Origin of the sequence: Aquimarina sp. MMG016, from assembly GCF_018100805.1 — a bacterium.
Lineage (GTDB): Bacteria > Bacteroidota > Bacteroidia > Flavobacteriales > Flavobacteriaceae > Aquimarina.
Genome location: NZ_JAGJEA010000002.1, coordinates 403,701 through 461,371, shown reverse-complemented (window position 1 = coordinate 461,371; position 57,671 = coordinate 403,701). Strand labels below are relative to the sequence as shown.

At 32.0% G+C, this 57,671-nt stretch carries 57 protein-coding genes (2 of these 57 cut by a window edge); 36 read left to right on the top strand and 21 right to left on the bottom strand.

Going from position 1 to position 57,671, the window contains the following annotated elements:
* The 4 genes in view from thrA to thrC are tightly spaced (at most 24 nt apart) and all read left to right on the top strand, a layout consistent with a single transcriptional unit that may run on beyond the window.
* On the top strand, positions 1 to 2,012 hold the 3' portion of the coding sequence (gene thrA / locus J8M14_RS05005) for a bifunctional aspartate kinase/homoserine dehydrogenase I (RefSeq protein WP_211073480.1). 433 nt of this gene lie to the left of the window's left edge; the window shows 2,012 of its 2,445 coding nt (coding positions 434-2,445); the start codon falls outside the window, past its left edge; the stop codon is at positions 2,010 to 2,012.
* Positions 2,013 to 2,026: 14 nt separating this feature from the next.
* Positions 2,027 to 2,950 (top strand): homoserine kinase, encoded by a 924-nt coding sequence (locus J8M14_RS05000; RefSeq protein WP_211073479.1) that lies wholly within the window; start codon positions 2,027 to 2,029, stop codon positions 2,948 to 2,950.
* A 3-nt stretch (positions 2,951 to 2,953) separates the two neighbouring features.
* A complete protein-coding gene (locus J8M14_RS04995) occupies positions 2,954 to 3,316 on the top strand; it encodes a RidA family protein (protein WP_211073478.1) in 363 nt (120 codons plus the stop codon).
* 24 nt (positions 3,317 to 3,340) lie between these two features.
* Positions 3,341 to 4,630, top strand: a complete 1,290-nt coding sequence (gene thrC, locus J8M14_RS04990) for a threonine synthase (protein WP_211073477.1) — start codon at positions 3,341 to 3,343, stop codon at positions 4,628 to 4,630.
* Positions 4,631 to 4,674: 44 nt separating this feature from the next.
* Here thrC and J8M14_RS04985 read toward each other — a convergent pair whose 3' ends face one another.
* On the bottom strand, positions 4,675 to 5,574 hold the full coding sequence (locus J8M14_RS04985; RefSeq protein ID WP_211073476.1) for a M28 family peptidase: 900 nt from the start codon (positions 5,572 to 5,574) through the stop codon (positions 4,675 to 4,677).
* Positions 5,575 to 5,658: 84 nt separating this feature from the next.
* Here J8M14_RS04985 and J8M14_RS04980 point away from each other — a divergent pair, with 84 nt between their 5' ends.
* From J8M14_RS04980 to J8M14_RS04965, 4 genes are all read left to right on the top strand, one after another.
* Positions 5,659 to 6,249 carry a hypothetical protein gene (locus J8M14_RS04980; RefSeq protein ID WP_211073475.1) on the top strand — a complete coding sequence of 197 codons (591 nt, stop codon included), beginning with the start codon at positions 5,659 to 5,661 and terminating at the stop codon, positions 6,247 to 6,249.
* A 90-nt stretch (positions 6,250 to 6,339) separates the two neighbouring features.
* The gene (gene gshB / locus J8M14_RS04975; RefSeq protein ID WP_211073474.1) at positions 6,340 to 7,371 is read left to right on the top strand and encodes a glutathione synthase; all 1,032 of its coding nucleotides are present in this window, start codon (positions 6,340 to 6,342) and stop codon (positions 7,369 to 7,371) included.
* The gene (locus tag J8M14_RS04970) at positions 7,364 to 8,194 is read left to right on the top strand and encodes an N-formylglutamate amidohydrolase (protein WP_211073473.1); all 831 of its coding nucleotides are present in this window, start codon (positions 7,364 to 7,366) and stop codon (positions 8,192 to 8,194) included. Before gshB ends, J8M14_RS04970 begins: the two co-directional genes overlap by 8 nt.
* 80 nt (positions 8,195 to 8,274) lie before the next feature.
* Positions 8,275 to 9,432 (top strand): flavohemoglobin expression-modulating QEGLA motif protein, encoded by a 1,158-nt coding sequence (locus J8M14_RS04965; protein WP_211073472.1) that lies wholly within the window; start codon positions 8,275 to 8,277, stop codon positions 9,430 to 9,432.
* A gap of 18 nt (positions 9,433 to 9,450) precedes the next feature.
* Here J8M14_RS04965 and J8M14_RS04960 read toward each other — a convergent pair whose 3' ends face one another.
* The 6 genes from J8M14_RS04960 to sulP all read right to left on the bottom strand — a co-directional run bounded on the left by J8M14_RS04960 (position 9,451) and on the right by sulP (position 21,227).
* Positions 9,451 to 12,252 (bottom strand): prolyl oligopeptidase family serine peptidase, encoded by a 2,802-nt coding sequence (locus J8M14_RS04960; protein ID WP_211073471.1) that lies wholly within the window; start codon positions 12,250 to 12,252, stop codon positions 9,451 to 9,453.
* Between the two features lie 246 nt (positions 12,253 to 12,498).
* Positions 12,499 to 13,989 carry a RagB/SusD family nutrient uptake outer membrane protein gene (locus tag J8M14_RS04955; RefSeq protein ID WP_211073470.1) on the bottom strand — a complete coding sequence of 497 codons (1,491 nt, stop codon included), beginning with the start codon at positions 13,987 to 13,989 and terminating at the stop codon, positions 12,499 to 12,501.
* Between the two features lie 4 nt (positions 13,990 to 13,993).
* The gene (locus J8M14_RS04950) at positions 13,994 to 17,461 is read right to left on the bottom strand and encodes a SusC/RagA family TonB-linked outer membrane protein (protein WP_211073469.1); all 3,468 of its coding nucleotides are present in this window, start codon (positions 17,459 to 17,461) and stop codon (positions 13,994 to 13,996) included.
* 155 nt (positions 17,462 to 17,616) lie between these two features.
* Positions 17,617 to 18,597, bottom strand: a complete 981-nt coding sequence (locus tag J8M14_RS04945; RefSeq protein WP_211073468.1) for a FecR domain-containing protein — start codon at positions 18,595 to 18,597, stop codon at positions 17,617 to 17,619.
* Between the two features lie 69 nt (positions 18,598 to 18,666).
* Positions 18,667 to 19,239 (bottom strand): RNA polymerase sigma-70 factor, encoded by a 573-nt coding sequence (locus tag J8M14_RS04940; protein ID WP_211073467.1) that lies wholly within the window; start codon positions 19,237 to 19,239, stop codon positions 18,667 to 18,669.
* A 263-nt stretch (positions 19,240 to 19,502) separates the two neighbouring features.
* Complete coding sequence (gene sulP, locus J8M14_RS04935) at positions 19,503 to 21,227, bottom strand: sulfate permease (RefSeq protein WP_211073722.1); 1,725 nt, start codon at positions 21,225 to 21,227, stop codon at positions 19,503 to 19,505.
* 119 nt (positions 21,228 to 21,346) lie between these two features.
* On the opposite strand from sulP, the gene J8M14_RS04930 reads away from it, so the two are divergent.
* From J8M14_RS04930 to J8M14_RS04915, 4 genes are all read left to right on the top strand, one after another.
* Positions 21,347 to 22,102 carry a sulfite exporter TauE/SafE family protein gene (locus J8M14_RS04930; protein ID WP_211073466.1) on the top strand — a complete coding sequence of 252 codons (756 nt, stop codon included), beginning with the start codon at positions 21,347 to 21,349 and terminating at the stop codon, positions 22,100 to 22,102.
* A 176-nt stretch (positions 22,103 to 22,278) separates the two neighbouring features.
* Positions 22,279 to 23,082: an MBL fold metallo-hydrolase gene (locus tag J8M14_RS04925; RefSeq protein ID WP_211073465.1), complete on the top strand. Its 804-nt coding sequence runs from the start codon at positions 22,279 to 22,281 to the stop codon at positions 23,080 to 23,082.
* 69 nt (positions 23,083 to 23,151) lie between these two features.
* Entirely contained in the window at positions 23,152 to 24,564 is a 1,413-nt protein-coding gene (locus tag J8M14_RS04920) for a pitrilysin family protein (RefSeq protein WP_247672549.1), read from the top strand.
* Positions 24,561 to 25,952 (top strand): pitrilysin family protein, encoded by a 1,392-nt coding sequence (locus J8M14_RS04915; RefSeq protein WP_211073464.1) that lies wholly within the window; start codon positions 24,561 to 24,563, stop codon positions 25,950 to 25,952. The genes J8M14_RS04920 and J8M14_RS04915 overlap by 4 nt, the downstream gene beginning before the upstream one ends.
* 84 nt (positions 25,953 to 26,036) lie before the next feature.
* Here the strand turns inward: J8M14_RS04915 and J8M14_RS04910 are convergent, their stop codons facing one another.
* Complete coding sequence (locus J8M14_RS04910) at positions 26,037 to 26,486, bottom strand: cold shock domain-containing protein (RefSeq protein ID WP_211073463.1); 450 nt, start codon at positions 26,484 to 26,486, stop codon at positions 26,037 to 26,039.
* 345 nt (positions 26,487 to 26,831) lie between these two features.
* Between J8M14_RS04910 and J8M14_RS04905 the strand changes: the two genes are divergently transcribed.
* From J8M14_RS04905 to J8M14_RS04885, 5 genes are all read left to right on the top strand, one after another.
* The gene (locus J8M14_RS04905; protein ID WP_211073462.1) at positions 26,832 to 27,389 is read left to right on the top strand and encodes a pseudouridine synthase; all 558 of its coding nucleotides are present in this window, start codon (positions 26,832 to 26,834) and stop codon (positions 27,387 to 27,389) included.
* A gap of 117 nt (positions 27,390 to 27,506) precedes the next feature.
* Positions 27,507 to 28,640, top strand: coding sequence for a helix-turn-helix domain-containing protein (locus J8M14_RS04900; RefSeq protein WP_211073461.1), 1,134 nt, complete (start codon positions 27,507 to 27,509; stop codon positions 28,638 to 28,640).
* A gap of 90 nt (positions 28,641 to 28,730) precedes the next feature.
* On the top strand, positions 28,731 to 29,324 hold the full coding sequence (locus tag J8M14_RS04895) for a YceI family protein (RefSeq protein WP_211073460.1): 594 nt from the start codon (positions 28,731 to 28,733) through the stop codon (positions 29,322 to 29,324).
* Positions 29,325 to 29,446: 122 nt separating this feature from the next.
* The gene (locus tag J8M14_RS04890; RefSeq protein WP_211073459.1) at positions 29,447 to 29,875 is read left to right on the top strand and encodes an SRPBCC domain-containing protein; all 429 of its coding nucleotides are present in this window, start codon (positions 29,447 to 29,449) and stop codon (positions 29,873 to 29,875) included.
* Positions 29,865 to 30,188 (top strand): metalloregulator ArsR/SmtB family transcription factor, encoded by a 324-nt coding sequence (locus J8M14_RS04885; protein ID WP_211073458.1) that lies wholly within the window; start codon positions 29,865 to 29,867, stop codon positions 30,186 to 30,188. Before J8M14_RS04890 ends, J8M14_RS04885 begins: the two co-directional genes overlap by 11 nt.
* Positions 30,189 to 30,203: 15 nt before the next feature.
* Here J8M14_RS04885 and J8M14_RS04880 read toward each other — a convergent pair whose 3' ends face one another.
* The 4 genes from J8M14_RS04880 to J8M14_RS04865 form a co-directional block, all read right to left on the bottom strand.
* On the bottom strand, positions 30,204 to 30,599 hold the full coding sequence (locus J8M14_RS04880; RefSeq protein ID WP_211073457.1) for an STAS/SEC14 domain-containing protein: 396 nt from the start codon (positions 30,597 to 30,599) through the stop codon (positions 30,204 to 30,206).
* Positions 30,600 to 30,863: 264 nt separating this feature from the next.
* Positions 30,864 to 31,469, bottom strand: a complete 606-nt coding sequence (locus J8M14_RS04875; protein ID WP_211073456.1) for a hypothetical protein — start codon at positions 31,467 to 31,469, stop codon at positions 30,864 to 30,866.
* Between the two features lie 3 nt (positions 31,470 to 31,472).
* Positions 31,473 to 31,961 carry a sigma-70 family RNA polymerase sigma factor gene (locus J8M14_RS04870; protein WP_211073455.1) on the bottom strand — a complete coding sequence of 163 codons (489 nt, stop codon included), beginning with the start codon at positions 31,959 to 31,961 and terminating at the stop codon, positions 31,473 to 31,475.
* A gap of 103 nt (positions 31,962 to 32,064) precedes the next feature.
* On the bottom strand, positions 32,065 to 32,712 hold the full coding sequence (locus tag J8M14_RS04865) for a hypothetical protein (RefSeq protein ID WP_211073454.1): 648 nt from the start codon (positions 32,710 to 32,712) through the stop codon (positions 32,065 to 32,067).
* Between the two features lie 312 nt (positions 32,713 to 33,024).
* Here J8M14_RS04865 and J8M14_RS04860 point away from each other — a divergent pair, with 312 nt between their 5' ends.
* Positions 33,025 to 34,260: a response regulator gene (locus J8M14_RS04860; protein ID WP_211073453.1), complete on the top strand. Its 1,236-nt coding sequence runs from the start codon at positions 33,025 to 33,027 to the stop codon at positions 34,258 to 34,260.
* Between the two features lie 12 nt (positions 34,261 to 34,272).
* On the opposite strand, the gene J8M14_RS04855 is transcribed toward J8M14_RS04860, so the two are convergent.
* Positions 34,273 to 35,226, bottom strand: coding sequence for a M23 family metallopeptidase (locus J8M14_RS04855; protein ID WP_211073452.1), 954 nt, complete (start codon positions 35,224 to 35,226; stop codon positions 34,273 to 34,275).
* 329 nt (positions 35,227 to 35,555) lie between these two features.
* On the opposite strand from J8M14_RS04855, the gene J8M14_RS04850 reads away from it, so the two are divergent.
* Positions 35,556 to 36,386, top strand: a complete 831-nt coding sequence (locus J8M14_RS04850) for an OmpA family protein (RefSeq protein ID WP_211073451.1) — start codon at positions 35,556 to 35,558, stop codon at positions 36,384 to 36,386.
* Between the two features lie 49 nt (positions 36,387 to 36,435).
* Here J8M14_RS04850 and J8M14_RS04845 read toward each other — a convergent pair whose 3' ends face one another.
* Positions 36,436 to 37,653 carry a class I SAM-dependent rRNA methyltransferase gene (locus J8M14_RS04845; RefSeq protein ID WP_211073450.1) on the bottom strand — a complete coding sequence of 406 codons (1,218 nt, stop codon included), beginning with the start codon at positions 37,651 to 37,653 and terminating at the stop codon, positions 36,436 to 36,438.
* 365 nt (positions 37,654 to 38,018) lie between these two features.
* On the opposite strand from J8M14_RS04845, the gene J8M14_RS04840 reads away from it, so the two are divergent.
* From J8M14_RS04840 to J8M14_RS04825, 4 genes are read left to right on the top strand one after another with little or no spacing between them, the layout of a single operon-like run.
* Complete coding sequence (locus J8M14_RS04840) at positions 38,019 to 38,330, top strand: helix-turn-helix transcriptional regulator (protein WP_211073449.1); 312 nt, start codon at positions 38,019 to 38,021, stop codon at positions 38,328 to 38,330.
* A 40-nt stretch (positions 38,331 to 38,370) separates the two neighbouring features.
* Positions 38,371 to 38,970 carry a short chain dehydrogenase gene (locus J8M14_RS04835; RefSeq protein ID WP_211073448.1) on the top strand — a complete coding sequence of 200 codons (600 nt, stop codon included), beginning with the start codon at positions 38,371 to 38,373 and terminating at the stop codon, positions 38,968 to 38,970.
* 5 nt (positions 38,971 to 38,975) lie between these two features.
* Positions 38,976 to 39,761, top strand: coding sequence for a PhzF family phenazine biosynthesis protein (locus J8M14_RS04830; RefSeq protein WP_211073447.1), 786 nt, complete (start codon positions 38,976 to 38,978; stop codon positions 39,759 to 39,761).
* A gap of 18 nt (positions 39,762 to 39,779) precedes the next feature.
* The gene (locus tag J8M14_RS04825) at positions 39,780 to 40,502 is read left to right on the top strand and encodes an aspartate/glutamate racemase family protein (protein ID WP_211073446.1); all 723 of its coding nucleotides are present in this window, start codon (positions 39,780 to 39,782) and stop codon (positions 40,500 to 40,502) included.
* Here the strand turns inward: J8M14_RS04825 and J8M14_RS04820 are convergent.
* Positions 40,477 to 41,997, bottom strand: a complete 1,521-nt coding sequence (locus tag J8M14_RS04820; protein ID WP_211073445.1) for a DEAD/DEAH box helicase family protein — start codon at positions 41,995 to 41,997, stop codon at positions 40,477 to 40,479. The genes J8M14_RS04825 and J8M14_RS04820 overlap by 26 nt on opposite strands.
* A gap of 168 nt (positions 41,998 to 42,165) precedes the next feature.
* Between J8M14_RS04820 and J8M14_RS04815 the strand changes: the two genes are divergently transcribed.
* From J8M14_RS04815 to lpdA, 5 genes are all read left to right on the top strand, one after another.
* Entirely contained in the window at positions 42,166 to 43,035 is an 870-nt protein-coding gene (locus J8M14_RS04815) for an alpha/beta hydrolase (RefSeq protein WP_211073444.1), read from the top strand.
* 68 nt (positions 43,036 to 43,103) lie between these two features.
* Positions 43,104 to 43,589: a peptide-methionine (R)-S-oxide reductase MsrB gene (gene msrB, locus J8M14_RS04810; RefSeq protein ID WP_211073443.1), complete on the top strand. Its 486-nt coding sequence runs from the start codon at positions 43,104 to 43,106 to the stop codon at positions 43,587 to 43,589.
* Positions 43,590 to 43,593: 4 nt separating this feature from the next.
* A complete protein-coding gene (msrB, locus tag J8M14_RS04805) occupies positions 43,594 to 43,989 on the top strand; it encodes a peptide-methionine (R)-S-oxide reductase MsrB (protein ID WP_211073442.1) in 396 nt (131 codons plus the stop codon).
* 71 nt (positions 43,990 to 44,060) lie between these two features.
* A complete protein-coding gene (locus J8M14_RS04800) occupies positions 44,061 to 44,600 on the top strand; it encodes a collagen-like protein (RefSeq protein WP_211073441.1) in 540 nt (179 codons plus the stop codon).
* 181 nt (positions 44,601 to 44,781) lie between these two features.
* A complete protein-coding gene (lpdA, locus tag J8M14_RS04795; RefSeq protein ID WP_211073440.1) occupies positions 44,782 to 46,173 on the top strand; it encodes a dihydrolipoyl dehydrogenase in 1,392 nt (463 codons plus the stop codon).
* Positions 46,174 to 46,248: 75 nt separating this feature from the next.
* Here the strand turns inward: lpdA and J8M14_RS04790 are convergent, their stop codons facing one another.
* From J8M14_RS04790 to J8M14_RS04770, 5 genes are all read right to left on the bottom strand, one after another.
* Entirely contained in the window at positions 46,249 to 48,063 is a 1,815-nt protein-coding gene (locus J8M14_RS04790; protein ID WP_211073439.1) for a hypothetical protein, read from the bottom strand.
* Between the two features lie 26 nt (positions 48,064 to 48,089).
* Complete coding sequence (locus tag J8M14_RS04785; protein WP_211073438.1) at positions 48,090 to 48,512, bottom strand: hypothetical protein; 423 nt, start codon at positions 48,510 to 48,512, stop codon at positions 48,090 to 48,092.
* Between the two features lie 107 nt (positions 48,513 to 48,619).
* On the bottom strand, positions 48,620 to 49,345 hold the full coding sequence (locus J8M14_RS04780; RefSeq protein WP_211073437.1) for a diphthine--ammonia ligase: 726 nt from the start codon (positions 49,343 to 49,345) through the stop codon (positions 48,620 to 48,622).
* Positions 49,345 to 49,764: a type II 3-dehydroquinate dehydratase gene (gene aroQ, locus J8M14_RS04775; protein ID WP_211073436.1), complete on the bottom strand. Its 420-nt coding sequence runs from the start codon at positions 49,762 to 49,764 to the stop codon at positions 49,345 to 49,347. The genes J8M14_RS04780 and aroQ overlap by 1 nt, the downstream gene beginning before the upstream one ends.
* Positions 49,764 to 50,384, bottom strand: coding sequence for a porin family protein (locus J8M14_RS04770; RefSeq protein ID WP_211073435.1), 621 nt, complete (start codon positions 50,382 to 50,384; stop codon positions 49,764 to 49,766). Before J8M14_RS04770 ends, aroQ begins: the two co-directional genes overlap by 1 nt.
* A 223-nt stretch (positions 50,385 to 50,607) precedes the next feature.
* On the opposite strand from J8M14_RS04770, the gene J8M14_RS04765 reads away from it, so the two are divergent.
* From J8M14_RS04765 to J8M14_RS04750, 4 genes are all read left to right on the top strand, one after another.
* Positions 50,608 to 51,186, top strand: a complete 579-nt coding sequence (locus J8M14_RS04765; RefSeq protein WP_211073434.1) for a porin family protein — start codon at positions 50,608 to 50,610, stop codon at positions 51,184 to 51,186.
* A gap of 70 nt (positions 51,187 to 51,256) precedes the next feature.
* A complete protein-coding gene (gene xerD / locus J8M14_RS04760; protein WP_211073433.1) occupies positions 51,257 to 52,153 on the top strand; it encodes a site-specific tyrosine recombinase XerD in 897 nt (298 codons plus the stop codon).
* 2 nt (positions 52,154 to 52,155) lie between these two features.
* Positions 52,156 to 53,112, top strand: coding sequence for a hypothetical protein (locus J8M14_RS04755; RefSeq protein ID WP_211073432.1), 957 nt, complete (start codon positions 52,156 to 52,158; stop codon positions 53,110 to 53,112).
* Positions 53,105 to 54,049: a hypothetical protein gene (locus J8M14_RS04750; RefSeq protein ID WP_211073431.1), complete on the top strand. Its 945-nt coding sequence runs from the start codon at positions 53,105 to 53,107 to the stop codon at positions 54,047 to 54,049. The genes J8M14_RS04755 and J8M14_RS04750 overlap by 8 nt, the downstream gene beginning before the upstream one ends.
* 96 nt (positions 54,050 to 54,145) lie before the next feature.
* Here the strand turns inward: J8M14_RS04750 and J8M14_RS04745 are convergent, their stop codons facing one another.
* The gene (locus tag J8M14_RS04745; protein WP_211073430.1) at positions 54,146 to 54,502 is read right to left on the bottom strand and encodes a hypothetical protein; all 357 of its coding nucleotides are present in this window, start codon (positions 54,500 to 54,502) and stop codon (positions 54,146 to 54,148) included.
* A gap of 112 nt (positions 54,503 to 54,614) precedes the next feature.
* On the opposite strand from J8M14_RS04745, the gene J8M14_RS04740 reads away from it, so the two are divergent.
* From J8M14_RS04740 to J8M14_RS04725, 4 genes are all read left to right on the top strand, one after another.
* Positions 54,615 to 54,824 carry a hypothetical protein gene (locus J8M14_RS04740; protein WP_211073429.1) on the top strand — a complete coding sequence of 70 codons (210 nt, stop codon included), beginning with the start codon at positions 54,615 to 54,617 and terminating at the stop codon, positions 54,822 to 54,824.
* A 322-nt stretch (positions 54,825 to 55,146) separates the two neighbouring features.
* Positions 55,147 to 56,256, top strand: coding sequence for a hypothetical protein (locus J8M14_RS04735; RefSeq protein WP_211073428.1), 1,110 nt, complete (start codon positions 55,147 to 55,149; stop codon positions 56,254 to 56,256).
* 11 nt (positions 56,257 to 56,267) lie between these two features.
* Positions 56,268 to 57,344 (top strand): Ig-like domain-containing protein, encoded by a 1,077-nt coding sequence (locus J8M14_RS04730; RefSeq protein WP_211073427.1) that lies wholly within the window; start codon positions 56,268 to 56,270, stop codon positions 57,342 to 57,344.
* 279 nt (positions 57,345 to 57,623) lie between these two features.
* Positions 57,624 to 57,671 carry the 5' portion of an aldehyde dehydrogenase family protein gene (locus J8M14_RS04725; RefSeq protein ID WP_211073426.1) on the top strand. 1,476 nt of this gene lie beyond the right edge of the window, so the window shows 48 of its 1,524 coding nt (coding positions 1-48); its start codon is at positions 57,624 to 57,626; its stop codon lies beyond the right edge, outside the window.

Here is a 57,671-nt window from a genome sequence, read left to right as displayed (position 1 = left end):
TACAGGATTCCCGAGAACTTATCACAACAACGGGTAATGCTAAAGTTGCCATCGATTATAACGAGACGAACACCAGAATAAATCAATTTGCATCCAATAATAATCATGAAGTTAGTCTTTTTCCAGGTTTTGTAGCCAGAACTCAGGAAGGAGAACCAACTACCTTAGGACGAGGTGGGTCAGATTTTACAGCAGCAATTCTGGCAGCTGCTATGAATGCTGAAGAGTTACAAATCTGGACCGACGTTAGCGGAATGTATACTGCCAATCCAAAATTGGTAAAGCAAGCCAAACCGGTACATCATATATCATATCAAGAGGCTATGGAATTATCACACTTTGGTGCTAAAGTGATATACCCTCCTACTATCCATCCTGTTTTGGAAAAAGATATTCCGATAGTCATTAAAAATACTTTTGAACCAGATGACAAAGGAACTTTGGTTACAAGAAATGTTGACAATAGGCAAAATCCGGTTACGGGGATTAGCCACATTGACCAAATTGCAATCATCTCACTTGAAGGAAGTGGTATGGTTGGTATTCCTGGATTCTCCAAACGTCTATTCGAAGCCTTATTTTTAGAAAACATAAATGTTATTCTTATTACCCAGGCTTCATCTGAGCATTCTATTTGTTTAGCTGTTGAAGCTTCAGATGCAGAAAAAGCAAAGACAATATTAGATAATGCATTCGAGTTCGAAATTTCTAAACATAAAGTTGACCCGGTAAAAATTGAAAATAATGTAGCTATTGTTGCCTTAGTTGGTGATAACATGTATCATCATCAAGGTCTTAGTGGAAAAATGTTTAGCACTCTAGGAAAAAACAATGTAAATATAAGAGCTATTGCTCAAGGAGCTTCAGAAAAAAATATATCTGTTGTTATTGAGAAAAAAGACATTAAAAAAGCGCTAAATACATTACACGAGAGATTTTTTGAAGTAAAAACAAAACAGTTAAATCTTTTTGTCACAGGTGTTGGTAATGTAGGTAGTAAATTATTAGGGCAGTTAGAACAACAAAAAAAGTACCTAAAAGACAAACTACATTTAAAAATTCGAGTAGTAGGTATGTCTAACTCAAGAAAGATGATTTTTGACGAAGGAGGAATTGATCTTACTACTTGGAAAGAAAAACTTACTAAAGGCGCAAAAGCTAATGCCAACAGTTTTTTTGACAAAGCAAAAGAAATGAATCTTCGTAATTCTATTTTTGTAGATAACACAGCAAATCCAGATATCGCAAAGATATACAAACACTACCTGGCAGAAAGTATGGCAGTTGTGACGTGTAATAAAATTGCCTGCGCAGATGAATATGCTAATTATGAAGAATTACAGGATTTATCCAGAAAATATAATGCTTCATTTTTATACGAAACTAATGTTGGAGCCGGATTACCTATTATAGATACGCTCAATAATCTTATTGCTTCAGGAGATAATATTCACAAAATACAAGCTGTATTATCAGGTAGTCTTAACTTTGTATTCAATAATTATAATGGCAATTCTACCTTTTATGATATCGTAAAACAAGCTCAAGAACAAGGATATACAGAACCTGATCCAAAAATTGATTTAAGTGGTGTTGATGTTGCTCGTAAGATTTTGATTCTTGCAAGAGAGAGTGGGAAAGTAATGGAACTTGAAAATATTAAAAACGAAGCCTTCTTGCCTGAAGAAAGTTTAGAAACTACTAGTGTTGATGATTTTTTCGAATCTTTAGAACAACACGAAACACATTTCAAAGAAATTCTTGAGGAAGCTAACAAAAAAGATTGTCGTCTAAAGTATGTAGCGCAATATGAAAATGAAAAGGCAAAAGTTGGCCTACAACATATCCCTATAGATCATCCTTTCTATAATCTAGAAGGAAGCGATAATATTGTACTTTTCTTTACTGATCGTTATCCAGAGCAACCATTGATTGTAAAAGGAGCTGGAGCTGGTGCAGAAGTTACTGCTTCAGGGATTTTTGCAGATATTATAAGAATCGGTAAAAAATAAATATTCTTCACCCTATGAAAAGTATCAAAATATTTGCTCCCGCCACTGTTGCTAACCTTTCTTGTGGTTTCGATGTATTAGGATGTTGCCTGGATAATGTGGGGGATGAAATGATTATTTCGCTTGTTTCAGAACCAGGAATAACAATTACTAAAATTGAAGGAGCAGATCTTCCTCTAGAAACTCATAAAAATGTTGCTGGGGTAGCTGTAGAAGCTTTGCTTTCTAAATATATAAAAGAAATTGGTGTAGAGATTGAAATCTATAAAAAAATCAAAGCAGGTAGTGGAATCGGAAGCAGTGCAGCAAGCAGTGCGGGAGCGGTTTGGGCTGTAAATCATTTACTAGATAATCCTTTTACTCCTCAGGAACTGGTAGAGTTTGCTATGGAAGGTGAAAAATTGGCCAGCGGTAATGCTCATGCTGATAATGTAGCTCCTGCCCTTCTTGGCGGTTTTACATTGGTACGGAGTTATCAGCCTTTGGATGTGATTAAATTAAACTCTCCAGAGGACTTGGTAATGACTGTGATTCATCCTCAAATCGAAGTAAAAACATCAGACTCACGATCTGTTATTAAACATAATGTAAGTTTAAAACAGGCAATACATCAATGGGGAAATGTTGGAGGACTTGTGGCTGGTTTGTTTACAGAAGATTACGACCTTATCGGTAGAAGCCTGGAAGATGTAATTATAGAGCCATTACGTTCCATTCTAATTCCTGAATTCGAAAATGTAAAACAAGCTGCTATCGCGAAAGGAGCCTTGGGGTGCGGGATTTCTGGCTCTGGGCCTTCCATTTTTGCATTAAGTAAAGGAATGAATACGGCAAATGAAGTTGCAGAAGATATACGAAAAGTTTATGCTAAAACAGGACTTGACTTTGATATTCATGTATCAAAAATCAATAGTCAGGGAATTAAAATAATTGACTAAACCATGAAAGAAGTAAAAAAAATATCGACTGGAGCTCCTTGGGAAGATATCGTAGGGTATTCCAGAGCTATTAAAATTGGGAATACTATAGAAATTGCCGGGACAACATCACCTGGAGCGGATGAATATGAGCAAACCGTTGGAATAATCAAAATAGCTGAAAAGGCACTAAATGATTTAGGTGCAGGTCTGGATAATGTGGTTAGAACAAGAATGTATTGTACAGATATTAATAAATGGGAAACTATTGGTAAAGCTCATGGAGAGTTTTTCAAAACCATAAAACCAGTTACCACTTTGGTCGAAGTCTCTAATCTTATTTCACCAGATATTTATGTGGAAATTGAATTTTCTGCTGTACTCTAATAATTATAAAGAATATACAATATAATGCAATATTATAGTTTAAATAACAACGCTCCCAAGGTAGCTTTTTCTGAAGCAGTTATCAAAGGATTGGCTCCCGATCGAGGGTTATATTTTCCTGAAAGTATTACTCCTCTCCCATTATCTTTTTTTGAGGATATAGAAAAACTAGATAATATAGAAATTGCATATCAGGCAATTCAACAATTTGTTGGAGATGAAATTCCTGAAGCAGAGCTGAAAGATATCCTATCTGATGTATTAAGTTTTGAATTTCCAGTTGTGGAGGTCGAAGAAAATATAGGCACACTAGAACTATTTCATGGCCCTACTATGGCTTTTAAAGATGTAGGAGCCCGTTTTATGGCTCGTTGTTTAGGATACTTCAATAGAAACAGTGACAATCACGTAACTGTTTTGGTGGCAACATCCGGAGATACTGGTGGAGCTGTAGCTAATGGTTTTCTTGGAGTAAAAGGTGTGGATGTCGTTATCCTCTATCCAACGGGAAAGGTTAGCGATATACAGGAGAAACAATTAACCACTTTAGGTCAAAACATCACAGCTTTAGAAGTAGACGGTGTATTTGATGACTGCCAGGATATGGTGAAAACAGCTTTTCTGGACAGCTCAATAACAGATCATAAGCAACTTACATCTGCCAATTCAATCAATGTAGCTCGATGGTTACCACAGTTATTTTACTTTTTATTTGCTTACAAACAAGTCAAAAGTAAAGGAAAGGATGTTGTATTTTCTGTGCCAAGTGGAAATTTCGGAAATATTTGTGCAGGAATAGTTGCTCACAAACTTGGACTTCCTGTTAAGCATTTTGTAGCATCTACTAATGTTAATGATACTGTTGTGAGATATTTAGAAACTTCTGAATATACTCCTAAACCGTCTAAAGCAACAATTTCTAATGCCATGGATGTCGGTAACCCTAGCAACTTCATTAGGATTCAAAACCTTTTTGAAAATAATTTTGAAGCTTTAAAAAATGATTTCTCTGCTTACAGTTTTGATGACCATCAAACCAGAGAAACTATGAAAAAGGTTTTTACCAACACAGGATATATTACCGATCCGCATGGAGCTGTAGGGTATTTGGGGCTAAAGGAATACGGTGTAGACAATAATGATTATGGAATTTTTTTAGAGACCGCACACCCTGTAAAGTTTTTGGATGTAGTTGAGGAAACTCTAAATACTTCTGTAGAAATACCGCCACAGATCCAAAAAGTAATGAATAAAGAAAAGAAAAGTATTGTTATAAACGATTATAAAGAATTAAAGGAGTTTTTAATTAAATAAAAACTCCTTTAAATTGTATTTCTGTATGCTAAATAATAAACAATTTATTCAGTAGCATATGATTTCATAACGTTATAAACAATATCTGTAGTCGATGCTAAGTATTTAAAATTAACAGTAGTATACTTATCCTCACTTTGGCGAACAAATGGTGAGTTATCTGCATTTCTTAATTCTGCAGTTAAAGTTACTGTGTCATAACCAAAATTAGCAAAGAATCTACTCTCTGGTGTTGCTACTGTCCTTTTGTAAATAGGTACTGGAGATTCTATACGGTATTTAGACTCTAAACCAATATTAGATGCCAGCATTTCTATAGCACGGTCCTCATCATTATCCCATCCTATATAATCTGATCTATGCATAGAATGAACATTATACTTCTCTTTTTGCAGCATTTTTGTAAACATTCTACATCCAACCATATTACTTTTCCAATGATCGAAGAAAACTACTATAAAGTTTTTATTTCTTATAGGTAGTTTTGCAATTTTTTGAGCCACATAAAAAGCTATAGCTACACCTGTTGCATTATGAACAGCTCCAGGGCTGTTTTCTACGGTATCGTAGTGGGCACCTATTATGATATACTCATCACTCCCATTGGTAGAAGGGATCTCAGCATAGATATTAGTTCCCTTAAACTGAGTTCCGCTTTTATTTTGCACATTATAATTATGGCGTTCGGCTTTAAGACCTTCGTCTTCTAAAGCATCATATAGATAGTTAGCAGTAATTTTTCGATCTGAAGCACTCGATCTGCTCTTCAGCTTTTTCTTTCCTTTTATTGGCACATGCCCTGTCAGCTTACCAACAACATCTCTTTGAATATTAATAATCTCTGCCTCCAGTCGGTCGTAGTCAGATTGAGCATTCGATAGTTGGGGCGTAAAAAATAATAATAGTAAAAGTACTCTATAATAGTTCATTTTTAATGTTTGCATTCTGTTTCCCTTTAACACAAATTTATGAAAAATCTATAATTAAACAATTTAGTATTTTTAAAATCTGAAAAAACACTGTTTACCATGTCTTTTACAAAAACCATGCCTCTTTTTTTAATATTTTTTTTATTTGTTCAATGTGGCACAGATAGCTCTGAAAAAAATATACTAGTAGCCCCTAGTGATGATTGGAGTGGCGAAGTTATAGAATTTCCTTTACAATTTGCCAATTCTTTAAAATATTCTGGTACAGAACACGTACTTTTTTCCCCAGGATGGGGTGATGAAAACGCAAAAGATTACTTCTCTTATGTGTTTTTATGGGAATTAGAAGAAAACCCTGAATTGTCTGCAGAGAAGCTAGAGTCTGAAATGGAAGTCTATTTTGATGGACTTATGAATATGGTTTCAAAGATGAATTTGAAACTTTTTAAAAAAATTCCAAAATCTAAAGCTTTCTTCGAAAAAGTAAATGATTCTGTATTTGTCGGCAAGGTTATGACCTATGATGCATTTACTACAAAAAAAGAAGTGAATCTGAATTTTATAGTAGAAAAAAACTTTTGTAATCTACAGAAAAAGCATTTAGTTTTATTCAATATTTCTCCTCAAACTTCTGAACACCAAATCTGGAAGAAAATGAAAAAAGTTTCAATTGACCTAAAATGCGAATAACCAATTCTTTTACAGTGAAAAAAAAATATTTTAAGTTTTATTTAATTTTCACATAAAAAACGTAATTTTTATTTTCAAAAAACCACACAAATGAATGTTTGCTTTTTAATGTACCCTTGGGAAGAAATAATACCGGAACAAGATACTTCTCTTACTCTTATTCACGAATGTGCTAAAAGAGGGCATGGAGTTGCCATTGCTACTCCTTCTAACCTAACGATAAGGGATAGTGTCACGTATTCCTTTTGTAAAGTGATTAATAGAACTGAAAAAGTTACTTCATCACTAAAATCATTTCATGCTAAAACTACTTTTAGAGATGAAATGCTACCATTGGCAGGATTTGATGTGATTATTTTGAGAAGTAACCCTCCTTTGGATATGATTATGCTTAATTTTCTGGATTCTGTAAAGGATGATGTATTTATTATGAATGATATTGATGGAATCAGAAGATCAAATAATAAATTGTATACGGCTGCTTTTGATGATTTAGAAACTCATTTTATACCAAGTACTCATGTGACTAAAAACAAAGACTATTTGATTAAAATGATCAAGGAAGCTCCAAATGATAAAATGATATTAAAACCTTTGAATGGTTTTGGTGGTTCAGGAGTTATTTTAATAGAAAAACGCGCAATGAGTAGTATTCGGTCTTTACTTGATTTCTATATTGATAATAAGGATGGAACTACCAATTATGTAATATTACAAGATTATATAGAAGGTGCAGACCAAGGTGATGTCCGTATTTTAATCCTTAACGGGAAAGTAATTGGCGCAATGCGCCGTATTCCGGGTGAAGATGACCATAGATCTAATGTAACTGCTGGGGGATCAGTAGCAAAACATACATTAACTAAGCAAGAAAAAGAATTATGCCGCAAAATTGGTCCAAAACTGGTTAAAGATGGATTATATTTTGTAGGTATAGATGTGATTAATGGAATGTTAGTAGAAGTTAACGTGATGAGCCCAGGAGGAATCACTTATATCAATAAAAAATATAAAGTAAAGTTACAGGAAAAGGTTATTGACTTTATTGAAGATAAAGTGGTTCAGCGTGTCAATAGATTTGACAGAAAAGCAAAACTCAGAAAAACTGTAGATAATGCTTAGGCTTTCTATTGATTCAATCATTAGCAAAATACAAGCTGAAAAGCCTTTTCATGCTATTGCAGAAGATTACTCTTTTTGGCTTAAAATAGATTCATACTCCCATTACATTTGTGGTGCCGTTCATGATGGACACCAGTTCCGAAAAGAGCTTTGGAGCAAGTGCCTTCATAGCGAATATGAGAGATGGTATGAAGAAGACCCTGCAACCAAAAATATGATACAGTCCCACCCTATTGTTATTGCCGGTTGCGATTCGCGATTCGAATATGATTTAAATAGAGCTCCCGAAGTGGCGGTATATGAGGATGCATGGGGGAAACAGCTCTGGAAAAATTCTTTAAAATCTGAAGTCAAAGAAAGATCTCTAGAAAAACATCATAATTTTTATAAAGTTGTCCACGCATTAGTTTCTAAAATCGAATCTAAATACGGTGCAGCTATCGTATATGATATACATTCATATAATTGGAGACGATGGGATCGAGAAGTACCTGTAATCAATTTAGGGACATCTAATATTGATACTATTAAATATGCTTCATATGCTGAATCTTGGCGTACTACCCTTTCTGAAATACAACTACCTTATCAAATTACAGCCACAGCCGCAATCAATGATACTTTTCAAGGCAATGGCTATTTTTTGAAATACATTACTAAACACTTTAAAAGTACATTGGTATTAGCTACCGAGTTTTCAAAAATTTATTGCCACGAATTAGAATATATCATGTATCCTGAAGTGGTTCTTGCTATAGAAAATGAATTGAAAACGAAGATTCCTGAGCATGCAAAAACGTTTTATAAAGATTTTATCCATTAAGATGGGCTGTATACTTGATAATTTCAGTTTTTTACAGTTAGTTTGCGTTTAGCTTATTCTCATATAAAGAAGAATACATTATGACTGAAGATGTTGTCGATAATTATATAGATATTATAGAAATTGATCAAAATCTTGATCGATTGGTTAAGAACATAGAACTCCTTAATTACCTTAATCCTTTAAATATAGAACAGGAAAAGAAAAGTTTCTTTGCCTGCAAATATAGATTCAATCCTGTTTTTAAGTATAGAAAGATCAAGTTTGACCCATATAAAATGCAGCGATTGTTTTTTAATCAAAGACTAGAGCGCATTGAAGATGAAGAAATCAGAAAACTATATCAGCATATTATTTATGAATATTCGGGATTAATACAGTGTATAGAAACTATTGGCCAAGGAAAAAACTTTTATTATAACTCATTAAAAGTTTTTGGTACTCCAAAGGAACGTGATGTAGAAAATGCACGTTTTATTCTTCACTTTGAAGATGAGGAACCAAACGACAACATGGTTAAGAAACATAGTGCTTCTGAAGCTGAAGCTTATTTCAGAGAATTTGGTAAACGTTATGATTTTGACTTTAATATCAAAAAATCCACACACATTTCGGCTGCGGCAATGGTCTTGAATGCTTCAGAAACACTGGTGCTAAAAAAAAACAATAAGTTTAGCGATAATGATTTAATGGTATTAGCAAACCACGAAATCGGTGTACATATGGTCACTACCTTTAACGGAAAAAGCCAGCCTCTTAAAATATTTTCAAACGGTTTTGTTAATAATACCGAAACTCAGGAAGGCTTAGCCGTTTTTAGCGAGTATATGTCCGGTTGTCTCACACTTAAAAGAATGAAAGAATTGGCCTATCGCGTTATCGCTGCGGATAGTCTGATTAAAGGGTATGATTTTAAAGATACTTTTGACCTGCTCTACAGCCAATATAAACTAGATAAGGAAACAGCTTGGCAAATTACCCTGAGAGTACATCGTGGTGGGGGTTTCACCAAAGATTATCTATATCTTACAGGTCTTAAAAAAGTTTACGATTATTACCATTCTAATCAAGATATGGATACATTATTAACCGGTAAAGTTACTCTTGAAAACAAAAATGCTATAAATAGATTACAAGAGTTGGGGTTGGCAAACAAAAGTATACACTTAACAGATTCTTTTAAGCAAAACCTCAATAAAAATAAAAAGTTAGACTTTATGCTTAGAAATTTGAAGTAGTATTATGAAGTTTTGTAATTAATCTTTGTCCATTCCATACCCAAAATCTTTACCTTTTTGAACTTGAGAAACTCCTTTGGTCATCCATTCAGGAGCAGGTTTACCTTTTAGATAATGGTCAAAAAACTGCATCATCCTTATAGAAAGATCCTGCTTGTTTTTAACCTTTTTGAGATTATGAGCCTCATCATTATATACCAATAGCCAAACAGGTTTTTGCAGCCTACGCATTCCCATAAACATTTCTATACCCTGATAATAAGGTACTGCCCCATCCTTATCATTATGCATCATAAGCAAAGGGGTTTCAATTTTAGGGATACCAAATAGTGGTGAGTTTTCTATATACAAATCGAAACCTTCCCATAAATTTTTACCAATTCTACTTTGGGACTTTTCATACTGAAAAGCTCTGCTCAATCCTGATTGCCAACGAATACCACCATATGCTGAAGTCATATTACTCACTGGAGCACCTGCCATAGCCGCTTTAAACTTATTGGTCACTGTAATCAGATAAGCTACCTGATATCCACCCCAACTTTGTCCCTGTAATGACATATTAGAACTATCAATATATCCAAGTTTTTCCAAAGCTTCAACACCAGAAACTATACAATTAAAAGCACTAGGCCCCGGCTTACCATCTTTATATACGACATCAGGCACAAACATCACATAATCATTACTTACCAAATATGATGGGTTGACAATCGAAGCACTTGGTTGAGGAGAAGAATATCGATTTAATCTATCAGAACTTTTTTCATAAAAATAAGTTATTAAAGGATATTTTTTTGAAGGGTTAAAATCTTCAGGTTTATATATAATACCTTCTAATTCTATTCCATCATATGCTTTCCATTTAAAAAGTTCGGCTGTCCCCCATTTAAAATCTTTCTGCTGAGGATTTAAATCTGTTATACGAATAGGATTCTCAAAATTTTCTGTAGTATAAATATCAGGAAAAGTATTAAAATTTTGTTTTGTAAAAACAAACCTATCAGTATTTTCGGCTTTTTTGTAAGATTGAATCAAAAAACCATTTGGCTTTATTTTCTCTATTAATTTATTATTTTCTAAAACGTATAATCCTGAAAACTTAGTAGTTTCATTAAAAGAAGTTATTAATAGATTATCTTTAATATACGAAGCGTTATTTTTCTTTTCATTATCTAGACGCCTTGTTCTATATATTATTTTATGTTTTCTACCATTTTTGGTGATATTAAGAGGTTTTGAGTCTCCATCTAAAGTCAACTTCCAAATATCAAATTTATCATACACTAAGGCATTTCCTTGCTTGTCAAAACCACCAAAACCATATGGATATGGTAAAGCAGGATGATCATCATCTTCATCATAAAAAGCTTGTTTTATATTTTTAGTAAGGTTAATTTTTTTAGCAGTATTCAAATTCAAAGAAAACCAACCTTGCTCATATATATCAAAATATAGTGCATACTTACCATCCGGAGACAGTAATGGTTGCATAGCTGCATTCTCAAGGGCTAAGCGTTTTTGTCCGGTAAGGGTATTAATAATATAATAATCCTTAGTCCACGGAATCTCCCAGGAACGTTTTATATCATAAGGTAATCCTGTAGCTCCAATTACAAATTGTTGTTCTTTAAATTCATCAAAAATAATTTCTTGAATACTTTTTTCTTGTAAATGAACATAACTATTTTTTTCTATATCAAAATATGACATGAAAGCTTCTTTACTAAGTTGTTCATATTTTGATTTCTGTTCGGGTTGGATCATTTTATCCTGCCAATTCCATATATCTACCTGAGGAATTTCTTCTTCCAGAAGTGTCGTATCTCTTTGGTATTCTTTATATGGTTTTGAATAAAAATATAATCGATTTCCATTTTCTGAGAACTCAGGAGATTGATCTCCACTTAATATCCATCCATTTTTAAGGTTATTACCTGAGGTATCCAAGAGTTTTCTAGAAACATTGTTTTCATAAAAATGAAGCTCATATCTTAAAGAATCCACAGCTGTAGAATCAGTTATTGAAATATAAGAAAACAGGTTACCTTCTTTATTTGTTGCTAATTTGTCATATATATATTTACCTGTATCAATGACCTTTTGTAATCCCGATTTTAGATCATACTGATATATTCCTATATCCCTTGCTTTTGCTTTCGCCCCTTTCTTTGGTCGATCTTTGGTTGAAGTAGTATAATAAAGTCTTTCACCATTTTCAGGAATTACAAAATCTTTTATCTGATGAATAGTATCTTTTTTCTTTGTTTGTAGCGTGTATATTAAGGCATAATTTTGTTTGAAAGCTTTAGAAAGATCTTTCTTTTTGGACTTTGATGTATCTTTTAATTTTTTATTCTTGAATTTTTCAATAACCAATAAATCTTTACCTCTCTTTGGTAATTTATAATTCTTGACTCTACTAATAGAGTCATAGATATTGTTATTTTCTACATCATATATAAACAGATCATCTTTTGTTAGATCTTCTTTCTTCACTTTTTTCTTTTTCTCCTTTCTGATATATTCATATAGAGGTTTTCTTTTAAAGACCACATATTTTTCATCATAAGATATAGAAGTATCATATCCATTAATAAAGGAGAATTTTTGTTTGGTTTCAGTATTATAAATTTCTATCAACCCATCCCCTCTACCTGTATCTGTTTCAACAGTAGTAACTACTAATTTTCCTAGATGAGATATTTTGACATCCTTAACTTCTTTCCATAAATCATAATCATTATGAGAGATTACTTTTTTTTGGGCAATAGATGTTAACGAAACACAAATGAAAAATATCGTAAAAACTCTACTCATAACATTAATTTATTTTTAAATAATAAAAAAAGAGAAGATATATCTTCAACCCTATAGCTCATTATAGCTCCTAAAATAAGCACTTTATTTGCAAGGAAGGTATAAAGACATAGTAAATAACTTTATTTTATAATGTTCTAATCAATAGATAATAATATGAGTCCAATTATATCATAGAACAATTAATTGGACTCATAAAATTGGCAAACACAAACAAATTTAGTTTCTATATTTTCTCTATTAGATTTATAATGGATTTTGTACCATATTTGGGTTAGCATCAAGCTCTAGTTGAGGAATCAACCACTCCCATCTGATGTCACCTGCAGGAACTTCTAATACATTACCTGTTAGGGCAGCATTGTGATTAGCTCCTGTTCTATCCAAAGGTAAATTAAGACGCTTCAAGTCTAAAAACCTAAAACCTTCTCCCCAAAGCTCCACTCTTCTATGAATCATAATTTCATCAATAAGAGCTTGACCTGTGTTAGAAGATAACGTATAGGCATCATCTCTAGTGCTAATTAAATCAAATAAGGCTTGAGCAGCTTGGGCGTCTAAATTCCTACGAGCATTTGCTTCTGCTTCAATTAAATACATTTCTGCAGCTCTCATATGCGGAACATCGACTCTACTATCAGAATTACTTACCGCAATAAATTTCTGACTTGTATATGGTTTTCTTTGATGTATCGAAAGTAATGATACTCCCGAAGGTAAATTTAAATGTTCTCCTGTTGGGTCCCATAATGTTTTTCTAATATCGGTATCAGATATCAAGTCATATAAATTAGAATTAATTGATCTTGGATTTCCACGAATAGCTGATGAGCTAAAATTCCTGGACATGTATCCTCCATAAGACCCAAATCTATCATTTTGATCTTCAACTATTTGGCTAGCCCACATAAACTCGGGGTTGGTCTCAGACGAAATTTGAAACCCATCTGCGTAGGTAGCTTGATCCATTAAACCAAAACCGTTTCTTGCTTCCTGTGCCATTTGAGCAGCTAATTCCCAATTCCCCATGGTTAATGCCACTCTTGCTTTAACACCTTTGGCTATATTCTGATTAAGATGTGATTTATTTGGTCTCGAATAGTTTTCCAATGCAATTATGGCAGCATCAAGGTCATTATTAATTTCTGTATACACTTCTTCAACAGTATTTCGAGCTAATTTTTCTTCTAATTCACTCTTCTTATAAGGTACTCCTAATTGAGAATTTCCTCCTCCTGCTATATATCTACCGCCATATACTTGTACCAATTGATAATGGCACCAAGCTCTATAAACTAGTGCTTGTCCTAATATAGCATCTTTATCCTCCTGTGGACCATCTGCACCTCCGATTCCATTAATTAAGACATTAGCATTGGCTATTAATGTATAATACATAAACCACGGGAACCTACTATAAAAATCAGTTTCGCTACGTCCAGCTGTCCATTTATAAACCCTATTAAACCATTGCTCTCTATGAACAATCTGATCTTCTCCCATACAATCTAGATGTATATAGTGTCCTCCTATTCCGGCATTACCTTGAGTACCCTCGTACCTAACATATAGATTTCTATGAATACCATTAAGTAAGGCAAACGCATTAGTCGTATTTCTTACAACTTCAGTAGCTGCAATCTCATCAGTGGGAACTGTTTCTAAAAAATCATCTTTGCAAGAATTTAGAACTACTATTCCAAATACTATCATCAAAATATAAATTACGTTTTTCATGGTATTAAAGTTTTAAATTTAGACCAAATGTTATTACTCTTGCTGGTGTAAAAGCATTTGAAGTGTTTCCATTAAATTGTTGTTGTACATTAAGACCTTTACGGGCATTAATGGAAAATATATTTTCCGCACTAGCATACATATTAAGGGAAGAGACACCTAGCTTTTTTGCTAAAGAACTATCAAACTGATAAGTTAGGTTCACCTGTCTTAAATTAAAAAATGAAGCGTCTGTTAACCATCTATCAGAGGTTCCACTCCATTCGCTAGCCAATGCTGCATCCATTCTGGGAACATCAGTTATATCTCCCGGTTGTTGCCAACGACCTAAAATATCTACACTTTTAGCAGCTCCATAATTACCTGAACTCATAATTGAGGCATAATTAAAATCAAGTGTATCACCTCCGAGCTGATATGTGAACAACGTAGTAAGTGAAAACTGTTTATAAGTAATTTGATTATTAATAGAACCTGTTAAATCTGGTATTGCCGATCCTGCATAATGAAACCGAGCATTATTTGCAAATGGAGTTACTGCTACTCCATTAATAATTCGTACTCCTGTAGCATTAGGATCTTCTGCGACGAATAAACCTGAACCATCTGTTGGATCCACACCATACCAGTCTCTGATCCAATAATCGAATAACCCTTTACCAACTCTCAACTTCTTTGTGCCATTAATAATCTCTTCTTGAGGTAATTTAGAAAACTCGTTTTTGAGTGTTGCACCATTAACGGTCAAGTTCCAGGAAAAATCCTTAGTTTTTAATATATCATAGGACAAGCTTATTTCAACACCTCGATTGAATAGGGTTCCAATATTCTCTAATTTACTTTCAGCTCCATCTGAAAGAGCCACAGGAACATTAAAAATCAAGTTTCTAGATTCTTTATTATAATATTCAACTGTTGCTCTAAATCTATTAAAAAGACCAAATTCCAAAGCTACATCAAAGTTAGCACTGGTTTCCCATTCCAGATCTGGAGCTCCTAAATTAGATCTAAGTACTCCGGGTTCACCTTGATTATTATTAGCTAAAGCAAATGTGGCTAATGAAGGATAATACAAATCATTATTGTCATCATCCTGAATTCTACTATTACCTAATTCTCCATAAGAACTTCTTAATTTCAATTGATTTATCCAAGAAATATTACTTATAAAATCCTCTTTGTCAATACTCCATGAGCCACCAACAGACCAAAAAGTACCCCACCTTCTCTCTTCAGCAAATCTTGGCGAACCATCTGTACGAATAGAAGAACTGAAATAATACTTACCTCCATAATTATAATTAAATCTTCCAAAATAACTTTCATCATTGACTTCATCTCTCTGAGACTCTAGATCTGTAGTATTTACAAAATTTATGAGTTCTAAATTTCCATCTGCAACTTGTAACGTACGAGTACCATTAAAATCATCAATGACCAATTGTTGACTCTCATGCCCTGCTAGAAGATCTATATTGTGCTCACCAAAATATTTATTATAATTAAATAATTGATTAAAAGCTGTTGTTTTTCTTCTTACATATTGTTTAAACCCTAAACCATCTGGAGCCCCATCTCCAATTGTTTTATTCCAGAAAAAAGTATTATAAAAATTTTGTTCTTCATAGCTAATATTTGCTCTAAAACTTAACCCATCTGCTAATGTAATATCTGCATATGACCTTAAATTAATTGCACTTCTTTCATCAAAATCAACATCTAATAATCTTTCCACTACAATATGTCTACCTGTACTTGCTCCACTTGGTCTATTGTCATTAAGATCAAATTCTCTTTCTCCGTTTTCATCCAAGATAAAATCACCAGTTACGGGATCGTGGGCAAATATTGGATAAATAGGACCTATACCTCTGGTAAATCTAAAAGCGTTTCTAAAACTTCCACTACCTCCTATATTAGCTTGGTTACCTTCTGAGCGATTTCCAGCCAAATTTGCTCCCAACTTTAGCCAAGGTTTAGCCTGAAAATTAACATTTACACGAGCTGTTATTCTTTCGAAATCTGTTTTGATCAAATACCCATCTTCATTTAAGTATCCCAAAGACACGAAATAATCAGCATTTTTGCTCGCCCCTTGATAACTCAAATCAGCATTTCTTCTAAGACCGGTTCTAGTTATAGCTCCTTCCCAATCAAAATCATTATATAATAGTTGTGCATTAGGATTCAATCTACCATCAGTCCCAACTATTTGATTATTGGGAACATTAAACGGGTTGTAGCCTAATACTGAAAATATACTGTTGGTGGCATCCAGATTCGCTGCATCGAGATCGGTTTGAGAATCAACACCAGGTATCGCGTTAGAATTTCTTAGAGCTTCCCACATAATTGGGTAATAGTCAAAAGCATCTATTCTATCATACTCAGGAATTGACCTTCCTGTAACACCAGTTGATATATTGATAGAAACTTCTCCAACTTCCGACTTACCTTTTTTTGTAGTTACAATTATAACACCATTGGTTGCTTTATTACCATAGAGTGCTGTAGAAGAAGCATCTTTAAGAATAGAGATGTTTTCTATATCAGCTGGATTGATATTATTCAATGCTCCATTAGTTGGTATACCATCAACTACATAAAGGGGTGCGTTGGATGCTGAGAAAGATCCAAAACCACGAATTCTAACATTCTGACCAGCACCTGGTTGCCCAGAAGCCGCGGTAACTATCACTCCAGGAGAAGCACCTTCAATAGCACTTGACAAATTAGCTATTGGCCTTTTAGCAATCTCTTCAGATTTTATCTGAGTTACAGAACCTGTCAAAGCTTCTTTACTAGAAACACCATATGCAACAACTACGACTTCTTCTAATGAACTTACATCCTCTTGTAGTGTAATATTTACAGTATTAGTATTAACCAAAACCTCTTGGGTAACAAAACCCACATAAGAAAAAACTAGTACATCTCCGGGTTTAGCCGCTATTGTATAATTACCATCAAAATCTGTTAGTGCACCAGCATTTGTTCCTTTAATTAAAATATTAACACCAGGCAATGGAGTGCCATCAGATGCAGAAACCACTCCTTTTACCGTAGATTGTGACACAGGAGTTTTTAGAATTTCTGAACTTCTTTTGGTTTGTTCTTTTGCTCTTTGGTCTAATTCATCCAAAAGTTTCTTGATAGCTCGCGGTGATGCTTTTGAATTTTTAGGAAATAGAACAACATGATTTTTGTAAATTTTAAAATCTATATTTGTACTCCTAAATAATCTATTTAATACTTTTTTTATTTTCTCTTTAGTAGCAGTAATTGATACTGTTTTTGATATATCAATTAAACTATTATTATAAAAAAATGTATACTCACTCTTCTGTTCTATCTCTTCTATTACTTTTTTGACAGAAACTTCATTTACAGAAATAGAAATATTTTGAGAATATGTACTAAATGAAAATAGTTTCGAAATGGTAATACAAACTAATAGGGAGTAAATTTTCATAATTCTTATGTAGCTTTTCCTCGAAAAGAAAATGCCAGATGGTTTATTTTTCATAATTTTGTTTGATTTTAATTATTCGAATTCGTAATATAATTAGATGACCTTAAGAGGATGTTGCCGCATCCTCTTTCTTTGATCATGTACCCCTTTTTTATCTATTGTGATTCCAACATAACTTTGTTATTTAGGTATTTGTAATTTATGCGTGATGAAAGTTTAAGAATTTCTAACACCTCTTCAAGTGATTGGTTATTATTAAATACACCAGTATATTTATATTGTAAAAGTGTATCCGATTTTATAATAAAATCAGCACCATATTTTCTATTCAGATCTAATACTACTTGTTTAAGAGGTGTTTGATTAAATATAAGTTTCCCTTGTTTCCAGGCAATAATATTTCTTGAGTTTACTTTCTCAATTTTAATATTACTTTTTTCTTTATTAAAAGTAGCTCGATGTGATGGCTCAAGCACAATAGGTTCTTCAATTTTCTCTTGTAATAATTCTACTTTTCCTGTTACTAATGTTGTTTCGATCTTTTCATCATCAGGATATGATTTAATATTAAATGATGTTCCCAGCACTTTCACTTTTAAATCATCTGTATGTACAATAAATGGTTTAGCTATATCTCTCTTGATATCAAAAAACGCCTCTCCTATCAAGGTTACAGATCTTGTGCTATCACTAAATCTATTTGGATAACTAAGTTTACTTTCTGCATTTAATGTAATTACAGAACCATCAGGCAATGTTACTTTCTTTTTTCCTCCCGATTTAGTACTAATATTAATTATAGAAGAATATTCTGATATCTTAACCGGATCATTTACTATTGGATTATAAGAAAAATAAGTATACAGTTGCCATGCAATTAGTGGTATTAATAATACAGCAACTATGCCCGTATATTGATACTTCTGTTTTTTTATTTTTTTAGAACAAAAAATCTGATACTTTTTCTCTATATCAATGTGATCAGAGTTATCAAATGTAGAAGCTACATATTCAGCTTTCAGATTATTATACAATTTTTGATTGTTATAATCTTTTCTTATCCATTCAATTATCCTTCTCTTTTCTTGAGAGTTTGTTTCTCCTTTAATATACTTTATGAGGTCTTTCTCTTGCATTACTTTATCGCCTTATTATTAATAAAGACGTAAAAAAAACAAGTACCCCCTATGAAATTTGTTATTTTTTTATAAAATAGATAAGAATTCTCTTAAATGAAGGCGCATATATTTAAGAGCTTTGGACATATGATTTTCCACAGTTTTAATTGAAATATCTAATTCATCTGATATTTCTTTATTTTTTAGGCCATCTATTCTACTCTTAATGAATACTTTTTGGCATTTTGCTGGAAGAAGTTTGATACATTCTTGAATTCTTTGCGCTAATTCTTTTTCAATAATTAAAGAGGTTTGCTCATCCTTTAATGCTTTGTGATTTATAAATGCTTCTAATTGTTCTATATTATTAGCACTACTGAGTTTATATTTTTTCGACCTCAAATAATCCAGACAAGAATTTTTAGTAATCTTAAAAAGATACCCATTAATATTGGTAGTAATATTCTTTCTCTTTTTCCAAGCTTTTAGAAAAACATCCTGTACTATTTCTTCTGCATCCTCTTTATTAGGAACATAGGAATATGCTACATGCAATAATTTGGTGTAGTATAAATCAAAAAGAACTTTAAAGGCTTCCTGATTACCTTCTTGTATGTTCTTGATGAAATAATGATTTGTTATTAGTATCCCCTTGTCCAATTGTAAGATAATTCAACATAAAGGTAAATATTTTTTTTAGAAGTTTAACTTTTAGTTTATAATCTATTAACGAGTTAATCACCTAAAGATCACAAATACTATGTTTTTATTGTATTATCTTTAAAAATCTAAATTTTTCATTCTTCAGATTCATAAATCTATATTTTGTCCTTACTTTTTATTAACAAAAGATTAGCAAATAGCATCCTAAAGATGTTACGTCTACAAAATAGTTGCGTGCCAAATAATAAGTAGTAATGCCTCTAATCTAAAAAAGATCTTCTTTTATTAAATTGTGTAGCAGCTTCGAATTGTTTTTTATAATTTGTTTTATGCTCTGTAAAGGCTACTGCATCCGAAATATTTAAAAAATAATGTTGTGTTCCCAATGTATCTGTAAAACCTGATCGCTTTAAAAAATCACGAACAGGACCAATTGCACCAGTGATTATAAATTGAATTTTAGAATCATTAAGATATTTATGAATATCCTCCAAAACATGAATTCCGGTACTATCAATGTCGTGCATATTTGTTGCGTCTAATATAAAAAACTCAGGCTTAGGGACTCTTTGAGAGATAAAATGGATCACAGAGTCTTTAAAATAACTGGTATTACCGAAATACAACTGGTCATCAAATCGTATAATTAAGTTTTTTTCGGATTTTATGGCATCTGGAAACCTATTGATATTTCGATAATAATCCGTCTCAGGAATGTTCACTAACTCTGCTATATGAGGCCTGGAACTGTAATATTGAAGAAATATAAAGGAAAGAATAACCCCTATAAAAATTCCATTTTCTACTCCCAAAATTAATGTTCCAACAAAAGTAATGATCATTACAATGAAATCTCTTCGTCGTAATGTTAGTAGATATTTGGCTTCACTAATATTAATCAACCCAAATACTGAAATCAGTATAATGGCAGCAAGTACTGCTTTTGGCACATAGTAAAATAGAGAAGTAAAAAATAATAATGAAACAACTACCATAATAGCTGCTATTACTGTAGACATTGAAGTCTTACCTCCTGCATCATCATTAATTGCTGAACGGCTATAACTCCCAGAAGTTGGTATTGCTTGAAAAAAAGCACCAACAACTTTTGCAATTCCTAAAGCAAATAACTCTTGATTAGGTCTTACAATATGATCTCTATTTTTCATTTCCAGAGATTTAGCTATTCCTATACTCCCCACATATCCGATAAAAGTAACTGTCAATACCGAAGGTATTAGTGCGATCATTGTGTTATAATTCATCTCAGGAACAATAAAAGAAGGTAATCCTTTTGGCACTTCTTTGATTACTGCAACGCCTTGATTATCAAGACCAAAGAAGTAAGTAATTAAAGTAGTGATTACTAATATAAAAAGTGCCCCGGGAAAGGAACGTTTCCATTTTTTAAATAATATCATGGTGATAATGGAAAGTGAACACATAACAAAAGTCACCCAATGTATTTCTGTAATATGTGTTACAGCATACCAAAACGTTTGATAGGTATGGTTATAATCTGGAATTTTAAAACCTAATGCTTCTTCGAACTGAGAAACAATAATAATGATGGCCGCAGCAGAAATAAAACCAGAAATTACAGGCTGAGAGATTAGATTTACTAAAAACCCCATTCTTAATACGCTCATTACTATCTGTAATAAACCAATCAAAAGTCCTGAAAACAATACTAAAGAAGTAAACTCTTCAGTAAACGGTGTTGCAAGTTGACTAACTCCACTCATAACTAATATAGCAGTTACTGCAACTGGGCCGATGCTAAGTTGCCTAGAAGTACCAAATACAGTATACAGGATTAATGGTATTAGACATGCATATAAACCATAAATAGCTGGAGTTCCCATCAGTAATGCATATGCCATTGCTTGCGGAATCAACACCACCCCTACCGTTACACCAGCAATTGCATCAGATCTTAATGTCAATGATGTATAACCTTTCAGGACTTGTAATACAGGAACTATTTTATGTAAAGTTTTAACAGGAATTATTTTTTGGTTGATACTGTAAATCTACAATAGTTTGATTGTTTATACCAAACGTTTTTTATCGAAGTGAACTTTTTACTTATTTTTGGAGGTCTATGAACGAAACATTACTTCTACTATTACTCGCAACTGTTGGTTTTATAGCTGGAGTAGTTAACACTCTAGCTGGCGGGGGTTCTTTACTAACATTACCAATGCTCATTTTTATGGGATTACCTCCTGCTGTAGCAAATGGAACCAATAGAATTGGAATTTTTATTCAATCCATTACCTCTGTAGCTGGTTTTAGGAGTAAAGGCATAAAACCTTCTGTTTTTAGTGTTTATCTTGGGATTTCAGCCTTAATAGGTTCCATTATCGGGGCACAAATTGCTGTAGATATTAATGATGAGATATTTAATAAGATTCTTGCTGTTGTAATGGTTACAGTTATATTTTTTATGGTTTTTAAACCTAAAGTAAATTTAGAGAATGTAATTGAACGTACAAAAGGTAAATATTTATGGCTATCCATATTAGCTTTTTTCTTTATAGGAATCTATGGCGGTTTTATCCAAGCTGGTGTTGGAATATTTATCTTGCTTGCATTGACTTCAATTAATTATATAGGATTGGTCAAATCCAATGCTGTAAAAGTGTTAGTCGTTTTTATATATACTATTGGAGCTTTAGCTATATTTATTTACAACCAACAAATTGACTATCTATATGGTTTAGTATTAGCTGCGGGTAACGCTTCAGGAGGATGGATTGCCAGTCGATGGTCTGTTAAAAAAGGTGATGGATTAGTCAAATTTTTTCTAATTGTTATGGTAATTGCGATGGCTATTAAGCTTTGGTGGAATCAATAGATGACTTTTTATAGCGCTAATCTCGTCTGTGATAAGTTCTGACTAACTATTTTGTTTTCGACTTAACAGACTCTTCAAAATAGAGTCCCACTTAGTTAATCTTACATTAAAAGTTTTTAAGGCTAAGGTTCATTTTTTAAATTGAAAATGTAACTACTTTACTAAAACTCATTAAAATGAAACTTTACAACTTATTATTTATAACTCTTTGTCTACTGTTCATTAGCTGTAAAAACACTCAAAAAGAAGATAATTCCTCTGAAAAATTGACTTCTGAAACTATTGAATCTAAAATCAATGAAAAATTTCCGGAAACTATTAAAATCATCCCAATTGAACACGCTTCGACTATTATAGAGGCTGAAGGAGTGTCTATCTATATTGATCCAACCGGAGGAGCTAAACCCTATACAAAGATGAATAAAGCTGATATGATTCTCATTACAGATATACATGGGGATCATATGAATACTGACACTTTGGATAGCTTGGATTTAGCTAAAGCAAAAGTTATTGTTCCAGCTGCTGTAGCAGAAAAACTACCTGCAAAATATACAGAACAACTTGTTATTATTAATAATGGGGAAACTAAAGAAATAAAGGGTGTCACTATAGAAGCAATCCCGATGTATAATTTAAGGGAAGAAGCTTTAAAATTTCATGATAAAGGAAGAGGAAATGGTTATGTCATTACAATTGCAGGTGAGCGTTTGTATTTTTCTGGTGATACAGAAGATATTCCGGAGATGAGAGCTCTTAAAAATATAGATCGAGCTTTTGTTTGTATGAATCTTCCGTATACAATGACTGTAGAAAGTGCTGCAGATGCAGTTCTAGAATTTAAACCAAAAAGTGTATATCCCTATCATTACAGAGGAACCGAAGGGCTAAGTGACGTAAGGAAATTCAAAGAAATTGTAAATACCGGAGATAAGTCGATAGAAGTAATACAATTGGATTGGTACCCAAAAATGAAATAATTTGTAACGAAAACCATTTATAATAGTCCAATTGTAAACAAATAATTATTCATCTTAATATATCAAAAAATGAAGCTTACATTAAAATTAGCCTTATTTCTTTGTGTCAGCACCATGATTATGAGCTGTAAAAAAGACAAAGGCGATCCTGTAACTGATGAAACCACAACAGAAGTTACAGCTTTTAAAGTTCCTGTAGAGTATTACAAACTAGATAACGGACTAAAAGTAATTCTTTCGCAAGACAAGACCTCTCCTACTGCTATTGTTGCAGTTTATTACAACATTGGTTTCAGAAATGAGCCAAAAGATCGTACCGGGTTTGCACATCTTTTTGAACACATGATGTTCCAGGGGTCTCAAAATCTTGGAAAAATGGAATTTATTCAACTTGTTCAAAAAAACGGTGGTGTATTAAACGGTTCTACCCGTTTTGACTTTACTAATTATTTTGAGATTGTACCTGCACATAAATTAGAAACTATGTTATGGGCAGAGGCTGATCGAATGAAAGGACTAGCTATCACACAGGATAATCTTACCAACCAACAAGGTGTAGTAAAAAATGAAGTAAAAGTTAATGTACTAAATCAACCTTATGGGGGATTCCCTTGGTTGGATATGCCACAGTATGCTAATACGAATTGGTATAATGCACATAATTTTTATGGTGATTTAAAAGATCTTGATGCTGCTAACCTTGAGGATGTAGATAATTTTTTTAAAACTTTCTATGCTCCAAATAATGCTGCCATCTCTATTGTTGGAGATTTTGATATGGCTGAAACCAAAGCCTGGATTGAAAAGTATTTTGCAAGTATTCCTGCTTCAGAATTACCAGAAACTCCGGATATTTCTGAGCCTAAACAAGAAGAACAAAAAGAATTTGTAAAGGACGATGCCCTAGCAAACAAGCCCGCTATCGCCATAGCATATCATATGCCAGAGCGTAGTACACCAGAATATTATGCAATGGGATTATTAGACCAGATATTAGTGCAAGGAGATAATTCTTTACTTACGCAAAAATTAGAAAAAGAAAAAGGATACACCTCAGGAGTTGGTGGAGGTATCAATTATCTTGGAAATATGTTTAATTACAAAGGCCCCATGCTTTGGATGTATAATTTCACCTATGATAATGAAACATCCAGAGATGATGTACTTGCTGCGATTGAAGAAGTAATGACAGAAATTGGTAATGGAGTATCTCAAGAAATGATCGATAATGCTATTGTAAAAATACGTTCGAGTTTATATGATGACCTTGGTGGTACTTTTGGTTTAGGAAGAGCAGATTTATTATGCAGTTTTGCATTATTTGATGACAATCCTGAAAGAATTAATTCTATTGAAGATGAGTTCAAAAAAGTTACACCTGAGTTAATTAATAAAACGGTGAAAGAGTATCTGAGATCAACAAATAGAACAATTCTAACCGTTAACCCTCTATTAGCTAAAACTGAAAACACACAGCCATGAAAAAGAACATATTTATTATAACCTTGTTGTTTTTAACAACTACCCTTGTTACATCACAAGAAAAAGAAACGCCGCCAGAAGGTTCCAACCCAAAAGGTTTTACATTACCCAAAAAAGATGTTGTTAAGTTAGATAATGGATTAACTTTAGTAATGATTCCTTATGGATCTATACCAAAATCTACTATCAGAGTAAGTATAGAAACCGGAAACATTCATGAAAAAGAGAATGAAATATGGTTATCGGATCTGATGGCTGATTTATTGGAGGAAGGTAGTACTACACTAAATGCAAAACAAATTGCCGATAAAATGGCAGGTATGGGTGGAAACCTGAATATAGGAGTTAGTCCACATCATACTAGTTTGAACTGTTCGGTTTTATATGAGTTCACTCCAGATGCTTTAGCATTAATTTCTGATGTAGTCAAAAATCCGGCCTGGCCAGCTTCTGAACTAGATCGTCTAAAAAATAATATGAAGCGTAATCTTACAGTTCAATTATCAAGGCCACAAGCACAAGCATCTAAAGAGTTTTTTGCAAACCTTTATCCTAATCATCCTTATGGAAATATATATCCCACAGAAGAGATATTGAATTCCTTTACTATCGAGGATGTAAAAAAGTTTTATGCAGAAAATATTGGCGCTAAACGAACTACAGTATATGTGGCCGGTAAATTTGATAAAGATAGAGTAATAGAGACAGTTAAGACTTCTTTTTCTGATATGGTTAGTGGTCCAGAACCGAACTATCCAACTGCACAGGAGAATACTGAAGTAATCGCTAAAATTATTGATCGACCAGAAGCTCCACAATCTACAATTTATTACGGATTACCGGTTGCTGATCCTTCTAGTGAAGATCACATTGCATTAAGTATAACTAACTCACTACTTGGTGGGTCCTTTGGTTCTAGAATTACAAGTAATATCCGTGAAGATAAAGGATATACTTATTCTCCAAGAAGTACCCTAAACAATAATTATAAGTCTAGCCTATGGTTTGAAGTTGCTGATGTAACTACAGAACATACAGGAGCCTCTCTAGATGAGATTAATAAAGAAATTAGAAGACTTCAAAATGAGGCTCCTTCTAAAGAAGAATTAGATGGAATCAAAAATTATGAATCCGGAATTTTCGTATTACGTAATTCTACTCCTGGTGGAATAATCAATCAATTAGAATTCCTGGATATGCATGAATTAGATGATTCGTACCTAGTAAATCGAGTGAAGAACATTCATGCAGTTACTCCTGAACAGGTTCAGGAAATGACTAAAAAGTATATCAACCCAGAGAAAATGACCTTAGTAATTGTTGGGGACAAAAATAAAGTTCAACAGCAAGTGCAGGAAATTGTAAAAACAAAGTCTTTAAAACAATGATTTAGTATTTAAAACTATTGAAACGAAAAAGGTTTGGTAATTTACCAAACCTTTTTTGTTTTTATCTTTTCTTATTACAAGAAACTAGACCTTTTTAACACGAACAGCATTCATGCCTTTTAAACCTTTTTCTAATTCAAAAGTAACTTTATCTCCTTCTACAACTTCTTGCATAAGGCCGTTTACATGAACAAAAAACTTCTCTTGAGTGTCTTGTTCATTTATAAAACCATAGCCTTTAGAATCATTAAAAAAGGCTACTTTCCCTTTTCGAATAGGATCAACCTCTATCTCTTCTCTTTTAGGAATTCCTATTTCAATATGCTCTGCCTTGACTTTTTTCTTTTTTGATGGATCTGGAGGAGTATCCGTAAGATGCCCATTTTCATCAACATAAGCTATCATATTATCAAACCCGCTACCTTTTTTTGAATTTGCTTTGCGTGCTTCCTTCTTTTTTTGTTTTTCTTCTCTTTTCTTTAATTTCTTCTTTTCTTTTTCAATTTTACTAAAAGTCTGCTGTGATTTCGCCATTCGTTTTACTAATGTTTAGGATCTTAATAGGTACAAAATATATTAAGATAAGTTATAAATAGTCATTGGAACACTAATAGAATAATTGGCGAATTTTATCTTTTCAGATTGATTAACCGAACGATGCACTCAGCATTGAACAATAACTTGGAGCATAATACATATAAAATATGAGTATTCATAATTTACATCAAAATTTATAATTTCATTTATATTTTATTCAAAAACCAAAATAATACCCTCATTAAATCGTAATAAACCTCGATTCTATACATTTGTTCTATTTATTTGGAAGAATTTGATTTTATGAAAAACTGCAATATAAAGCATCAACATACTCATTTCATGATATACAAACCCTATGGTTATCTTAGTCAGTTTGTTAATAATGGTCAGAAGCAGAATTCTAAAAAACTGCTTGGCGAATTAGGAGAATTTCCGGAAGGAATTATGGCTATTGGTAGACTTGATGAGAAATCAGAGGGGTTGTTGTTATTAACAACAGATGGAAAATTAAGTAATGATATTTGTAGCGGAAATATTGAAAAAGAGTATTATGCTCAATTAGATGGGGATATTTCTATAGAAGCTATTCAGAAAATAACAGAAGGTGTAGAAATTGGTTTTAATGGTAAAAAATATATTACAAAACCGTGTAAGGCTTTTAAATTAAAGCAAACCCCTAATTTTCCTAAAAGGAATAAGAAAATTAGAGATGATAGACACGGCCCTACAAGTTGGGTATCTATTACTCTAAATGAAGGTAAATTTAGACAAGTAAGAAAAATGACTTCTGCCGTAGGTTTTCCCACTTTAAGATTAGTACGAGTAAGAATTGGAAATGTATACCTGGGTGCCATGCAAATCGGAGAGGTGAAAAAGCTTATTCAGGTTGATATATAAAAACCTATAAAGATCTGGCAAAATGTATTGTATTTTTTTAGATATACATCTTCTCAGATTAGATTACACTAATATTATCAACTTAGAATTCATATTTTTGAAACTCACTTATATTTCATGAAACTAGACTTTTGGTCCTTATTTATATTTATAATTATAGTTCAGGGTATTTTTGTTCTATCAGTATTATTTATTTCAAAAAAAAAGAGGTCTGTAAAAAGTAATACTTATTTATCATGTATAATTTTAGTATTTATCTGGTTTTTATCAGAATTCTTATCCATCAGAAATACCTATGATGCAGGTCTGGATATATTTTATGGAACTCGGTATGGTTCATGGTTTTTATTGGGACCATTAACCTTTTTTTACTTTAAATCAATTACGGATTCATCCTGGCGATTTTCACTAATACAATTAATCCACTTTACTCCTTTTCTGGTTTTTGTTATAATAGTTCCATTGGTTAGTAATGATTCTCTAAGTGTAAGACAAATTACCTATGGAATGTTGGCAGTTTTTGATCATAGAAAAAAAACGGTTACTTCTTTTGAGTATCTATATTCGTTTATTTTCTTCTGTCAATTTATTCACTTCGCTCTCTATTTAGTAGCTAATCTAAAAACCATTAAAACATATACAGATCAATTAAAGTCAGAACATTCAGCTGCTAATAATATAATCTGGTTGAGGGTATTCAATGTTTTGTTAATTTTAGTACTGATCCTGGCATCTGTCTATCTATATTTACTTTTTGTTTCGGATTTATATAGAAGGTATTTGGATTATATTTATGTATTACCGATGGGAATATTTATTTATTCCATTGGTTATAAATTGTCTGGAATAGAATGGTTATCTGTAAACTTTAAAAACACCAAATACACCACATCTTCTTTAAAGTCTAAAGATAAAGCGTTATACACTTCCTTACTTAGAGACTTTATGATACGACAAAAACCATATCTAAAGAATGACCTGAGAATAAAAGAGTTAGCAAACCAAGTAAATATTAGTAGTCATCATTTATCCCAGGTGATTAATGAAAATCTAAACCTGACATTTTTTGATTTTGTAAATCAGTACAGAGTGCAGGAAGCAAAAAGTCTAATTGTTTCCAAACCTCACTTAACACTACTTCAAGTTGCTTTTGATTCCGGTTTTAATAATAAAACTTCATTTGTAAATGCTTTTAAAAAATTCGAAGGTAAAACCCCATCTACTTTTCGAAAAGGAAATGTTTCAGCCTAAAAACCATTAAAATCTGGCAATCTTTATAACTATTGTCGAAATTAATTAGATAACAAGCTATCATTGAGTTTTAATCTAAATTATAAAACAATGAAAGCTAAATTTATTATTCCATTAATTTTATGTATTACATTCATCTTCTCCGGTTTTAATAACAATCCAACCAAATATACCCTGGATAAAGGGCATACCTATATTGGGTTTGACGTAGAACGTTTTATGGTAGGAGAAGTGTCGGGCAGGTTCAATGAATTTTCCGGAAACATTTCTATTGAAGGTGAAGATTTCACAACATTACAGGTTCAGGTAAGTATTAACACGAAAAGTTTAGATACAAATAATGAAACCAGAGATGGTCATCTTAAAGGAGAGATGTGGCTTAACACAGAAGCGCATCCTGAAATTAAGTTTTCTTCAACTTCGGTGATTAAAAATGTGGATAATTCCTATGTTATGAAAGGAAACCTGACTATTTGTGGAATAACTAAAAGTATCGAATTCCCTATCCAGCTTATGGGCCCGCTTAAAGATCCTACCAAAGTAACTTCGATTGGCATCAAAGCGGATCTGGTAATCAATAGATTTGATTATGGTATACAATTTAATCGTAAAATGGATAACGGATCTTTTTTTATTGGCAATGAAGTGAAAATAAAAATACGAGCTTTAGCAATACATAAATAGACTACTCACCTATTTATCAAAAGTTAAATACTTATTAATACGCAACTAAAAAGTTGCGTATTTTGTATTGTTTTATATATTTGCAACCATATAGTTGCATATTAATCATAAAATAAACACCAATGAAAGATGTAATCACTAAAGAACACGTATTCAAACATTCTATTGATAAAGTATGGAATGCAATCACCAAACAAGAAGAAATATCAACTTGGTTTATTCCGGCAGATTTTAAAGCACAACCAGGATATCAATATACTTTTACTGCTCCTAAGGAACAAAATTGTACACAAATTAAAGGAGAAGTAAAAAAAGCTGACCCATACACTCTGGTTTACACTTGGGTTGTTGCCGATACAGATACCGAAACCACAGTAACTTGGGAGTTAGAAGAAACCAAGGAGGGTACAAAACTTTATTTAGAACATTCAGGTATATCCAATTATCCAGGTGAAACCGCAGTTAATATGTTTAATAGCTTTAATGGTGGTTGGGACAATTGTATTTCGGAACTTAGCCAATATTTAACTCTAGAAGTTCATGCAGGATAAAATCACCAAAATTTTAAAAGCAATTGCTGATCCAACAAGGCGTGAGATCTTTCACGCTTTGGTGGTTGCAGCTACTGCCCTACCTATTACACAAATATCCAATCAATTCGATATTAGTCGTCAAGGGGTTACAAAACACCTTAAAACTCTAGAAGATGCTGGTTTGGTAAAAATTGATACTAAAGGAAGAGAACGTTTCTGTTATGCTAATGCAAAACCATTACAAGAAGTTAATCAATGGCTTAAATTTTATGAACAGTTCTGGGGTGATGCTTTGGGTAACTTAGGTAATTATCTAGATAGTCAAGCATAAATTAAAATTCCGTATTTATCTTAATCGTTTTTTTACCCAGTTTACGGCATCATCTAGTTGATCAAACATTTTAATATCTTCATAAAAAAATATGTTTTCTATCTTAACACTTTCTTTTTGAAGTTCATTATAAGTTACTACTGCAAATGCTTCCATATTAGGAAAAACATCTTTAATTTTTCTATAATCTATAGGCTTAACAGAATATGAATTTACTCTGTGCGATATATACCCAAAAGAACGATCCCCAAAGTGTAAATTTGTAAACACGGAGAGTTCTTTTGCTTTTTCATGACTAAAACAAAATCCTTCTGCTACTTCAATAATCATATAATCTTTATGGAAAATTACTTTTCCCATTTCTAGATTATACACCTTTACTACATCCTCTTCATTAATAGGGTTGGGCATTCCTAAATTCTATTTAGCATAAGGGTAATTCTAATTCAAGGGGAAATTACCCTAATACAATTTATCCGACCGCGAAACTAAATAAAAACCTGATACAAAAAATATTTTTATGATTTCGATAACAATAGTTTATGATTTTAACTTCACATAATGAATCAAAACTCTTTATTTACAAATAACACAGTTTAATATATTGACCTTCAACAGAAACCCCTTAATCCTAAAAAATAGATTAAGGGATTCGTTTTTTGATTGATGTGTTTTTTACTCTTCTAAATCTTTAATCAAGTTTTCGGCTTCAATTATATTTCTGTTATAGGATTTATACACCCATTTAGAGAAAAATATCATAAATACAACGGCTAAAGGTATAGAAATCAGAAAAGGCCATATTTTTGTGGTCTCTGTAAACAAGTCCTTATTGTTAAGTAGTTTAGTAGTTACGGGCATAATGGCAAACATTAAAATAAAACCCAAATAATATCCCAGTTTCATTGATGACTGAAATCTTTTTTTACCTTTAGCATATTGCATTAAAGTATCCTTATAATCATTCTCTGCTATATTCAATTTACGCATTCTAAAAATTGATCTCAATGATAAAACTGGTAATATTAATAAAACAACAACTGATATTAACCCGGATAGTAATGTATACCAATTATCTAATTTACCTATGTTTATTAAAATCAATATGGCAACTCCATAACAAATAATAGTTCCTAATATTTCTGGATACGCAATTCTATTCCACTTTTTTTTATACTTTTCTTGTGTCATCATAATTATCATTTTATCTGTTAACTTTTTTTGTTTTTCTAGCTGACTACTTAGATCCGCCCAAACTGCTTGCATTTCTTCCAATTCCATAATTTAGTTTTTAACGATTTGTGACTTCAATTTACTTTTGATCCGTGATATTTTGGTTCCTACATTACTAGCTGATAATCCAGTGATCGAAGCTATTTCTTCATACTTTTTCCCTTCTAGAAGTAACAACATCAATCCTTTTTCTAGTTCATTAAGTCCTTGGATATGACTATAGAGTATTTTTAATTTCTCTTCAAACTCTGTATCGTAGTATTCTGTCTGCTTCATAATTACTTTATCAATACCTACTTGATTCCCTTTTCGCTTTTCTTTTTTCAATCTAGTGATTGCTGTATTTAATGCTACTCTATACATCCACGTACTTATTTTGGAGTCACCTCTGAATCTGTCAAAAGCCTTCCATAACTGATATACGATTTCTTGATATAAATCTTTTTGATCTTCCCGGTTATCTGTATATACCGTGGTAATTTTGAAAATAACACCTTCGTTATCTTTTATGATTTGGGTAAATACGGATTCTTTACTCATCAAGTATTTGTTTTACCTATTAGTATAGAATAATTAATAAAAATCACAGATTTCTTAAAAAAAAGAAAACTTATTTAAAAGTAAAATAAAAGAGTGTAGCTGATTAGTCCTTTCGAACAATCATACTGGCTTTTCCGCCTGTTAGGAGATTCCACTGATTGGCTGTAATCATAATACCCTGATCATCATACAAATGAAACTCTGCGGTGTTTGGAGAACTTTCACCTTCATTTAGGGCTAAAATGTCAATTTTGTTTAACCCTTTAACCATATTAATTTTAATTCGTTGATGAGCATTGGTTAAAAAAGCACCAGACTTGATGATATCACCATTAATAAAAATACGTACTACATCACCATCTTGTTGCCCATGATCCCTATAAACCAGGTGAATAAATTGACTATTGCTTTTAAAATCACCAAAATATTGATCCATTTCACCTTTTCCAGCTATATCAGCATCTTTTTTAAACCATCTTGGTGTTGCTTCTGCTTCTGGATCTAAAAGACCATTATCTTCATTCATACTAAAAGGTCTCTGGGTACGATTAAAACCTAATGAATCTCGTAAAGAAGTAAATAAATTGAGATCTTTTTCTGAATTAGAAGTATTGAGTCCTTTTGATAAACTAAATTTATTGGTTTCCTCATTATTTTTTGCATCAATTCTCAGAGAGGTAGAATTTTCTACCTGGGCTTGGAGCATACTGCCGGAAAAAAATAATATGAATACTACTAATATAGGTTTCATAACCTTGAGGCTTAGTCAAATTATAAAGCATAAAGATAGCTAATCTATAAAATTCGTGGTGTTAAATACCCAAAAAATCTTAAAGATCAACCATCATTCTATTAATAAAGACGTAATGAATTAACAATAATTACAATTAAGCTACAAACTTTGATAAAACATCTGATTTTAGTGAGATCTAAGCACAAGTTAATTTCATTTTTTACGTTAATAATAAGATTTATGTATTAAATATTGAATTCGCGTTAAGAAATTATTAAATAAGCTTGTTAGATAAAGCTTATCTTTCTTACTTTGCCTAAAAAAGTAGCTATGATATATTATATATTATGTGGTTTTCTTTTTGCTATTGCTTTGTTTTTATGGATACGTTGTCGTGGAATAAAATCAAAACTAAAATCCAAAACCAAAGAATTAGAATCTATTCAACAAAATACTGAAAAGGAGTACCAATTTCAGCAAGATTTTATTACCTCACTTAGTCAGGAATTAAGAACACCGCTTTATGGTATAATGGGTCTTACCAATTTATTAACCGATGAGCATCCAAACTTAAAAGATAATAAAAATCTAAAGTCATTAAAGTTTACTAGCGACCATCTATTATCTTTAATCAATAATGTACTACAGATCAACCATATAGACCAAAAAGAGATCGAAGCTCATAAAACTTCATTCAATTTAAGAGAGCTTACTGATAACCTTATCAACTCGTTCAGTTATGCAACTGAAAATAGTGATAATACATTACATTTTGAATTTGATTCTGAAATAGACCCTCTATTATATGGCAATCCAGCAATTTTATCTCAAATATTAATTAATTTTATTAGTAATGCATTAAAGTTCACCAAAAATGGAAATATTTATTTCTCGGTTAATCTCATAAAGAAGAAAGAAAACATTAATAATATATCTTTTAAGGTAAAACATGATGGTAATGAAGTTTCTAAAGAAGATGAAAGATCGATATATAGAGAATTCATGAACGTTCGCAAAGCTAAAAAATCATACTTAGGTACTGGTCTTAACTCTACTATTGTAAACAGACTGGCTGAGGCTCTTGGTGGCGAAATTATGAAAAGTAATAATGCTCAAGCTGGATCAGAATATGCATTTGTAGTTGATTTTGAAGGTCAAAAAGATAGTCCGAATGAAATTACTGCTAAGGATGCAAAAAATAAAATATTAATTGTAGATGATAATAAACTAAATCTTTTGGTGGCAGACAAAATGTTATCCAAAGAAAACTTTAATTGTTCTACCGTTGATAATGGTTTTGATGCTATTACTATGGCCAGGGATAATAGATACGATATTATTCTTATGGATATAAATATGCCAAAACTTAATGGGATCGGAACTACTAAAAGAATTCGAGAGTTTGATGTAAAAACCCCTATCATAGCATTGACAGCAGTAGACGTTACTCAGTTAAACAGACAGATGATGCAAGCAGGCTTAAACGACTATATACTAAAGCCTTATGAAAAGAATTTATTATTAGAAATGATAAAAAAACATTTAGGAGAGCCTGCAAAAAATTAAGTTCTCAGATTTTTAGTTTCCCAATATAATTTGTTGACCAACTTTTAGAACAGAATTATACTTAATAGAATTTATTTTACAGATTTCAGCAACTGCTAATCCGTGTTTATTAGCAATACGATGAAGAGTATCACCCTTTCTAACGGTATAGATTTTCTTTAATTCTTCTTTATATTTTTGCGCTTCCTCTATGGTTTTGAAAACAATAATCTTACTTTTCCTCGTAGATCTATGATATCTGGGATTTATCCATTTTCTAGTAACGTATAATGAATCAGAGCGTATTTTAGTTTCTGGTGTGAAATCAAATAGATATTCAGGATGTATGCTTTTTCCGTGATATCTAATTTCTAAATGTAAATGACTGCCTCTCGCATTTCCGGTTACACCTCCTATGCCTATAGGGTCTCCTGCTTTAACTTGATCATTTTCTTTAACCAGATATTTTGACAGATGAGCATATACGCTCTCTAACCCGTTATTATGTCTTACTATGATCGTTTTTCCGTGACCTCCATGATATCCTACATATCTGATTTTTCCGTCAAGAATAGATTTCACATTATCACCTATCTGAAGATCAATATCAATACCCTGATGAGGCCTGCCTCTTCTCCAACCATAACGAGACGTAACGACCATTTTTCGATCTACTGGTGATGCAAATTCCGTTTCGCTAAATATTAATTGAAAAGGAGTGGCAGGGCTTTCTCCTCTAAATGGATTAAATTTTTGATTATCCCATTTTATAACATATTCGTTGACTTTATTTTCTAAAGAAACTATAGAAAAAGAATCGACCAAAGTACTAATATGATTTTCTTGATAGATCGGAAGATACATGATCTCTCCGTCCAGTACTAAACTTTTATACTCAATTGCCTGGCTTTCTTGTGAAAATATACTTAAACAAGCTACATAATTAAGTAAACAAAAAAACACAAGCCTTTTATGAAATAACAACATTAATAATGTACATTTTAAAAAATTAGAGTAGAGTTTGGGCTTGATACAATTTTTCTATAACTATGACGACAAAAATAACAACTTGTTACAATAAACAAGCTATTATTTTAGAATAAAAAACACGACATATTATTTACTTCATTAAAAATCAAATAATTACGTATATTTAAGGATGCAGTTTTTCCACACTATGCTTACGGGATACTTTTAATAGAGAAATTTATTAACAATTTTTAAGAATTTGATGTGAAAAAATTAGTAGGTCACTTGGCAATAAATGAAACATCTCTTAGTTAAACATACCGAATAACAAGATTAATTAAATAACCATGAAAAAATCATTCGTATTAATTGTATTAGGGGCTCTAGTAATGACTTCCTGCGTATCTAAGAAAAAGTATGTTGCTTTAGAACAGCAGCTGCAGGATACACAAAGTAATTTACAAAGAACTACAGTAGAAAAAGAAGAGTTAGAATCTAAATTTGCTAAAATTGAAGCAAGAGTAGCTGATTACAACTCTAAAATCAATTCTTTGACAGAGTCTAACAACGAAAAAATGGTAATGGTAGATGATCTGGCAGTGATCTCTAACAATACTAAAGAAAAAATGAGAGCTACATTAGCCAATGTAGATGCTGAAAAACTTCAGGGAGCTAGAACATTAAAAGATTCTATGAATCTAGCAGTATCTCATAACCTTAAGAGTTCTTTGGACGACAATCTTAAGGAAGATGAAGACATCTCTATAGATATTGAGAATACAGTAGTGATGATCTCTATTTCTGATAAGATGTTGTTTAAAACAGGAAGTTATAGAGTTAGTGATAAAGCTAATAATGTGCTACAAAAATTAGCAGATGTAATTAACTCTGAAGAAAGTATCGAAGTAATGGTAGAAGGACATACAGATCCTCGAACAATCAGCACTCCGGTATTAGAAGATAACTGGGATTTAAGTGTTAAAAGAGCTACATCGATCGTGAGAAAGCTTGAAAAGAAATATAGCGTTGATCCTGCTAAACTAATAGCTTCAGGAAGAAGTAGTCACAAACCTTTGGTTTCTAATGATACTGAAGAAAATATGGCAACAAACAGACGTACTAGAATTGTTTTGTTACCAAATTTAGACAAGTTCTTTGCAATGCTTTCTTCTAACTAAGAAAAAAGTATTAGGATAAATAGGCTATTTGTGGCGTACCACAAATAGCCTATTTTATTTTATAATAACCACATTTTAGATATGCTCCCTCAGGAAAAGTGATTGGATGATCAATATCATGTTTGGTTTTTTCCAGAATACTGAAATACCTTCCTGAAGCCAGAATGTTTTCTTCAGAAATTTCGAAGAATTCTTCTGCAATTACCCTTGACGAACAAGAAGCTAGTATTAAAATCCCATTAGGCACAACTAATTGGACTCCTAATCTTGCTAATCTTGCATAACTATTCTTTGCTTTTAGAATTTCACTTTCACGTTTAGCAAATGATGGTGGGTCAATAACCACAATATCAAACTGTTTTTTTTGATTAATTAAGCTTTGTAATCCTTCAAAAGCATCAGCAACCATAATACTATGATTTCCTTTAACATTATTCAATGAAGCATTATTCTGTGCCATTTCTAAAGCTTGTCTACTAATATCTAAGCTTATTACATCTTTTGCCCCACCTTTTAAAGCATGAACAGAAAACCCTCCCGCGTACGAGAATACGTCTAGAACAGTCTTTCCTTTAGCCAACTCCCCTACTCTTTTTCGATTATGCCGATGATCCAAAAAGTATCCGGTTTTATGTCCTTTAATGACATTAGCAGAAAATAATACACTATACTCTCTAAAAATAACTACCTCACTATCCAATGTACCAAAAATTACTTGTCCATCATGTAGTCCAAAAGTTTCTCCTTTAGTCTGTAGTAATCGACTTAATCTTAACACCACAGTTTTACATCCGGAAATCTCAATTAAGATAGAAATAATCCAGTTTAAATACGGAAACCAAATATGCGAGTACAGTTTTACAACTAAAACATGATCATATACATCGGCAATTAAACCAGGTAGATTATCATTCTCTCCATATATCAATCGATAACTATTGGTATCTGTTTCCAGAAGTGATTTTCGTATTTCGTAGGCTTCGGATATTTTAGAAACAAACCATGCATCATTGATTTGAGCAGATTTCTTAAACTGAATAAGTTTAACTCTTATAGGTGAATATGGATCATACAAACCACAGGCAAGAAAATTATTTTTTTTATTATCATAAATAATTACCAAGTCTCCTGCATTGCCATCATCTACATTAAGCTTAGTAATACTATCCTGAAATATCCAGGGATGACCACGTTTCACCATTTTTTCTGCAGATGGTTTTAGCTTCACTGCAATTCGTTTTGTAGGTATATTTTCTAGAATATTCATTATTGGCAAGAATAACAATATTTTTTATATTTCAGCATAAAAAAAGCACTTATCCCAAGATGTATCCGGATAAGCGCTCTTAATGTAACGTTCTAACTTATAGTATAGTAAAGAAAGTTTTATAATTAACTCTTTCCTTTAAAAATGATACGGTTTTAAAAAAGCATTTTTCGCGAGAAGTATCAGGATAAACGCCTTTTACGCATCATTTATAATTTACTTATTATCAAATAATTACTAGTTCTCTTACTATTTATACTTACTAGACGAACTTATATGAATTTTGTTACAGGATTTTTTTATTAAATTCTAAAGTAAAGTTAAACATAACATATTTATAAAATTAAATATATATATTTGATAATATGAATTACAAAAAAGTTTTAGATATCAACAAGGCTTTATCTAATCAAACACGTTTGGATATATTGAAATGGCTTAAAGACCCTGAAGGAAATTTTCCTCCTCATAAAGAACTTGGTCATTTTAGAGATGGGGTTTGTGGTCAACATATTAAAGATAAATCGGGTTTATCTCAACCTACAATTTCTCATTACCTATCAGGAATGCATAAAGCGGGGTTATTAATCACCACGCGACATGGTAAATGGACTTATTTTAAAAGAAATGAAGAAGTAATAAAACAATATTTGGAAACATTAAATAATCAATTATAAAAATTTGCAATAACATATTTATAAAATTAAATATATAATTATGAAAATATTAATAATCGGTTCTACTGGAACTATTGGAGGTAAAATCTATGAAAGTCTAAAAAAGGAATACCCTGAAGTATATGGAGCACATAGAACAAGCACCTCATACCCTATTGATATTACGGATAACTCTTCTATCGAAAATTTATTCAAAAAACTACCAAAATTAGACGCTGTAATCAATGCAGCTGGAACTGCTACCTGGAAACCATTATCAGAACTAACTGAAAAAGATTACTATGTTGGTATACAAAGTAAACTCATGGGGCAAGTAAACTTGGTAAACGTTGCTAAAAAACATTTAAACAACCAAGGTTCTATAACGCTTACCACAGGGATCTTAGCCGAGCATTATGAACCCAAGGCTGTAGCATTATCATTAGTTAACGGAGCTATTCATAGTTTTGTAAATGCAGCATCTAATGAATTAGAACGTGGAATACGCCTTAACGTTGTGGCACCAGGAGCGATTGCGGGAGACTTTCCTAAAAATCAGAAATTCGCCGGATACTATCCTATAGATATACAAGAAGCTATAAAAGTCTACAAGGAAGCTTTAACCAGCAATATTACAGGTCAAATCTTTAAAAAATATTAGAACTCATGAAAATTAAAATGTATCAAATTGATGCTTTTACCAAAAAATTGTTTGGAGGAAACCCTGCTGCAATCTGTCATTTACCACATTGGTTAGATGATGAAACTTTACAAAACATAGCAATTGAAAATAACCTTGCAGAAACTGGTTACTTCGTAAAAAAAGACGATACTTACGAGATCAGATGGTTTATGCCACATGCAGAGATTGATCTGTGCGGACACGCTACGTTGGCTTCAGCATATGTGATTTTTAATTATATAGATCAATCAATTAGCGAAGTTGTATTTTCTTCTAAAAGCGGAATTCTAAAAGCTAAAAAAGAAAGTAATGGCTCAATAACTTTAGATTTTCCATCAAGACCACCACAAGAAATTGAAATCCCGAAAGAAATCTTTAAAGCGCTAAAAGCTAAGCCCACAGGTGCATTTGCTGCAAGAGATTTAATTATAACTCTTTCTTCTGAAGAAGAAATATTGGCAGAGGACCCTGATATCGAAGTGTTAAAAAGCCTGCCTTATTTATGTATTATTATCACGGCAGAAGGAAAAAGTTCGGATTTCGTTTCTAGAGTGTTTGATGCTAATGGTATAATTCAGCCTGAAGATCCGGTTACCGGGTCAGCACATGCTTCATTAGTTCCGTTTTGGGCAGAAAAGTTGAATAAAAATAACCTGAAAGCTTATCAATTATCTAAGCGTGGTGGTGAATTAGATTGTAAACTAGAGGGTGATCGTGTATTTCTGAGTGGATATTCGGTTCCATATCTAGTTGGTGAAATACAAATTTAATTTTTAAATGATATTATTATGAAAACTATAGGACTAATTGGAGGAATGAGTTGGGAATCAACAGCTATTTATTATGAATTATTAAATAAAAAAGTAAAGGAACTTTTAGGTGGTTTTCATTCTGCAAAACTTTTGCTAAACTCAGTAGATTTTGCACAAATAGAAATACTACAACGTCATAACGATTGGGATGGATTAAATAAAATAATGATTAAATCTGCAAAACAATTAGAAAATGCGGGAGCTGATTTAATTATTCTATGCACTAATACAATGCATTTATGTAGTGAAGAAATTATTGAGAACACTTCCATTCCATTTTTACATATTGCTGATGCCACTGGAAAACAAATAAAAACTGATGGTTTAAAAAAGGTAGCTTTACTAGGTACAAAATTTACAATGGAAAGAGATTTCTATAAAAACACCTTGCTACAATATGGTATTAAAACAATTATTCCAAAAGAAAAAGATAGAGAAATCATTCATCAAATAATTTATAAAGAATTAGTGCTCGGGGTAATTAAAGATAGTTCTAAAAAAGAATTATTAAGAATTATCAATACTTTAGAACTAAAAGGTGCAGAAGGTATAATACTCGGTTGTACTGAAATACCTTTACTTATCAAACCAGATGATGTGAGTGTCCCAATTTTTGATACCACCAAAATTCACGCAGAAAGTGCTATTAAGAAGGCTTTAGAAAAACAAACTATTAATCCTCCACAAACAATTGATTGATTTTGGATCGTAATTTTCGTTTATAATCTTCTTCTAGCCAATCTCTATAGTTTTTGGTGCTTTTGCTAATACAATAAGAATATCTACGCACTCTGTATTGAATATCATCATTGAGCAATCTACTTAGAATACGAGCATCAAATACGTCCTCACTATTCTCAATACACATCTTAGCATGTTGCTCTACAGATTTCTCAAGAACAGTCATACTGCGTAAATTATATTTTTTAGTATTTGAATATTCTTCTTCTATATCAAAATCAATGTCATTGGAGTTCGGAAATTCTTTTCTGATCTCTTCTGGCATTACATATTTAAAGTTTCGTTCTATCTCTTCATCTCCAACCAAATTGTCATAATAAAAATCTGGTGACCTAAAAATAGATTGCCAATCCACATTAGAATTCCATAGTCCAAATCTTGCTGTATTATTACCAAGATCTATAATAGAAAACTCTGGTTTAGTAGGCAATATTCTGGACCCCCTACCAATCATCTGAAAATATAAAGTAAGTGATTTTGTAGCTCTATTTAGAATAATACTCTCTACTGTTGGCTCATCAAACCCGGTAGTTAATATACTTACAGAGGTTAGAATAGCGTTATCTGTTTTTTTAAACCACTCTAAAATATCTGCTCGTTCCTGTTTACTATTCGTATTATCGAGATGCCTAATAGGATAACCGGCTCTGGCAAAAGTATCACATACATAAACCGAAGTATTGATTCCGTTATTAAATATCAACGTTTTCTTACCCTTACATCTTTCTTCATAAGCATGCAGTAGTTTATCCTGCATCATCATATTGGTATATAAATCTTCTGATGATTTCACAGTATAATCACCATTCATACCTATTTTTAATGACCCCAAACCAACATCATATGTATACGTTAGTGGTTTGGCAAGAAATCCCTGACCAATCAATGAATTAATAGTATCACCTACAATCAATTCCCGATAATTATCCTTCATAGGTAGTTTCATGTTGGAGCTGAGCGGTGTTGCAGTAACTCCTAAAATGAAACAGTTCTCAAAAAATTTAAATAATTTTCTAAAAGAGTTATAATGCGCTTCATCAATAATCACCATCCCAACATTATGAAGCTCAAGTTGATCATCATTTAGCCTATTATTAAGAGTTTCTACCATGGCTACAAAACACATGTATTCATCCTGATCTTCAATCTCCTTTACAGAACTATTGATGATCTTATTTTTTACATGAAATTCAGTTAGCATATTAGAAGTCTGAGCACAAAGTTCAATTCGATGCGTAAGAACTACTACCTTCTTTTTTGTACTTTCTATATAGCGTCTAACAATATCAGAAAAGATTACTGTTTTTCCTCCTCCCGTGGGTAATTGATATAATAGATTATACCGTGTCGGAAATTCTTCAAGACGACTAAAAATCTTGTCGATATCCCGTTGCTGGTAATCATATAATACTTTCTGTTCTTTTTTCTGTATCTCTGCGGGGGGTAATCCCATGAAGCTCTTATTAAAAATAAGCCACAAAATTAAGCACTTTACGAGGTTCTACGAAAGAATTATGAGAATATATTTTTCTTTTATCATATTATGAATGTTAATTATTCTTAATTGTTTGATCCAAAGCTCGATTAACAACTAATTTTACCTTAAAAAAAATTGTTCTTTATGAATAAAAATGATAAAGATCTAATACCAATTCAAACACTTTTAGTTCCTAAATCAATACAATACACTGGGAAATTATTGAATTGGCTTTCCCCTTTTGTAGCATCAAGGTTTGCAGCAAGAATTTTTCTCACTCCTTTTGGGTATCAAATGCCAGAACGAGAAAAATTAATGTACGATAATAGTAAAAAAGAAAAGGTATTTATAGATAAAGTTAATCGAGATATTATTATATATCAATATGGTGACTCTGACAAAAAAGTACTACTCTCTCATGGATGGTCCGGCAGTGGAACCCAACTCTCTAAAATTGCAGATCAGCTATTATTAAATGGATATAGTACAGTAAGTTTTGATGCTCCAGCACACGGAAAAGCTCCGGGAAAACGTACTATAATGCCACATTTTCTGGAGACTATTAATTATATAGAAAAAGAGTATGGACCATTTGAAGCTGCTATTGGTCATTCTTTAGGCGGAATGGCTTTATTAAGAACTACAAAGTTTGGGCTCTCCATAAAAAAATTAGTTATCATTGGTACAGCAAATAGTATAACTGCCGTTACCAAAAATTTTGCAAAAAGTCTAGGATTAAGCAAAAAAGTAGCACAGCACCTTAAGACGTATTTTGATAAAAGATATGGGGAAGATTTAGATAATTACTCCGGAAGTGTCTCTGCAGCTGGTGTAAAAATACCTACTTTAGTTATTCATGATAAAAATGATGTAGATGTGCACTATAGTTCTGCTCATGAAATAGTTGATAAACTCGAAAAAGGGAAGCTTTTACTTACCGAAAACTTAGGACATAGAAAGATTCTAGGTAATGATAAGGTTATTTCTGAGATCATTAAGTTTATTTCTGAATAAAAGCTATAAGTGTCATGTTTTGTTAATTTATACGACTATACTTTGATATTAATTAAATATTTAAACATATGAAACATTATATTTTCTTGATCCTAAGTGTACTGATAATAAGTTGTACTGGGAATGCCCAAAAAAAAGAGTCTGTAAAAGAAAAAAAAGTATATGCAGTTTCTAAAACAGATAAAGAATGGAAAGAAATACTAACTTCTGAACAATATTATATCTTAAGAAAAGCTGGAACAGAAAGACCTTTTTCTAGTCCTCTGAATAAGGTGTATGCTTCCGGCACTTTTCATTGTGCAGCGTGTAATACTCCTTTATATGAAAGTAAACATAAATTTGATAGTGGTACCGGTTGGCCTAGTTTTGATAGAGGCGTGAAAGGTAATATAGAAACTGACACAGACTATAAAATTGGTTATGCCCGTACAGAACTATTATGTGGAACCTGTGGTGGTCATTTAGGACACGTGTTTAATGATGGGCCGCGAGAAACCACAGGTATGAGACATTGTATTAATGGAGATGCTCTAGTTTTTAAACCAAAAAAATAAAAAGATGAATAAATATCCTATTCAAAAAACTGAAGCTGAGTGGAAACAACAGCTATCTGAAGAACAATATAGAGTACTAAGACAAAAAGGAACAGAGAGACCTTTTACTGGAGAATACAATATGCATTTTGAAGAAGGTACATATACTTGTATGGCCTGTAACACTCCTTTATTCGAAAGTGCTACTAAATTTGATTCAGGTTGTGGTTGGCCTAGCTTTGATAAATCTATTGAAGGACGTGTAGAATATATTAGAGATACTTCTCATGGAATGATTCGTACAGAAATATTATGTGCCAATTGTGGAAGCCACCTAGGTCATGTTTTTAATGATGGACCCACAGAAACCGGTCAAAGATATTGTGTAAACTCAGTTAGTGTTGATTTTGATAAATCCTAAAACACCTTAATTATTATTTTTGGAACACTTATTGATGATACAGGTAACATACAAATAACAATTCTTATATTATGAAAAAAATCTTCACACTTTTGTTCGTTTCAACAATTATTTTAACCTCTTGCGAAGGACCAGAAGGACCTCCCGGGCTAGATGGTTTAGATGGGTTAGATGGTGCAGAAGAGTTAGCAGCTGTTTATGAAATAGATAATGTAATATTTAATGATGCTAATGAGTTTGGTATTGGTTTTACATTTCCGCAAGCCATATTTGATGCAGACAATGTTCTTGTATATAGATTAGAAGATGTAACAAATGACAATAGAGATATATGGGAACCTCTGCCTACTGCAACTATATTTTTAAATGACGGTGCTGATACTACGGTGCTTTACCGATTTAATTTTACAAATAGAGATGTAGATATTCTTTTAGAAAGTAATAACCCTAATTTGGTACCAGCTGATTTGGCTACAGGACAAGTCTTTAGGATTGTTGTGGTTCCAAGTGCCTTTGGACAAGCTAAAAATTTAGAATTACAAGATATGGAAAGTCTTTTGTCATCACTTAATTTAAAAACAACAGATATTATTAAAGTTTCTGCTAATTAATATTTGTTTGATAATTAATTTGTTAAACAAATATGTACTTAATATATAATTAACACTATCTATATGATAGTGTTTTTTTATTTATTCTCGTGATGAAATAGTCTTATCTAAGGAAACCTTAATTCCTTTTTAGGTTAGCTTAATTATCCTTAAATTCGTGACTTGAAAAATTTCGACATTTATGAGCACATATGATATCATCGTTTTAGGGAGTGGTCCTGGTGGTTATGTTACCGCAATTAGGGCTTCGCAATTAGGTTTTAAAACTGCAATAATTGAAAAGGAAAGCCTAGGAGGTGTTTGTTTAAACTGGGGTTGTATTCCAACAAAAGCATTACTTAAAAGTGCACAGGTATTTGATTATCTAAAGCATGCTTCTGATTATGGACTTACGATTGAAAAATTTGATAAAGATTTTGATGCCGTTGTAAAACGTAGTCGCGGTGTTGCTGAAGGAATGAGCAAAGGTGTGCAATTCCTGATGAAGAAAAACAAAATAGATGTTATTGACGGTTTTGGTAAACTAAAAGCTAATAATAAGGTTACTGTTACTAATAAAGATGGAAAAGCTACTGATTTTGAAGCTAAGCACATTATTATTGCAACAGGCGCTAGATCTAGAGAATTACCTAATTTACCACAAGATGGTAAAAAAGTGATCGGTTATAGAGAAGCCATGACACTTCCTTCTCAACCAAAGAAAATGATTGTTGTTGGTTCAGGAGCAATAGGTGTTGAGTTTGCACATTTCTATAATGCAATGGGTACAGAAGTTACTATTGTAGAATTCTTACCTACTCTGGTTCCTTTAGAGGATGAAGAAGTGTCCAAACAATTCGAGCGTAGCTTTAAAAAGGCTGGAATTAAAGTAATGACTAATTCTTCTGTAGAAAGTGTTGACACCACTGGAGATGGAGTAAAGGCTACCGTAAAAACTAAAAAAGGAGAAGAAATTCTTGAAGCAGATGTTGTTTTATCTGCAGTAGGTATTAAAACAAATATCGAAAATATTGGTTTAGAAGAACTGGGTATTGCAACAGATAGAGATAAAATTGTAGTAAATGACTGGTATCAAACTAATATCCCAGGAGTGTATGCTATTGGTGATGTAGTAGCTGGCCCTGCATTAGCGCACGTTGCTTCTGCAGAAGGAATTACTTGTGTAGAGAAAATTGCTGGAATGCACGTAGAAGCTATAGACTACGGAAATATTCCTGGATGTACTTATGCTTCTCCTGAGATTGCTAGTGTGGGTATGACAGAAAAGCAAGCCAAAGAAGCTGGTTATGATTTAAAAATTGGTAAATTTCCTTTCTCTGCATCCGGAAAAGCAAGTGCCGCTGGAACCAAAGATGGTTTCGTAAAAGTAATCTTTGATGCTAAATATGGTGAATGGTTAGGTTGCCATATGATTGGTGCTGGAGTTACTGATATGATCGCAGAAGCTGTTTTAGGTAGAAAGTTAGAAACTACTGGTCACGAAGTATTAAAAGCAATTCACCCTCATCCAACAATGAGTGAAGCAGTGATGGAAGCAGTTGCTGATGCTTATGATGAAGTTATTCATTTATAAAATTATATTTTACACATATAAAAAACACCTTGTCAATACTGACAAGGTGTTTTTGGTTCCAAACAATTCTAAGTTTTAGTTCGATGTACTGGGTAAGGAACCAATATTGAATGATGGTACCGGCAATCGTAAACCGAAAAACCAATACGGATCTCCGTTAAATACATTAATTGCAGCACCAGACTGTATATAATCGTGTAGCATAGAAATTACGATTCCAGTTCCTAATTCAGGAACATCATCACCATCAAAATCAGGCGCTGATAAGTGAAGTCCAATTCCCCAATCAAAAATCCGATTGTAGGGCACACTCCTTCTTCTTAACTTTTGATCAAATAATCCTTTTATAATCATATTATAGTATGGAGCCATCTGAAATTGAGTCTTTATTTCTGTGCGAGCTAGTGGATCAGCAAAAATAACCCCAACTGTGCCTTCTATATGTGTCAAAACTCTAAACATATAAAGCTTTCTATTCTCGGTATAAATAATTCCTTTTTTTGATCTTACCTCTAATTTAAATGCTAATTGATCTCCATCTTTTCTGACTCCGGTATCGATGAGATCCAATCTAGTAGACTCTGGTAAATCATCTAATGATAGACTAAAGACTTCTTCACTAAACTTTAATGCTGCAAAATCAAGATCTTCACCATATAAGAAAATACGTATATTATCAGTTACTGAATTAGAGAATACACTAATTCCTATTTCAAATTCTTCTTTTAAATCATTAAAAACAACTTTAAGGTCTTTTGTAATATCTTCATCTGATGAATTGATCAAATTAGCAATATTAACAATCTGATTCAATACCTCTTTGCCTTTATCATCTTTTACAAACTTTACATCACGTTGTAATCTAAAAATTAACTCATCTATTGTATATGGTGAACCAGAAATAATATTTTGATAATATTTTTTACGAATAGTTATTTCTCTTACAAAATCTTCTATTAATACTATAGTCCTGTCGATTTCATCAAATAAAGTCTTCAATTTTGGACTAATGGTTTCTCCTAATTCTGTTCTTACTCTTTCTAATGCTTCTTCTACCTTCCGTTGTAATTCTAATATTTTGGTATCTGTAAAATCACGGAGTTGTTGTATTTGATTTCTAACAATATTTTTAAGAATCTCATCTTCTACTCCTCTATTTTCGTTAGCATATTGAGTGAGTTTTTCTAATTCTTCTATTTGCTCATCCGTAGGTGAAAATTGCCAGCGTTCTACTTCAAAGGGGCTCTGAGGTGCGATACTGTCAAATCCTTGTAAATGAATAGGTATTTTTCTTCCCTTTGCAACCAGCCAACTTCCAAATTGTATGTTTACCCCTTCTCGATTTGTGAAATTTTTAAACTCGATATATACATCATTAAAAACAGCCTCTGCTGCTTGATATACACTGCCATACAAATCATCAAACTCTAAAGCTCTTTCTTCAATTCTTGGATCAATCTCTGCTATTTCCTCAAGTTTTGCAACGGCTTGTTGTAATTGAGTTATATAGTTGTTATAAGCATTGCTGTCTGTTCTAAAGTTATTATAATCGTATAGATTTACTATACGTTCTAAATTTTTTAATGATTCATTCCTACTTTCCATAACTTTTGTTAGCTTAGAAAGTTTTGATGACAAATCATTAGGAAGTCTAGCCTGAAATGATCCTCCTATCTTTGTTATTAATGTATTTTTATTCAGGTTAATATCTAAAGTACTGTTGATATCGGCTATTTTAGCATTAATGAAACCAGGTTTAATTGTTCCATCTCTGTTCAGATATTTTCCATCCTGATCTTCTTCAGAAATAGTAATCACCATATCTTGTGCCAACAAAATTTCACAAAATGATAATATAAAAAAGACAAGAAAATATTTTAAAGACTTCATAACTAAGGTTTTAAAAATGCAAATTACTAGGAAAGATCTATGTCATTTACCTGTGCTTTTCTGATAATCCTATTGATATATCCCCTGGGTTGATTAGGAAACTTTGTTTTTAAAACTATCGATCCAATATTATTAAACTTATTCGAAATCGAAAGAATCACATATTGGTCTAAAGCACTCCAATTAATCCTATTTAATTTTGGATTGACAAGTAGTTTTTTAAGCTTATTCTTAATTAGAGAAGTGTTTGTAGCTAGAATTACCCTAGAACTATGATAATTTATATCCCCTGAGTTAATTAATTCATCCGATTTACTCAATGCCATTTTTGCAATTGGATCAGAGCCAAGAACAACCAATAAAGTAACAGGTTCGTTAGTTAACCAATGATCAAAAACTGAATTTGCCTCTATTGCATCCGTATCGGATAAAATAATAGGTCCTCGCATTATAAAGGTTTTAAAGAGTAAAGATTAAATGTAGAGAAAATTACCTATATATAAAAGGGGAAAAACACTGGAGTTTTTTCAGTTTTTTTAGGATATAAAACCCTATTTTATTTAGGAATCAAATCACAATACCAAAAAGAAGTGTCCCAACTAACATCTTGATCCGCAAAACAGTTATCATCTTCATCTTTTGAAGGTTCATAGCTTCTGCGTACTTTCTCTCCTATCTCGAATTGTATGGGTTCTTTAAAAATAGGGCCATCAAATACAAATGTGTGAAACTCTCCATTTTCACCACAGGGATCAACATCAGAAGGAAGATCTTTTAAAAACGATTCATCAAGAAGTCTACCGCAAAAGGACTTATCAAGATATTTAGCATTTACACAAACCGTAATTGCCTTAAAACCAAGCTTTATAAATTCTAATAATAAATCTTTAGTGTTTTTTCTCCAAAGCGGGAAAACTCCTTGAATTCCAACATTCTGTAATTGTTTTTCTCGATATTCTTTTAAATCTTCTAAAAATATGTCACCAAAAACACAATGTGTATATCCTTGCTCTTTTAAATAAGAAACTTTTTTAAGCATCACTTCATTATAAGAAGCCATAGAAACCTGAGCCGGAAGCTGAATTTTGGTTATAGGTAAATTAATACTTCTTACTTGTTGATCTAAAAGCTTTTCTCTAAGACCATGCATAGAAACACGACCATAATCGCTATTTACTGTAGTCACTAGTGTAGAGATTTGATAATCAGAATTCTTGAAAATATGATATAACGCTAATGCAGAATCCTTGCCGCTACTCCAGTTAAAATAGGTTTTATGCATTATGACGAAAGAAAACTTTGTATGGCTAGAATATAACTTTGCAATCCAAAACCAAGAATTACCCCCTTTGCATTAGGAGAAATATAAGATTGATGTCTAAATTCTTCTCTGCCAAAAGTATTGGAGATATGAACTTCGATAACCGGAACCGAAACGGCTTTAATAGCATCACCAATACCGATAGAAGTATGGGTATAAGCACCTGCATTCAGAATAACTCCATCATATACACCATCTGCATCTTGAATTTCTGTGATTAGTTCTCCTTCAATATTAGATTGATAATATGACAAATTTGCTTCTTTAAATTTGTTTTTTAAATCTGCAAAAAACTCTTCAAATGTTTGATTTCCATATATTCCAGGCTCTCTTTTACCTAAAAGATTTAAGTTAGGGCCATTTATAATTAGTATTTTCATTATTCTTCTCCGTATTCTTGTCTACGGTTATTTTTTGTTTTAAATAGATATCCTACGGATAATTGTGCTACAGCATTTCTTCTGTCATTAGTATCCAAACTGCTATTATTGATTTTACTTAAACCTAAATTATAACGTAATTGAAAAAAAAGCCCACTTTCTAGTTTATAACCAGCTCCAAAACTCCAACTAAAGTCAAAATCTTCGAAAGAATCAAAAAACTCATCAGTTTCATCTCCTATTGAGTTTGTAGAATTGGCTAAAGTTGCAAACCTAGGACCAGTTTCTAAACTGAACTTTTCTGTAAAATAAATTTTACTAATTATTGGTAAAGTAAGATAATTAAGACTAATCTTATTCTCTACTCCATTGGGCTCTTTAATTATATAGCCTTGTGCAGAATACAATATTTCTGGTTGTATATAAAATCTGGAAGTAATGGGGAACTCTATTACTGCACCTAGATGTACTCGTGTTCTTCCATCAGAATCTATCCCTGATACATCTGCATAATTAATACCTGCCTTAAACCCTGCTCTGGTATATAAGGGATCTTCATCCTGAGCCTGAATTAAAAATGAACTAGTAAGCAATACTGTAAATAATATATATCTTATCATAATACACTCTATAACTATCCAAAAGTAGTTTTATTTTTTAAAATTGTACTATCTATTCAATAAAATCAAATAATTCAATTTATTCGATAACCTAGTGTTTATCAACATCTACCATCGTTAAAAGGTATCTGTTAACCGATAAAACACACAAAATTAGCATTTTTTTAACGTTTTACACAAGTATAATAAATAGCTTAGCCCAAACTTTAAACAAACAATTATTATGAAAAAATTAGTTTTAACTGTTTTAGCCCTTGCGGCTTTTACTTTTGCAAATGCCCAGGATGGTGGATTTGCTAAGGGTGATATTTTCATTTCTGGAGCTGTTGGTTATAGCTCTGAAACTACTGGAGATATCAAGGACAATACATTCGTTCTTTCTCCAAGAGCAGCATATTTTGTAACAGATAACATTGCAGCTGGTTTGAGAATTGGATATGAAAGTATATCTGAAGAATTTCCGGGTGGTGAGTTCGACGAAACAATCCTTACGGCAGGAGTTTTTGGACGTTACTATTTCACTCCTGGTAATAAATTCTCTGTTTTTGGAGAACTTGGTTTAAACTACTTATCTCAAAAAGAAGACAATGGTGCTACTGATTTAGACACTACAGGTTTTGGTCTAGGTGTTGGTCCTGGGGTTAGCTATTTCATTAGTGACAGTTTTGCTTTAGAAGCTTTCTGGGGAGCTATATCTTATCAGACTACTGAGCCAGATGTAGATAACTCTGAATCTACAGATGAATTTAATTTTGGTGTTAATTTAGAAGACATCACTCTTGGTCTAGTATATAAATTCTAAAAAGATCTCAATCTTAATATTTTAAAACCATTCGTCTAAGGCGAATGGTTTTTCTTTTTATATTAGAATAATGAAATGGAGTCACGCTATAAAAGATTATGAGCACTATTTGCGTATAGAACGTGGATTGTCAGAAAACTCTATTATCAATTATAGTTTTGATATACATCGTTTACTAAAATTTCTAGAGGAAAACGAAATTCAAACTTCTCCTCTTTCTATAGAAAAGGAAACTTTGCAAAAGTTTGTTTATGAAACAGCTAAATTGGTAAATGCCAGATCCCAATCCAGAATTATTTCTGGCCTAAAGAGTTTTTTCAACTACCTTGTTTTTGAAGATTATAGGGAGACAAATCCTATGGAACTTATTGAAGCACCAAAAATAGGAAGAAAACTTCCGGACACACTCTCTGTTGAAGAAATAGATATTATCATTGCCCAAATTGATCTTAGTAAACCTGAAGGTGAAAGAAATAGAGCCATCATAGAGACATTATACGGCTGTGGATTGCGTGTCAGCGAATTAATCGAATTAAAACTATCTAATCTTTTTTTTGACGAAGGATACATAAGTGTTACCGGGAAAGGAAATAAACAACGATTCGTTCCTATTGGAGAAACCACACAAAAATATATTAATATCTATACCGAAGAGATCAGAAACCATATTAACATCCAAAAAGGACATGAGGATACTTTATTCTTAAATCGAAGAGGAAAACAATTAACCCGTGCAATGATTTTTACGATCATAAAACGTTTGGTAGAAAAATCCAAAATTAAGAAAAATGTAAGTCCTCATACTTTTAGGCATTCCTTTGCTACCCACCTGTTAGAAAATGGCGCAGATCTAAGGGCAATACAAATGATGCTAGGTCATGAAAGTATTACCACCACAGAAATATACATGCACGTTGACAAAAAACATCTAAGCGAAGTCATACACAATTTTCACCCAAGAAGATAATTATGAGTTCAGACAGCTTAAGAAAATATCTTTTTATCACATTCTTAAGTTGTTTTACTATGATGTACGCTCAAAGATTTGAAGCTAATGGTGGAATTCTAATAAAAGCCGAAATTACTCTCGGCAATCAAAATCAATGGCTTAAGCTTGGAATTCAAAGTTTTGGAACACTGAATTATGGTGATATTTCAATAGAAAGCGGCTTGTCCTTTGCTTCTTATCAATTCTTAAAACGACATACCATAAAATCTTCAGGACTAGCATATTCATATGAATTTTTTACATTAGGAGGAATTGGAAAAAACAGTAATCTGCTAGGATCTTCAATTTCAGAAATGAATACTACAGTTATATTTAACGCAAAGAAAAAGAGCGGTTTCAATGGAATTGGTTTTGGATTTAGTAAAGATGTGTTACCAAAACAATTAAAATCGTATGGTTTAAAACGAGGTATGCTATTAATGAGATTCAGCAATGCTAATCATAATATACATTTTGCTTTTCTAAATGATTTTAAGATAGGGTTATTTAGTGGTACGGGAACCGATTATGGGGTTACAGGTACTTTAAATATTGGTTTTACAAGAATTCAAGATCTGGAAACAATACATCAATTAGGATTTGGAATAGATTTATTTACTCCGCGGCCTGATTACAGTCGTTCTCCAAGAAATCAAATAAATTCTGATGATGGGCGAAAGAATGTTTGGTTTACACTGCCTCCCCTAACAGACCTTTTTTATGGAAACTTATATTCATTTGGTTTATACCAAGAGGATCATTTTTCAATTTATACCAAATTAGGAATGAATAGTCAAAAAGCGGGAGCATATATACAAAATACCTTACACGATGGTATCGGCTTAAATCCAAGATTCCCTTGGAATGTTGAAGCCAATGATAAGTTATATATAGAAATTACTGGTAACGTTTATCACAAGGAAATATCAGATGATTAGAAAAATAGTACAATATACCATTATTGTCTTTGTAATTATTACAATTAATGGTTGTAATACTTACACTAGTTTTTATAGTAAAACCTACTCTTCTATTCCGAAAAATGATATTCCTAAAATATATCGACTTGATCTTAGTAATCAAAATTTAGACGCCTTACCAAAATCAATTTCGAAATTAAAAGATTTAAGAATGCTAAATCTGAGTAACAATTCAGATTTGGATTTAGATAAGATATTTAAAGAGCTAGAAAATATTACGACTCTTGAAATATTAACTCTTGATAATTTAGATCTAAAACAATTACCAGAATCTATTCTCCAATTTAAGAATCTCAAACAACTTTCTTTAGCATATAACCCAAATTTAGATTTTGATAAAACTTTTAAACTTATAGGTAAACTTTCTATAGAATTTTTGAACCTAAAAGGGAACAACATAAAGTTACTTCCCGAGAATATTTCAACTTTAACAGCAATAAAAGATCTTAATCTTTCATATAATAATCTAATAGCAGAAAAGAATTATCAATTTTTAAGCAAATTACCTAATCTATATTCTTTGTGGTTAGATCATAACAACCTAAAAATACTGCCTAAAACTATTGGAAAATTAGATCAAATACGATTCTTATATATTGATCATAATGAGCTTTCTGAAATACCAATCGAAATATCTGGAATGAAAAAGGTCTGGGTTATACACACAGGGTATAATAAATTCAAAAAATTACCCGAAGCTTTTACCAAAATGAATTCTTTGTTTATGGTGCATATTAATAATTGTAATATAAAAACAATTCCTCGGGTTTATGAAACAGAAAAGTATCCATTAGCGGGATTGATATTAGATAATAACCCAATTTCTGAGCAAGAAAAGGAAAGAGCAAAACGAATATTCAAAGGATATTTTTTACTTTCTTTTAAGCAAAAATGATAAAATTCTTCACAAAAAAAAGGGCAGTATAAACTGCCCGGTCATAAGATAAGTAGGATATCGTCTCAAAGTAGTTTTGAGACGAAAGTAATATTTTTATTCTCCAGCTAGTACAACATAAGAATTATTAGCTACTGGGGTAATGTGATAACTTTTAATGTTTTTTGCTTTTTTTAAATACTTCTCTGCTTCAGCAAATGCAGTATCCATAGCACTTACTTCTGAATCTTCTTTAACGCTAATCGTTTTAGAAATTACATCTCCATTTTTATATTCTATATTCATTTTCCACTTCTTTACAGAGTGAAAGCTTCTATTCTTAATAGTATTCTCTTCAGTTTCTGTTTTACGTTCCTTTTTTGATTTCTCCTTGTCATTAACTGGATTAGTTAATGAAGTATTTGCAGTTGCATAAGTTGAAAAAAGAATAGCCGTAATTAATAAAAGTCTCATAGTTGTGTTTGTTTGAATTTGTTTTTCAAATATACAATCATTTTTTTAATATACAAATATTTTTTTAATAAAAATTTATTTGTATATTTGATTCCTTTTATCTTATTTTATTATGGTTAACAAGAAATTAAAAAGATTACTTAAAAAAAGTAATGGGCAAAAAACGGTGTATGGAATTTCTAAAACATTAGGAGTTAGTCCACAGGCAGGAGATTATGTAGTCAAGAGAAAAAACCTGGCAAAAGACTTCGAGAGATTACAAAGAATTGCTGATTATATGGGAGTAGAAATAAAGGATATTATAGATTCTGTTAGAAAGTAGTAGTATTCATATGTTTTCTGAATTAACCCTTTATATTTCGTCTAAAGCATGTAGTATTCTTTCTGCATATTTATAATGCTACCTTCCTCATATATAATAAATAGACTATTATGAGCTTCTTCAAAAACTTATTGTAGTATTTAAAGTCCAATAAAGTGTTTATAAGGAACAACTAAATATCTGTGTTTATACATTTATAGTACTCTAAAATAGAATTATAATTACCTAACATATCTTTAAGTACTATTGGGAGTTTTTTAACTGCACCCTCTACTCTTTTTCTTTAATTTTAAAAAATTGATCATTTCATAAATCACTCATCATGAAAACATATTTGACTTCCACCATCCTATCTATCTTTCTTTTTTCGACATTTACAATTCAGGCTAATTCTTCGCTAAAATCAGATTTCAAAACAGGTGATCCAGGTATAACATCTATTAACAGTATGTTTTTTGGCCCTGAAGGTATTTTGTTTATTGGTGATAGTAAATCAGCACAGATTGTAGCAGTTGATCTAAGTAAACATGCTAAAACAGATAATTCTAAAGTAAAAATTAATCAACTGGATAATCTTATTGCTGATATGCTTGGTTCTAAAGTAGACCAGATTCAAATCACCGATATGGCTGTTAACCCCGAGAATAACAATATTTATCTGTCTATACTTCATAGTTCAGGTAAGGTAGTATTATTAAGAGTTGACAATAACACATTAAAGGTAGTACCACTGGATAATGTTTCTTTTAGTAAAACCACTTTATTGGATCCTGTGGCTAAAGAAGCAAAAGATAAACGAGGTCGAGAGCTTCGTAAATGGGCTGTAGCGGATATAAAATATTCCTCTGGCAAAGTGCTTTTATCAGGTTTAAGCAACAAAGAGTTCGCTTCCACGTTTAGATCCATTGATTTTCCTTTTTCTAAAGAACAGAATTATAGTTCCTTAGAAATCTATCATGCCGCACACGGTAAATACGAAACTCACGCCCCTATCAAAACATTTATTCCAACAAAGATCAAAGGCAATACACATATTGTTGCAGGATATACCTGTACCCCACTTGTAGTTTTTCCTATAAATGAAATAAAACCAGGAAAGCATAATAAAGGTAGAACAGTAGCAGAATTAGGTAGTGGTAATTCTCCAGTAGATATCATAGAAATAGGAAGTGAAGATAAACATTATCTGCTCATTGCTAATAACAATCGACCTCTAATGAAAATGGATTTTAAAGACCTCGAAGCTTATGAAGATTCACTTACCACACCGGTTACAAAGAAGGGTGCTGCCGAAGGAGTTAGTTATGTAAACCTTCCATTTGTTAACGTTCAACAATTGGATAAATATGGAGATACCGATTTTCTTATGGTACAAAGAGAATCAAACGGTAACCTAGCGTTGAAAATGGGTAGTAGTTGGTGGGTTAAATAATATAATCTAGTTTGAAGAACCTTATTTACATTACAATAATATTACTTTGTAGTATTCCGGAGATGTTAGCTCAAACATCTCCGGATTTTACTTTTGATCAAACCCAAATTGTATTATATCGAGATACAAACAAAATAGATGACTTTAAAATATATAGAGGTCAAATTACTGAAAGTGATTTATCAACTACCAACCCTATATTGGGTGAAATAAGAGAAGAAGATAAACGACTTCATTTTTTTCCATTAGTACCATTTACTTATAATCAAGAATATACAATCGTATATGAAAACATAATTGATTATTTTATAATAAAAACTCCTCCTAAAAGCTATAAACCTCTAAAAGTTGAAGCAATATACCCTTCTTCAAAGATTCTTCCTTCTAATATTTTAAAGTGGTATATCCAATTCTCAAATCCAATAAGTGAAGTTTTCGTTTACAATCATATACGCTTTCTAAATGCTGTTGGAGATACAATACCTAGATCAATACTTCCTCTGGAAAATGCTTTAATATCAGATAATGGTAAACTACTAACAGTATGGATTGAACCTGGTAGACAAAAACGCGGACTAATCCCTAATACAAAACTAGGACCTGTTTTTAATAAGGATGGTTTTAATAAGTATAGTCTAGTTGTATTAAAAACATTAGAAGATCAGAATGGTGTTGGGATGAAAAAGGATTTTATGCACTCTTTTCAAACTACAATCGCTGATCGCAATAAGCCGACTATAAATTCCTGGAACCTAATCCCTCCCAAAATCAATTCTACATCTTCTCTTATCATTGATTGTAATGAATCTCTCGATTATGGCAGTACTTTAAACAATATTTCTATACTGCATAACAAAGAAAATGAAATACAAGGTACCTGGAAGTTAAGTGACCATGAAACTATATTAGAGTTCACTCCTATCTATCCATGGAAAAAAGGTATTTATCATATTGTATTTAGCCCAAAAATCGAAGACTTGGCCGGCAATAGCTTGGAAAGATTATTTGACCATAAAATTAATGAGTTGACGGACGACAATTCCTCTAACTCTATCTATGAGTACAAAATTCAATTTATACTTAAATAATTCCTCTTTACAATATATTACTCCTAAAAAAGGTAAACGATTTACTTTATCATTTACTTTCTGAAAGCGACTAATCCTTAAAAATAATGTGAAATTTAATTCTTCTAAAAAAACATAATAATTCCATAGAATTAATAATAATATTAACAAGATTCCTTACTTGAAATTGTCAAAAATGAGTTATATTTAAAGGTACGTCCTTTATTGTCAAACCGTTAACTTTTTTTGTTTGACAAATCAATTTTATCTCTATTCTCACAACATTTTAATTTTATTATTATGAGTATCGCCAAACCAACTCCAAAAGGCAAAGAAAAAAGACCTAGC

Coding starts and splice junctions, on each gene's coding strand:
- J8M14_RS04815 (WP_211073444.1), top strand. CDS start 42,166: ATGAATAAAAATGATAAAGATCTAATACCAATTCAAACACTTTTAGTT.
- J8M14_RS04765 (WP_211073434.1), top strand. CDS start 50,608: ATGAAAAAATTAGTTTTAACTGTTTTAGCCCTTGCGGCTTTTACTTTT.
- J8M14_RS04830 (WP_211073447.1), top strand. CDS start 38,976: ATGAAAATTAAAATGTATCAAATTGATGCTTTTACCAAAAAATTGTTT.
- J8M14_RS04995 (WP_211073478.1), top strand. CDS start 2,954: ATGAAAGAAGTAAAAAAAATATCGACTGGAGCTCCTTGGGAAGATATC.
- J8M14_RS05000 (WP_211073479.1), top strand. CDS start 2,027: ATGAAAAGTATCAAAATATTTGCTCCCGCCACTGTTGCTAACCTTTCT.
- J8M14_RS04880 (WP_211073457.1), bottom strand. CDS start 30,599: ATGCCCAACCCTATTAATGAAGAGGATGTAGTAAAGGTGTATAATCTA.
- J8M14_RS04970 (WP_211073473.1), top strand. CDS start 7,364: ATGCTTAGGCTTTCTATTGATTCAATCATTAGCAAAATACAAGCTGAA.
- J8M14_RS04755 (WP_211073432.1), top strand. CDS start 52,156: ATGAGTTCAGACAGCTTAAGAAAATATCTTTTTATCACATTCTTAAGT.
- thrC (WP_211073477.1), top strand. CDS start 3,341: ATGCAATATTATAGTTTAAATAACAACGCTCCCAAGGTAGCTTTTTCT.
- J8M14_RS04870 (WP_211073455.1), bottom strand. CDS start 31,961: ATGAGTAAAGAATCCGTATTTACCCAAATCATAAAAGATAACGAAGGT.
- J8M14_RS04950 (WP_211073469.1), bottom strand. CDS start 17,461: ATGAAAATTTACTCCCTATTAGTTTGTATTACCATTTCGAAACTATTT.
- J8M14_RS04930 (WP_211073466.1), top strand. CDS start 21,347: ATGAACGAAACATTACTTCTACTATTACTCGCAACTGTTGGTTTTATA.
- J8M14_RS04840 (WP_211073449.1), top strand. CDS start 38,019: ATGAATTACAAAAAAGTTTTAGATATCAACAAGGCTTTATCTAATCAA.
- J8M14_RS04820 (WP_211073445.1), bottom strand. CDS start 41,997: ATGGGATTACCCCCCGCAGAGATACAGAAAAAAGAACAGAAAGTATTA.
- J8M14_RS04750 (WP_211073431.1), top strand. CDS start 53,105: ATGATTAGAAAAATAGTACAATATACCATTATTGTCTTTGTAATTATT.
- J8M14_RS04875 (WP_211073456.1), bottom strand. CDS start 31,469: ATGGAATTGGAAGAAATGCAAGCAGTTTGGGCGGATCTAAGTAGTCAG.
- J8M14_RS04845 (WP_211073450.1), bottom strand. CDS start 37,653: ATGAATATTCTAGAAAATATACCTACAAAACGAATTGCAGTGAAGCTA.
- J8M14_RS04735 (WP_211073428.1), top strand. CDS start 55,147: ATGAAAACATATTTGACTTCCACCATCCTATCTATCTTTCTTTTTTCG.
- J8M14_RS04745 (WP_211073430.1), bottom strand. CDS start 54,502: ATGAGACTTTTATTAATTACGGCTATTCTTTTTTCAACTTATGCAACT.
- J8M14_RS04945 (WP_211073468.1), bottom strand. CDS start 18,597: ATGCAAGAGAAAGACCTCATAAAGTATATTAAAGGAGAAACAAACTCT.
- J8M14_RS04835 (WP_211073448.1), top strand. CDS start 38,371: ATGAAAATATTAATAATCGGTTCTACTGGAACTATTGGAGGTAAAATC.
- lpdA (WP_211073440.1), top strand. CDS start 44,782: ATGAGCACATATGATATCATCGTTTTAGGGAGTGGTCCTGGTGGTTAT.
- msrB (WP_211073442.1), top strand. CDS start 43,594: ATGAATAAATATCCTATTCAAAAAACTGAAGCTGAGTGGAAACAACAG.
- J8M14_RS04955 (WP_211073470.1), bottom strand. CDS start 13,989: ATGAAAAACGTAATTTATATTTTGATGATAGTATTTGGAATAGTAGTT.
- J8M14_RS04915 (WP_211073464.1), top strand. CDS start 24,561: ATGAAAAAGAACATATTTATTATAACCTTGTTGTTTTTAACAACTACC.
- gshB (WP_211073474.1), top strand. CDS start 6,340: ATGAATGTTTGCTTTTTAATGTACCCTTGGGAAGAAATAATACCGGAA.
- J8M14_RS04925 (WP_211073465.1), top strand. CDS start 22,279: ATGAAACTTTACAACTTATTATTTATAACTCTTTGTCTACTGTTCATT.
- J8M14_RS04800 (WP_211073441.1), top strand. CDS start 44,061: ATGAAAAAAATCTTCACACTTTTGTTCGTTTCAACAATTATTTTAACC.
- J8M14_RS04855 (WP_211073452.1), bottom strand. CDS start 35,226: ATGTTGTTATTTCATAAAAGGCTTGTGTTTTTTTGTTTACTTAATTAT.
- J8M14_RS04865 (WP_211073454.1), bottom strand. CDS start 32,712: ATGAAACCTATATTAGTAGTATTCATATTATTTTTTTCCGGCAGTATG.
- J8M14_RS04890 (WP_211073459.1), top strand. CDS start 29,447: ATGAAAGATGTAATCACTAAAGAACACGTATTCAAACATTCTATTGAT.
- J8M14_RS04850 (WP_211073451.1), top strand. CDS start 35,556: ATGAAAAAATCATTCGTATTAATTGTATTAGGGGCTCTAGTAATGACT.
- J8M14_RS04905 (WP_211073462.1), top strand. CDS start 26,832: ATGATATACAAACCCTATGGTTATCTTAGTCAGTTTGTTAATAATGGT.
- J8M14_RS04985 (WP_211073476.1), bottom strand. CDS start 5,574: ATGCAAACATTAAAAATGAACTATTATAGAGTACTTTTACTATTATTA.
- J8M14_RS04900 (WP_211073461.1), top strand. CDS start 27,507: ATGAAACTAGACTTTTGGTCCTTATTTATATTTATAATTATAGTTCAG.
- J8M14_RS04960 (WP_211073471.1), bottom strand. CDS start 12,252: ATGAGTAGAGTTTTTACGATATTTTTCATTTGTGTTTCGTTAACATCT.
- J8M14_RS04770 (WP_211073435.1), bottom strand. CDS start 50,384: ATGATAAGATATATATTATTTACAGTATTGCTTACTAGTTCATTTTTA.
- xerD (WP_211073433.1), top strand. CDS start 51,257: ATGAAATGGAGTCACGCTATAAAAGATTATGAGCACTATTTGCGTATA.
- J8M14_RS04780 (WP_211073437.1), bottom strand. CDS start 49,345: ATGCATAAAACCTATTTTAACTGGAGTAGCGGCAAGGATTCTGCATTA.
- J8M14_RS04895 (WP_211073460.1), top strand. CDS start 28,731: ATGAAAGCTAAATTTATTATTCCATTAATTTTATGTATTACATTCATC.
- aroQ (WP_211073436.1), bottom strand. CDS start 49,764: ATGAAAATACTAATTATAAATGGCCCTAACTTAAATCTTTTAGGTAAA.
- J8M14_RS04920 (WP_247672549.1), top strand. CDS start 23,152: ATGAAGCTTACATTAAAATTAGCCTTATTTCTTTGTGTCAGCACCATG.
- J8M14_RS04740 (WP_211073429.1), top strand. CDS start 54,615: ATGGTTAACAAGAAATTAAAAAGATTACTTAAAAAAAGTAATGGGCAA.
- J8M14_RS04980 (WP_211073475.1), top strand. CDS start 5,659: ATGTCTTTTACAAAAACCATGCCTCTTTTTTTAATATTTTTTTTATTT.
- J8M14_RS04910 (WP_211073463.1), bottom strand. CDS start 26,486: ATGGCGAAATCACAGCAGACTTTTAGTAAAATTGAAAAAGAAAAGAAG.
- J8M14_RS04785 (WP_211073438.1), bottom strand. CDS start 48,512: ATGCGAGGACCTATTATTTTATCCGATACGGATGCAATAGAGGCAAAT.
- J8M14_RS04825 (WP_211073446.1), top strand. CDS start 39,780: ATGAAAACTATAGGACTAATTGGAGGAATGAGTTGGGAATCAACAGCT.
- msrB (WP_211073443.1), top strand. CDS start 43,104: ATGAAACATTATATTTTCTTGATCCTAAGTGTACTGATAATAAGTTGT.
- J8M14_RS04790 (WP_211073439.1), bottom strand. CDS start 48,063: ATGAAGTCTTTAAAATATTTTCTTGTCTTTTTTATATTATCATTTTGT.
- J8M14_RS04965 (WP_211073472.1), top strand. CDS start 8,275: ATGACTGAAGATGTTGTCGATAATTATATAGATATTATAGAAATTGAT.
- J8M14_RS04860 (WP_211073453.1), top strand. CDS start 33,025: ATGATATATTATATATTATGTGGTTTTCTTTTTGCTATTGCTTTGTTT.
- J8M14_RS04885 (WP_211073458.1), top strand. CDS start 29,865: ATGCAGGATAAAATCACCAAAATTTTAAAAGCAATTGCTGATCCAACA.